Raw genomic sequence first — 52,057 nt, 5'->3', positions numbered from 1 at the left:
GGGGCTTTGCGAAACATGGATGTTTCGCAAGAGCCCCCATGGAAGGGTTCACGGCGCCCCCCGTACCCCCGCACCCGCCGGCCCTGCGCGCGAATGCAAGCAGACCAAGGCTCTGGCGTTTGACGTTGACGCTTACCGCCGATCCGCCATCAGGTTGTCGAACGTCTCGGTGTAATCCTTGAACTGCGGAACACGCGTGACCAGGTCCGGCGGGATCGGCTGCATGCCCGGCGGCACCTGGATCTTCACCGCGCGTTTGTCCGGGTCGTACGGGGCATCGGTGAGCGTGTTCTGGCGCAACACCTGAAGCTGGCCGAACATCTGCTGCAGCAGCGCGTGCTGGCTGTCGTCGAGCGGAATTTCGATCTCGTCGATCTTCATGTGGCCGTTGGGCAGCACGATGATGTTCGGCGCCGGCGCGCGGCGCACGGTGACCATGCCGTCGCTGACGGTGATCTTCGGCTTGCTGCGCTCGACGCGGTGGTTGCGGTATTCCTGGTCGCAGCCGGTGGCGGCAAGGCAGAACAGGGCCAACAGCAGGAGGTACAGCTTCTTCATGGCCGGCAGTGCATAAAAAAGGGGAGGGCTAGTGTAGCCCTCCCCCCGTGTAGCGGGCCTGCCTGCGACCGGATGTCGCAGGTGGCGACGGCTCAGTTATGGCAGTCGTCGACGTCGCTCTGGTCCATGGTGGCGTAAGGCTTGAAGGCCGGCAGCGCCGCCGCCAGCGCCTGCTGCTTGGCCATCATCGTCGGCAGCAGCTCGCACAGCTGCTTGGCGCTGGCTTCGATCTTGGCCGCTTCGGCGTTCACCTTCTCCTCGATGCCCTGCGTGTCGCCGGAGAACACCCCGCGCAGGGCTTCGCCAGCGGCCTTCACGCCCAGGCTGGCACCGGCCACGCCGATGTCCATGCCTGCGCCCGCCAGCTTTTCCACCTGCTTGCGGTAGTCCATCAGCAGCGCCCGCTGCTGGGCATCGATGGTGACCGCCTTGCCGTTGATCAGCAGGTCGCCCTGCGGGGTGATTTCGGCCTTGTCGTTCTGGTCGTTGGAAATCTTGATGTTGCCCTGGGCGATTTCCACCCGCGCCTTGTCCGTGGCGTCCTTGACCTTCTTGCCGATCGAATCGGCATCCACCACCGGCTTGCCGGTGGCCGGGTCGGTCTTGTTTGAATCCGTGTTGCTGCAGGCCGCCAACGGCAGGCACAGCAGCAGGGTGGGCAGCAGCAGTCGCATGTTCATGGTGGGGTCCCCTTATTTGCCGCGCGGCAGCTGCAGCTTGCCGCGCACGTCGCTGTGGTTGATGTCGCCGCTGCCGCTGTTGGCCACCGTCAGGTCGCCGCCCACATCGCGGACCGTCACGTCGCCCGAGCCGTGCCGCTCGACCTTGACGCTGCCGCCCACCGCGCGGGCTTCGAAATCGCCCGAACCGATGTTGCCCAGGCTGACGTTGCCCTTGACCTGGCGCAGGTCCACGTCGCCCGAACCGACCGTCTTGATATCGACATTGCCGGCGACCCCGTCCAGGGTGAGGTCGCCCGAGCCGATCGTGCCGACCGTGGCGTTGCCGCGCAGGTTGCGGGCGGTGAAATCGCCCGAGCCGATCGACAGCAGGTTCAGTGCACCGGCGCCGTCGAGCTCCACATCGCCCGAGCCGATCGCCGCCGTCACCAGCCCCTTGATGTCGCGCAGCTTGATGTCGCCCGAGCCGACATCGGCGCTGAGCGAATGCGCCCCGGTCACGCTGGCATCGCCCGAGCCGACCTTCATCTGCACCAGCACGTTGTCCGGGATGGTGCCGCGCAGGTCCAGGTAGGCGTAGTTGCTGCCGCCGGTGTTCCAGTTCAGGCCCTGGTTTTCGCGCTGCAGCTGAACCACCAGCTTGTCGCCGACCTTTTTCTGGGTCACGGTCAGCTGGCTCAACCAGTCCGCATTGGAGGCGCAGGCGCGGCCACTGAGCTGGGCTGCGCCCGGGCCGGCCTGCAGCACCAGGTCGTGCTGGTTCACCTCGAATACCACGGCTTTCGCGCCGGCGACGTCGAGCTTGAGGTCACGCGGGGCGTTGAACCGGCACTGCGGTTCATCGGCCAGTCCGGTCAGCGGCAGCAACAGCAGGGAAGCGACGACGAGCTTGCGGATCATGGGCGGGTCCTCGAAGGGGCGGGATCAGATTTCGCCAGCGCGGCGGCGCAGGCGGATGGCGATGATGATGAACGCGACACCGAAGGCAGCGCCGATCCACAGCTCGGGCAGGGCCAGCGCGGCCAGCTGGCTGGACGGCGACAGCGCCGCGGCCACGTTGTCGCTGTCGCGCATCACCGACTGCAGCTGGTCGGTGCGGTAGAACAGGTCGCTGCCCGGCAGCGTGCCCAGCAGCAGGCGGCCGACGATGTGCTGCCAGAACCAGCCGCTGGTCATGTTGAACAGATTCATGACGTGGGTGGTGCTGACGATGATGCCGGCAAACAGCGGCAGCATGACGGCCCACAGGAACGGCTTGGACTTGGCCCACGCCGACCACATCAGCAGCCAGCCCACGGTCGGCAGGGCCCACAGCAGGTACACCGGCAGCCAGGACAGGTGGCTGGCCACGAACGCCAGCGGGCTGGCCGGGCCCCAGATCAAGGTGAGCGGGTTGCCGCCATGGGCCAGCACCACCACCGAGAGGATCGCCATGAAGCCGAACATGGTCAGCACCGACGCGATCACCGCGATCACCGGGGCCACCAGCAGAGCGCTCAGCGCCTTGGACAGCACGGTCTGCGTGTCCGACAGCGGCAGCGACTTCCAGAACAGGATGCTGCGGTCGCGGCGGTCGTCGTACAGGGCACCCAGGCAGTAGAAGAACACCACGAAGGCCAGCACCACGAACGGCCATAGCGAGCTCAGTACCAGGGTGGCGTCCAGGGTGTTGCCCAGGTCGGCCATGGCCTTGGCATCCATGTGGGCGGTCAACAGCTTCAGATCCAGGCCGTTGACGTTGATGTTGGTGTTGTCGATGTGCAGGTCACCGCTCTCGGCCGCCCGGCGCAGGCCCCACAGGCCGAGCAGGATGCCGATCAGGCTCATCACCAGCGAAATGCCGCCGGCGATCAGCGGTGCCCACAGAAAACCGCCGCGGTTTTCCCAGTACTCGCGCTTGAGCAGCCACTTGAAGGTGCTGGCCTTGCTGATGGGGTGGAAGTGGACGGTGTTCATGCGTAGGTTCCCTTCATGATGGCCACGAACAGATCCGCCAGCCCCGGGCTGCGGATTTCGCCAAGCGGCGTGAGCTGGGCGCGCGGCACCCCGTCGAACAGCAGCACGGTCTTGCCGAACGGCAGGCTGCGCTCGTCGATCGGCTTCAGCGCACGCGCCGCTTCCAGCGTTTCGGCCGACACCAGCACTTCGGTGTAGCGCTCGCCGACGTCTTCCATGTCGGTGGTGAGCACGATGCGGCCGTCGCGGATGAACATCACGTCGGTGAGGATGTGTTCGATCTCTTCCACCTGGTGGGTGGTCACGATGATCGTCTTCTGCTCGTCGAAATAGTCTTCCAGCAGGCGCTGGTAGAACTCCTTGCGGTACAGGATGTCCAGGCCCAGGGTGGGCTCGTCCAGCACCAGCACCTTGGCGTCGATGGCCATCACCAGCGCCAGGTGCAGCTGCACGATCATGCCCTTGGACAGTTCACGTACGCGCTGGCGCGGCTGCAGCTTGGTGGAGGCCAGGAAGCGTTCGCAGCGGGCACGATCGAAGCGCGGGTGGACCCCGGCGACGAAATCGATCGCCTCGCGCACCTTCATCCAGCGCGGCAGCACCGCCACGTCGGCGATGAAGCACACATCATTCATCAGCGCGTTGCGCTGCACGGTCGGGTCCAGGCCCAGCACGCTCAGCTCGCCCTCGACCTGGGTCAGGCCCAGCAGCGCCTTGAGCAGGGTGGTCTTGCCCGCGCCGTTGGGGCCGATCAGGCCGGTGATCCGGCCCGGGGCGATGGTGAAGCTGGTGTTGTCCAGCGCGAGCGTGGATTTGTAGGCCTTGCGCAGGCCACGAGCGGAAATGACGACATCACTAGCAACGGCATTCATGAGGATTTCCCCTGGGGCAGCAATTCGTCGAGGCGGAGGCCCAGGCGCTGGATGCGCTCCAGGACCAGCGGCCATTCTTCATTGAGGAACCGGTCGCGCTCGCTGCTGCGCAGCTGCGTGGCCGCTTCTTCGGTCATGAACATGCCCAGGCCGCGGCGCTTCTCGACCAGGCCTTCATCGGCCAGTTCCTGGTAGGCGCGCGAAACGGTGATGGGATTGAGCTGGTACTCGGCGGCCACCTGTCGAACCGAAGGCAGCGCGTCGCCGGGCTTGATGATGCTGTCGAGCATCATGGCAATCACGCGTTCTTTCAGCTGACGGTAGATCGGAGCGCCATCGCTCCATTGGATATCGCTCATGGTCAGCTCCGTGGGTTCAGCGACTGTGCGAATGAGAAGTAAGGCATGGACAGGGAGCTGTGCAGCCGGCGGGGAGGCGTGGGGGCGCCGTCGGCGTTCCCTGCCTGGATGACGCCTGCGTCCTGCGGGCTTTCAAACGCACCGGTGGCGGTCTCGCTGCCACGGTCACCGGCAGGGATGCTGAACCAGCCCAGCAACAGCAGCGCGGAGGCGGCTGTCAGGGCTTTGGCGGAGTGGTGGCGCATGCGGTTCATGGGCTTCCCCTGCATCAGGTGACTGGTGTTGTATGCAACTATAACACCGGCACAGCCAAGTGCAATACCCGACACACCCCAACTGATGGCAGGGGCATGACGATGGCGGCGCGATCGCGTTAACGCATTGATTATCAAGCGATTGATGGTGCCGCGGTGCGCCGGGATCAGTCTGCGGGTATTCAGCCGCGTGACGACCATGTGCGTCAACCGCGCACTGAAACCCCCGGTGATATAGTCCGCCTTCCCCTGCAGGACAGGGTTTTCCAGCCTCTTTACCGGAGTTTCCAATGCCCCAGTCCCACCGCGCGACTTCCCCGTTCCACGCCACCCGGGCGCGCGCCCGCCGCTGGGGCAGTGGGCTGCTGCTGGTCGGGATGCTGGGCGCCGGGTCCGCCCAGGCCGCGGATCTGCTTGACCTCAACTACCGGCCGCTGGCCGGCAAGACCGAGGTGAACCTGGAAAAGCAGTACGGCGGCAAGGTGCTGCTGGTGGTCAATACCGCCAGCAAATGCGGCTTCACCCCGCAGTACGAGGCGCTGGAAGGGCTGCAGACCCGATACGCCGCGCGCGGCTTCTCGGTGCTGGGCTTCCCGTCCAATGATTTCAAGGGCCAGGAGCCGGGCAGCGAGAAGGAGATCCAGGAGTTCTGCACGCTTACCTATGGCGTAAAGTTCCCGATGTTCCAGAAAGTGCAGGTCACCGGCACCGACGCCACGCCGCTGTACCAGCGCCTGACCGCCGCCACCGGCGTTGCGCCCGGCTGGAACTTCCACAAATACCTGCTGTCGCGCGATGGTCGGGTGGTGGCGCAGTTCTCCAGCAAGGTCAAGCCCGACGACAAGCAACTGGTGGCGGCAATCGAACGTGAGCTGTCCGTTGCGCCTGCAAAGCGCTGACATCCTCGACATCTCGCACGTGCGTGCGACAATGATCGCTTTCGCGCCGACGTCGGCGTCCAGTCACTTCCAGGAAAGCAGCAAATGAAGATGGGAATGCGCGGCGCTGCGGCGTCGGTTCTGATTCTGGCGATGGGTGCCACCGGTACCGTGATGTCGCAACAACCGGCCGCAGGCGCGGCCGCCAAGGAGACTTCTGCTTTGACCTCCCAGCGTGAAAAAGTCGGCTACGCCATTGGTATGGACGTGGCCAAGTCCTTCGAGCCCATTGCCGACCAGATCGACATCGCGGCCCTGCGTCGTGCGGTGAGCAATGCCTTCGAAGGCAAGCAGCCGCTGATCACCCAGGAAGAAGCCCAGAAGACCGACCAGTCGCTGCGCATGGCCATGGCCGTCAAGGCTGGCCAGCCGGTTCCGGGCATGGCCCCGGGCACCCCCGCGCCGAAGGTGGATCGTGAGAAGGTAGGCCTGATGCTCGGCAGCTATGCCGTGGGCCCGTCGCTGGCGCCGCTGAAGGACCAGGTCGACCTGGACGCGCTGTTCGACGCCGTGCAGACCGCGTTTGCCAAGGGCACCCCGAAGATGACCGCCGAACAGGCCCAGGCCACGATGGAAGGCTTCATGGCCGCCCAGCAGGCGGAAATGCAGGCCAAGGCCGCCGCCCAGGGCGAGACCAACCGCCGCGCCGGCAATGACTTCATGGCCAAGAACAAGACCGTGCCGGGCGTGGTCACCACCGCGTCGGGCCTGCAGTACCAGGTGATCCGTCCCGGTTCGGGCGAGCGCCCGCTCCCCACCAGCAAGGTCAAGGTGCATTACGAAGGCAAGCTGCTCGACGGCACCGTCTTCGACAGCAGCATCCAGCGTGGCCAGCCGATCGAGTTCGGCCTGGACCAGGTGGTCAAGGGCTGGTCGGAAGGCGTGCAGCTGATGCCGGTCGGCGCCAAGTACCGCTTCTGGATCCCGGGCGAGCTGGCCTATGGCGAGCAGGGCACCCCGGGCGGTCCGATCGGTCCGAACGCGACGCTGACCTTCGACGTCGAACTGCTGGGCATTGCTCCGTAAAACGGAACTGGAGTCAATACGGACATGCGCGTCTCAATCTTCGGTACCGGCTACGTCGGTCTGGTCACGGGTACCTGCCTGGCCGATGTCGGCCACCAGGTGGTCTGCGTCGATATCGACCAGGCCAAGGTGGATGGCCTCAACCGCGGCGTCATCCCGATCTATGAGCCGGGCCTGGAGCCGATGGTCAAGGCCAACCATGCCGCGTTGCGGCTGGCCTTCACCACCGACGCCGAGGCGGCGATCGCGCATGGCCAGGTGATCTTCATTGCCGTGGGCACGCCACCGGACGAGGACGGCAGCGCCGACCTGCAGTACGTGCTGGCCGTGGCCCGCACCATCGGCCGGCACATGCGTGTGCCCACCGTGGTGGTGAACAAGTCGACCGTGCCGGTAGGCACGGCCGACAAGGTCCGTGCCGCCATCGCCCAAGCGCTGGCCGAGCGTGGCGAGGAGATCGCCTTCGACGTGGTCTCCAACCCCGAATTCCTCAAGGAAGGCGACGCCGTGGCCGACTGCATGCGGCCGGACCGCATCGTGATCGGCGCGGCCAATGCCGAGTCGGTGGCGCTGATGCGCCGCCTGTACGCACCGTTCAACCGCAACCACGACCGCGTGGTGGAGATGGACGTGCGCTCGGCCGAGCTGACCAAGTACGCCGCCAACGCCATGCTGGCGACCAAGATTTCGTTCATGAACGAAATCGCCAATATCGCTGAGAAAGTCGGTGCCGATGTCGAACAGGTCCGCCAGGGCATCGGCTCGGACCCGCGCATCGGTTGGCACTTCATCTACCCGGGCGCCGGTTACGGCGGCTCGTGTTTCCCCAAGGACGTGCAGGCGCTGGCCCGCACCGCGCAGCAGTACGGGCACGAGCCCAAGCTGCTCAATGCGGTGGAAGCGGTCAACGATGCGCAGAAGGGGCACCTGTTCCAGCTGATCCAGCGCCATTATGACCGTGGCGAGGATGAGGGCGTGCGCGGCCGCACCTTCGCGGTGTGGGGCCTGGCCTTCAAGCCGAACACCGATGACATGCGCGAAGCCTCCAGCCGCCGCCTGCTGGCACAGCTGTGGGAGGGCGGTGCCACCGTCCGCGCGTACGACCCGGAAGCCACCGATGAGGCCCGCCGCATATTCGGCGAGCGCGACGACCTGGTGTTCTGCGACAGCGCCAATGACGCACTGGACGGCGCCGATGCGCTGGTGGTGGTCACCGAATGGAAGCAGTTCCGCAGCCCGGATTTCGCCCACCTGCGTGAAACGCTGAAAGACGCCGTCGTGTTCGACGGTCGCAACCTGTACGACCCGCAGGAGATCGAAGCCGCGGGCCTGGCCTATTACGGCATTGGCCGGGGACGTTCGCTGCATGCATGATTCCACTCCCACCGCGCGTGAGCAGGCGCTGGAAGCGCGCCTGGTCGAACTTGAAATGCGGGTGTCCTTCCAGGAACAGGCCTTGGCCGAGCTGAGCGAAGCCCTGGCCGATGCCCGCATCGAGGGCAGCCGCAACGCGGACCTGACCCGCCTGCTGCTGGAGGACCTGGGCAAGGTCCGCAACGCGCTGTATTCCGATTCGGGCGAAGAACCGCCGCCCCCGCACTACTGATCGATCCAACGTCATGAGCGATACCCTCCGCGACCAGCTGCTGGGCCTTGGCTTCAAAGCCGCGCCCAAGCCCGAACGCAAGCCCGACGCCCGCCGCGATGGCCGGCCCTCCAACGCGCCGCAGGGTGCCCGACCGCAGGCCAAGGCCGGTGAGGGCGCCCGTGGGCCGCGCGAGGGCCAGCGCCCGCCGCGCGAGGGCGATGCGCGTCGCGGTCCCCAAGGCAAAGGCCGCCCCAGCGGCAACGCACGTCCCGGCCAAGGCCAGAACCCCGGCCAGGGCAAGCCGCGCTCGCGCGAGGACATCGACCTGGCCAAGGCCTACGCGATCCGCGCGCAGAAGGAAAAAGACGACCGCATCGAAGCCGAGCGGCTGAAGCAGGAAGAGGCGCGCGTGCGCCGCGAAGCCAAGGTCAAGCTCGACGAGCTGCTCAAGGACAAGGCGCTCAACGATGAAGCCGCCGACATCGCGCGGCACTTCCCGTACGGCGGCAAGATCAAGCGGATCTATGTCACCGCCGAGCAGCTGCGCCAGCTCAACGCCGGCGAACTGGGCGTGCTGCAGAGCACCGGCCGCTACCTGCTGGTAACCGCAGCGGTGCTGGACGAAGCCGAAGCGATCTTCGCCCCGGCCGTGGCACTGCGCGTGGACCCCAACGCCCCGGCCGAAGACGACCCGTACGCCGATCCGGCCTACCAGGTGCCCGACGACCTGGTCTGGTAAAACGGGTACGAAGCCTATCGCCGGTCTGTCGTGTTCCCTCGCCGCAACAGCGGCAGGCTGATCGCGAAGAAGCACAGGAGTGCACCGGCGAATGCAAACCCCGCGCCGGCCAGGAACGCGGTGCGGCCCTGGTCGATGTTCCACAGCTGGCCGGCGATCAACGCGCCGAGCACGCCGCCGACGCCTGACGAGAAGCCATACAGCAGCCCCTGGCCGTGCCCGTTGAGCCGGCCCGGGAAGTAGGTCGCCAGCATCTGCATGGCCGCCGCGAAGAAGGCCGCAAATCCCAGCGCATGCGCGGTCTGCGCCACCAGCATCACCCCCAGGTGGTCCGGGAACAGTGCGGTGACGGTCCAGCGCAGGGTGGAGCTGACCAGGGCGATCAGCAGCATCCAGCTGGCGTCATAGCGGCGGAAGAAGCGGCCGATGGTGAAGAACACGCCGACCTCGAACACCACGCCGATCGTCCACAGCAGCCCCAGCGTGGAGGTCGCATAGCCGTGGTGATCCATGTAGACCGAAAAGAACGTGTAGTACGGCCCGAACGACAGCTGCTCCATGAACGCGGCCAGGAAGAACGCCAGCACCTGCGGTTTGCGCACGATCTGCCAGAAGCCGCTGGCATCGCCATCCGCGCGATGGAAATCGCGCGCGTAGTAGTTGGCAAACGCCGAGCCCACCAGCAACGCGAACAGCGGCAACATCAGCCACGGCAGCAGGTACGCCTTCCCAGCTCCGCCGCTGCCTTCGATCAGCCAGCCAAAGCCCATCACCACCGCGATGAAGCCCAGCGAGCCCCACACCCGGATCAGCCCGTAGCGGTGGCTGTCGTTGCCCAGGTGGGTGAGGGTGATCGATTCGAACTGCGGCATCACCGCGTTGTAGAAGAAGCAGAACACCACCATGGCCGGGTACATCCACGGCAGTGGCAGCGGCAGCAGGAACGCGCAGAAGGTGAGCAGGGTCAGCACGCTGCCCACGCGCAGCCAGCGGATCGGGTGCCGCGAGGCGGCGGCAATCGAGGTCCACGTCGTGGGTGCCACGATGCGGGTGGCGTACCAGATCCCCATCATCACGCTGATCGCGGTCACGCTCATCCCGCGCGCGGTCAGGAACAGCGACCAGTACGGGGTGAATGCGCCGAGCGCCGCGTAGTAGAACAGGTAGTAGCTGGAGAGGCGGGCGACCGGAACCGCGTTCATTCCGGATCGTAATCCAGGTTGGAGGCCAGCCAGCGTTCGACCTGCGCGCGCTCCACGCCCTTGCGTTTGGCGTAATCGCTGACCTGCTCGCGGGTGACCCGGCCGACCACGAAATACTGGCTCTGCGGGTGGCTGAAGTAATAGCCGGACACCGCCGCGGTGGGCAGCATCGCAAAGCTCTCGGTCAGCTGCATGTCCGCGTTGTTTTCCGCATCGAGCAGGCGGAACAGCGTGGCTTTCTCGCTGTGCTCGGGGCAGGCGGGGTAGCCCGGCGCCGGGCGGATGCCGCTGTACTGCTCGGCAATCAACGCATCGTTGTCCAGTGCCTCGTCCGGCTGGTAGCCCCAGTAATCGGTGCGCACATGCTGGTGCAGGCGCTCGGCCAGGGCTTCGGCCAGGCGGTCGGCCAGCGCCTTGAGCAGGATCGCGTTGTAGTCGTCATGGTCGGCCTCGAAGCGGGCCACGTGCGGGTCGATCCCGATCCCGGCGGTGACCGCGAACGCGCCGATCCAGTCCTGGCGGCCGCTGTCGGCCGGCGCGATGAAATCGGCCAGGCAGAAGTCCGGGCGCTCCACCGGCTTGTCCACCTGCTGGCGCAGGAAGTGCAGTACGGCCGGGCCCTGCCCGGTGCTCAGGTGCACATCGTCGCCCACGCTGTTGGCCGGCCACAGCCCGAACACCGCCTTGGCGGTCAGCCAACGCTCGTCGACGATGCGCTTGAGCATCGCGCGCGCATCGCGGTACAGCTCGCTGGCCTGGGTGCCCACGATCTCGTCGGTGAGGATGGCCGGGTACTTGCCGGCCAGTTCCCAGGCCTGGAAGAACGGGGTCCAGTCGATCACCCCGACCAGGTCGGCCAGCGGGTAGTCATCCAGCACGTGCAGGCCCGGCTTGCGCGGGGCCGGCGGCTGGTACTGCGCCCAGTTGCCGTCGAAACGCTGCGCGCGGGCCTTGGCCAGGGTCACCAGGCGTTTGGCATCGCCGCGGTTGCGGTGGCGCTGGCGGATGTCGGCGTAGTCGGCCTCGTTGGCGGCCACGAAGGCCTCGCGCAGTTCGCTGGAGATCAGCGACTGGGCCACGCCCACCGCCCGCGAGGCATCCTTCACCCACACCGTGGGCGCCTTGTAATGCGGGTCGATCTTCAGCGCGGTGTGCGCGCGCGACGTGGTGGCGCCGCCGATCATCAAGGGCAGGGTGAAGCCCTGCCGTTCCATCTCGCGGGCCACGTGGCTCATTTCTTCCAGCGACGGGGTGATCAACCCGGACAGGCCGATGATGTCGGCGTTCTCGGCGCGGGCCGCGTCCAGGATCTTCTGCGCCGGCACCATCACGCCGAGGTCGATCACCTCGAAGTTGTTGCACGCGAGCACCACGCCGACGATGTTCTTGCCGATGTCATGCACATCACCCTTCACCGTGGCCATGATGATCTTGCCGTTGCTCTTGGCGGTATCGCCGCTGCGTGCCTTCTCGGCTTCGATGAAGGGCAGCAGGTAGGCCACCGCCTTCTTCATCACGCGCGCGGACTTGACCACCTGCGGCAGGAACATCTTGCCGGCGCCGAACAGGTCGCCGACCACGTTCATGCCGTCCATCAACGGGCCTTCGATCACGTCCAGCGGGCGGCTGGAACGGATCCGCGCTTCCTCGGTATCGGCTTCGACCCAGGCATCCAGGCCGTGCACCAGCGCATGCGCCAGGCGCGCGTCGATCGGCTTTTCGCGCCAGGCCAGGTCTTCGCCCTTGATCTCGCCCTTCCTGCCCTTGTAGCGCTCGGCGATCTCGAGCAGGCGCTCGGTGCCATCCGGACGGCGGTTGAGGATCACGTCCTCCACGCGCTCGCGCAGTTCGGCATCCAGGTCGTCGTAGATCGGCATTGCGCCGGCGTTGACGATGCCCATGTCCATGCCCGCCGCGATGGCGTGGTACAGGAACACCGCGTGGATGGCCTGGCGCACCGTTTCGTTGCCACGGAACGAGAACGACACGTTGGACACGCCACCGGACACATGGCAGTGCGGCAGTGTGCGCTTGATGATGCGGGTGGCTTCGATGAAGTCCACCGCGTAGTTGTCGTGCTCTTCGATGCCGGTGGCCACGGCGAAGATGTTCGGGTCGAAGATGATGTCCTGCGGCGGGAAGCCGACCTGGTCGACCAGGATCCGGTAGGCACGGGTGCAGATTTCCACCTTGCGCGCGCAGGTATCGGCCTGGCCCTGCTCGTCGAAGGCCATCACCACCGCGGCCGCACCGTAGCGCAGCACCTTGCGCGCGTGCTCGATGAACTGCGCTTCGCCTTCCTTGAGCGAGATCGAATTGACCACGCTCTTGCCCTGCAGGCACTTCAGCCCGGCTTCGATCACGCTCCACTTGGACGAATCGACCATCACCGGGATGCGCGCGATATCCGGCTCGGACATGATCAGGTTGAGATAGCGGGTCATCGCTTTCTCGGAATCGATCAGGCCCTCGTCCATGTTGACATCCAGGATCTGCGCGCCGCTGGCGACCTGCTGGCGGGCCACTTCCACCGCTTCTTCGTAGCGTTCTTCCTTGACCAGCTTGCGGAACTGCGCGCTGCCGGTGACGTTGGTGCGCTCGCCGATGTTGACGAACAACAGGTCCGGGGTGATGACCAGCGGTTCCAGCCCGGACAGCCGGGTGTTGCGGGTAGGGGCGTTCATGCCGCCTGCTCCTGCGCGCCGGGCAGTGCGCGCGGCCGCAGGCCGGCCACGGCCTGGGCGATGGCACGGATGTGGTCGGGGGTGGAGCCGCAGCAGCCACCCACCAGGTTGAGCAGGCCGTCCTCGGCGAAACCGCGCAGGGTGGCGGCCATTTCGTCCGGGGTCTCGTCGTACTCACCGAAGGCGTTGGGCAGCCCGGCGTTGGGATGGGCGCTGACGTAACAGTCGGCCACCTGGCCCAGGGTTTCCACGTGCGGTCGCATCGCGTCGGCGCCGAGCGCGCAGTTCAGGCCGATCGACAGAGGGCGAGCGTGGGCGAGCGACGCATGGAAGGCATCGGCGGTCTGGCCCGAGAGGGTGCGCCCGGAGGCATCGGTGATGGTGCCGGAGATCATGATCGGCAGGCGCGCGCCGCGCGCATCGAAGGCTTCTTCGATGGCGAACAGCGCGGCCTTGGCATTGAGCGTGTCGAAGATGGTTTCCACCATCAGGGTGTCGGCGCCGCCGTCGATCAGGCCGTCGATGGCCTCGCGGTAGGTCTCGCGCAGCGCATCGAAGCTGGTGTTGCGGAAACCGGGATCGTTCACGTCGGGGCTGATCGAGGCGGTGCGGCTGGTCGGCCCCAGCACACCGATGACGAAACGCGGTTTATCCGGGGTGTTGGCCTCGACCGCATCGCAGCAGGCGCGCGCGACGGCAGCGCCGGCCTTGTTCAACTCGTACACCAGGTGTTCCAGGTGGTAATCGGCCTGGCTTACCGAGGTGGCATTGAACGTGTTGGTTTCGACCAGGTCAGCACCGGCTTTCAGGTAGGCGGTGTGGATGCCGGCAATGACCTCGGGGCGGGTCAGCAGCAGCAGGTCGTTGTTGCCCTTGAGGTCGTGGCCTTCCGGCGTGCCGTGGTCGCAGCCGGCGCCGTGCTGGTGGTCGAAGCCACCGGCGAAGCGTTCCCCGCGGTAATCGCCTTCCTCCAGCCCGTGCCGCTGGATCATGGTGCCCATCGCACCGTCGATGATCAGGATGCGCTGGGCCAGCGCGTCTTCAAGGGCGCGGACACGATCGGGGTGCAGCCAGGGCAGGGACATCGCGTGGAAACCTCAGGGCTTGCTGGCAATCAGCGAAATGACTTCAAAATGCGGCGGACGCTTTTCGCGGGTCACCGTTTCCAGGCTGGAGACCACCAGGCCGGCCTTCTCGGCGAACTTACGCAGTTCCTTGTCCGAGAAACCCAGGTTGACGTGGCCATAGGCCTCGACGGCGGCCTTGTGCTCGTGGCGGGCCAGGCTGCAGAGCAGCAGGCGGCCACCGGAGCGCAGCACGCGCGCGCCTTCGGCCACGGCCTGGGCCGGCTTGGCGGCGTAGGTCAGTGCATGCATCAGCACCACCAGGTCGAAGCTGCGGTCCTTGAAGGGCAGGGCATGCATGTCGCCCTCGCGCACTTCCACGTTGGCCAGGCGGCGCAGGCGTTCGCTGGCGGCGGCCACGACGCGGGCGCTGGTGTCGATGCAGACGTAGCGCTTGGCATGCGGGGCCACCAGTTCCGCCAGCACGCCATCGCCGGAGGCGATATCGAGCACGTCCCCGGTTTCCAGCAGCGGCAGCGCCGTGCGCGCCAGCGCTTCCCAGGTGCGGCCGGGCGAGTAATGGCGTTCCATGTCGCCGGCCACGCTGTCGGCCCAGTTCTGATCGGCGGCGCGGCTGGCCAGCACGCTGGCCACGCGTTCAGCATCCTGGCGCAGCAGCGGGTCGTCGCTGCCGGTGCTCAGGGCGTGCCACAATGCGCGTTGGGCCGGGTCCAGCGCGGCATCGTCGAAGCGGTAGTACGCCGACACGCCTGCGCGCCGGTCGCGCACCAGGCCGGCTTCCTTGAGGCGGGCCAGGTGGGTCGACACCCGCGGCTGGGCCAGGGTGGTGATGGCCGACAGCTCGGCCACGGTGAGTTCTTCCTGCTCCAGCAGCGCCAGCAGGCGCACGCGGGTGGCGTCGGCGAACACCTTCAGCCGGACCGACCAGTCCTCGAGATCCATAAATATCTACCTATCGCGATATAGAGATATTTTCGTCCTTTGGCGCCTTCGCGGTCAAGTCAGCCCGGATTGGGTGGCCCCCGGTACAATCGCCGCACCTGGACGCGCCCGGCGCGGCCATATCGACATGTTCCTGGGAGGGTTTCGTGGATTTCAGTTTCACCGAAGAGCAGCTGATGCTGCAGGACGTTGCGCGCCGCATCGCGCAGGAAAAGATCGCGCCGAGCGCCGAGCACCATGACCGTACCGGCGAGTTCCCGCTGGACAACATCCGCCTGCTGGGCGAAAACGGCCTGATGGGCATCGAAGTGCCGGCCGAGTACGGCGGCGCGGGCATGGACCCGATTGCCTACGTGCTGGCGATGGTGGAGGTTGCCGCCGGCGACGCCGCGCATTCGACCATCATGTCGGTCAACAACTCGCTGTTCTGCAACGGCATCCTGACCCACGGCAGCGAGGCCCAGAAGCAGAAGTACGTGCGCGCCATCGCCGAGGGCGAGGCCATCGGCGCGTTCGCGCTGACCGAGCCGCAGTCGGGTTCGGACGCCACGGCCATGCGTTGCCGCGCGGTCAGGCAGGCCGACGGCACCTATGTGATCAACGGCAAGAAGAGCTGGATCACCTCCGGTCCGGTGGCCAAGTACATCGTGCTGTTTGCCATGACCGACCCGGAGCAGGGTGCGCGTGGCATCACTGCGTTCATGATCGACACCGACAAGGTCGGCTTCCACCGCGGCAAGACCGAGCCGAAGCTCGGCATCCGCGCCTCGGCCACCTGCGAGATCGAGTTCCAGGATTACGTGGCGGCGGCTGAAGACGTGGTGGGCAAGGAAGGCGAGGGCTTCAAGATCGCGATGGGCGTGCTGGACGCCGGCCGCATCGGCATCGCGTCACAGGCGATCGGCATCGCACGTGCGGCCTATGAGGCCACGATCGAATACGTGAAGGACCGCAAGGCCTTCGGCGCGGCGATCGGTACGTTCCAGATGACCCAGGCCAAGATCGCCGACATGAAGTGCAAGCTGGATGCAGCGCTGCTGCTGACCCTGCGCGCGGCATGGGTGAAGGGCCAGGGCAAGCGTTTCAGCAACGAAGCGGCCATCGCCAAGCTGACCGCTTCGGAAGCGGCGATGTGGATCACCCACCAGGCCGTGCAGATCCACGGCGGCATGGGTTACTCCAAGGAAATGCCGCTGGAGCGTTACTTCCGTGATGCCAAGATCACCGAGATTTACGAAGGCACCTCGGAAATCCAGCGCCTGGTCATCGCCCGCAACGAAACCGGCCTGCGCTGAGGCGGCTTCTCGCTGTACAGACCAAAGCATCGGGGCCCTATTGGGGCCCCGATTGCTTTTGGGGTGTCTGATTGCATGGTGTACCTGGGTACCGGGCTGCGCCCGGTAGCTTCATGCATCTGGGCGAACAGCCGTTGGCCACCGGTTTGCCGGAGTTGGCGAGCCGGTGCGGGTTTGCGGGGGGCGCCGTGAATCCGTCCCTGGAGGCTCTTGCGAAACATCCATGTTTCGCAAAGCCCCCGCAAACCCGCCCCGGCTCGCCTTTGAAAGTAGGCAGGAGGCCAAGGAAAAAGCACAGGGCAACGAGCCACGCCGGTAGGGTTGGTTCCCAAACAACCGCCGTGAAAATTTCCACGTTCGATAACGCATTGAACTGATCGAAGCAGGTGCAGGCATCGCCGGCACACCGGCTTTTCCCGTAGCAAGGATAGACCGCGCGCCTCACTCCGTTCCATGTCCATGCGCCACGGCGCCGATCTTTGCAATCGGTAGTCGTTCGGGAATCGACCCCACTCCTGCCTCATCCTCAGGAGCCACATCGGACCACAGGAGCCACATCGGACCACGCAGCACGCGTACGTCTCTTCCAGCGCTATCGCGGCACTTCGCATTCCAATGTCCGGCCGTTCCATCGGCAGATGATGGTTACCGGCAGGGTGCGATCCGCAACGTGTACGGGAACGCCAGAGACGTAGGCGGCATTGAGCCAATTGTTCAGCGTCTGCTCGTCGCTGAAAGTATACGCGCCCGCGAAATCGGGTCCCGTTTCAGGATCCGACGCGGCCCGATCGGGGATGGGGTTGCCCTCGGCATCCCTGCTGTGACCGTTCTGATACTTGGCCAGATCCACTGCATCCGTAGAAATCACCAGTCGTGTAGTGGACCCGTCCCGCCACGTGATCACATACGTAACGCTTTCAACGCCGGTCAGCCGGCTTCCCACGCTCATGATGATGGAGGTCATCGTGGGAGCCAAAGCGTTCCATACGGGATAGCGGGTGTCAGCCCCGCAGAATGCGGTGCCGATTCCCGCCTCTAGCCCCTTTCGGTGATCGGTCGAGATCACGACGTCGGAGGCCGTCAACGATTTGAAGGTATCTGGAAACGTGATTCCATTGGTATTACTCGGATCATCGGGATGTACCGGAACAATGACGCTGCGCCCGCGCGCTTGCGGCGGCAACTGCTCGGCCGATTCCCGGGCGGCTTCCATCAGGCGAAGCAGGCGGTGGAAGGAGTTGCTGATATCGTCGGGTACGGGTACGGGCAGCGCCCGGTAGCGCTTCAACTCGCGGTCGTACTCGACATCGTAGGCAAGCAGCTTCTTGCCGGACACATCAACGACGACAGTCAAGCCGACGCCCGAAGCGATGGCGGCCTGCCGGGGATCCGCGCAGTTCTCGCAGTTGATGACACCGGCTGCACGGGCAGCGGGTGCGGCAAACATTCCAGAGGCGATAGATGCGATGAGAAGAATCGCGTAGGTTTTGACTGACAAAGACATGGACCACTCCTTCGGTTGATGGAGTGTTGTTGTTACGCCCGATGAAGTCATAACGTTGCGCGACGCGTAGCAAATGCCGAATCTGGTGTCACACGCGACAACGCAAGGCGTTTGTAAGCCAGTGGCGCGTAGGAATTACGTCAACGGCTTTTCCCGTGGCACCGACCCGCCTAGCCAGAGATCGTCTCAGCCAGGCGCTGTTCGCACAAATGCATCAGCAGCCGGGCGACGCCCGGCAACACAGCAAGCGTGCAACCGCAAAAAAAAGGCCCCGGATCGCTCCGGGGCCTTTCGCGTTTCATTCAAACAAAGATCAACGATCCGGACGATGCGCTGCGGTGGCTTCGCCCTGGCGTTCCAGGAACTCCTTGGACGGTTCGTCCAGCTTGTCGCCCAGCATGCGGCGGACCACCACGAAGAACACCGGGATCATCAGCAGGCCCAGGAAGGTGGCGAATACCATGCCGCCGATCACGCCCGTACCGATGGCGTGACGCGCGTTGGCGCCGGCACCGGTGGAGATCGCCATCGGGATCACGCCCATGATGAACGCGAACGAGGTCATCAGGATCGGCCGGAAGCGCAGGCGCGAGGCTTCGATGGTCGCCTCGCGCAGGTTCTTGCCTGCTGCGCGCTGCTCCACCGCGAACTCCACGATCAGGATCGCGTTCTTCGCCGCCAGGCCGATCACCGTGATCAGGCCGATCTTGAAGTACAGATCGTTGGGCAGGCCACGGGCGAGCGAGAACGACAGCGCACCCAGGACGCCCAGCGGTACCACCAGCAGCACCGCCACCGGGATCGACCAGCTTTCATACAGCGCCGCAAGGCACAGGAACACCACCACGATCGACAGCACCAGCAGCAGCGTGGCCGCATTGCCCGCCAGGATTTCCTGGTAGGACATGCCCGACCAGTCATAGCCGAAGCCTGCCGGCAGGTCGTCCTGCACGATCCGCTCCATTGCCTGCATCGCTTCGCCCGAGCTCTTGCCCGGTGCCTGCGAACCGACGATGTTGATCGCCGAATAGCCGTTGTAGCGGCTCAGCGACGGCGGGGCGGACACCCATTCGGACTTCACCACCGTGCTCAGCGGAATCATCGCCGGCGTACCGTCGGCGTTGGTCTGCAGCGAACTGGGCGTGTAGAAGCTGTTCAACGACTCCGCACCGGTGCGGAACGGACCATCGGCCTGCATGGTCACGCGCTTGATTCGGCCCTGGTAGAAGAAGTCGTTCACGTATACCGGCGCCAGCATCAGCTGGATGGTGCTGTACACGTCCGACACCGACAGGCCCATCGTCTGCGCCTGCACGCGGTCCACGTGCAGCTGCAGCTGCGGCGCGTTTTCCAGCCCGTTCGGGCGCACGCCGGTGAGCAGTTCCTTCTCCTCGGCCGCCTTGCCCAGCAGGATGTTGCGCGCCTGCGTGAGCTGTTCGAAGCCGGCACCGCCGCGGTCCTGCAGCCACATGTCGAAGCCGCCGAACTGGCCCAGGCCCTGCACCGTGGGCAGGTTGACCACGAAGATCTGCGCCTCCTTGATGCCGTAGAACGCGCCGTTCATGTTCTGGATGAACTCGGGCACCGTGATGTCACGGTCCGCCCACGGCTTGAGCCGGATGAAGCCCATGCCCACGTTTTCGCCCGAGCCGACGAAGCTGAAACCGGCCACCTGCAGCATGCCTTCGAAGCCATCCTGCTTTTCCAGGATGCCGCGCATCTGCGCGAAGGTCGCATTGGTCTGCGCCTTGGTCGAGCCCGGCGGCAGCTGCACGATCGCCAGCGCATAGCCCTGGTCTTCTTCCGGCAGGAAGCTGCCCGGCATGCGGGTGAACAGGAAGCCGCACAGCACGGTGAGCACCACGAACAGGATCATCCAGCGCGGCGCATGCTTCACCGCCGAGGTGATGTGGCCCACGTAGGTGCCACTGACCTTGTCGTAATACTTGTTGAAGGTGCGGTAGACCACGTTCGGTTCGCCGTGCGTGGCCTTCAGGAAGGTCGCGCACAGCGCCGGGGTGAAGCCCAGCGCCAGGAACGCCGAGAACGCCATCGCGATGGCGATGGTCAGCGCGAACTGCTTGTAGATCTCACCGGCGGCACCGCCCTGCAGCGCCGACGGAATGAACACCGCCGCCAGCACCACGGTGATGGCCACCACCGCGCCGGTGATCTGGGTCATGGCCTTCTGGGTGGCGGCCTTCGGCGGCAGCTTCTCCTCGGTCATGATGCGTTCGACGTTCTCGATGACCACGATGGCGTCATCGACCACGATGCCGATCGCCAGCACCATCGCAAACAGGGTCAGCTGGTTGATGGTGAAGCCGATGATGCTCATGCCCAGGAAGGTGCCCAGCAGGGCGACCGGGATGACCAGCGTGGGGATCAGGGTGGCGCGGAAGTTCTGCAGGAAGATCAGCATCACCAGGAAGACCAGCACGATCGCCTCGATCAGGGTCTTGACCACTTCCTCGATCGAGATCTTCACGAACGTGGTGCTGTCGTACGGCGAGAACCAGGTGACCCCGGTCGGGAAGGTGGATTCCAGTTCATCCATCTTCGCGGTGACCGCGTTGGCCACGTTCAGGGCGTTGGCGCCCGGCAGCAGCTGGATCGCGAAGGCGCCGGTCGGCTTGCCGTTGTACTGGGTATCGAAGCCGTAGTTGTTGGCACCGAAGGCGATGCGCGCCACGTCCTTGAGCAGCACGCGCGAACCGTCCGCGTTGGCCCGCAGGATGATGTTCTCGAACTGGTCAGGCGAGCTGAAGCGGCCCTCCGCCGATACCGTGGCGGTGAAATAGTGGCCTGCCGGCGACGGATCGGCGCCCAGCGAACCGGCCGCGAACTGCACGTTCTGGGCCTTGATCGCCGCCAGCACCTGGGTGGCCGAGAGGTTGTAGCCCTGCATGCGTTCCGGGTTCAGCCAGATGTTCATGGCGTATTCGGAACCGAACTGCTGGGTGCTGCCCACGCCGGGAATGCGCGAGATCTGGTCGAGCACGCGCGAACCCACGATGTCGTTGAGCGCATCGCGGGTGATCGCTTCGCTGTCCGACTGCAGCGCCACCACCATCAGGAAGCCGGCGTTGGCCTTGGCCACCACCACGCCCTGCTGGGTCACTTCGGTGGGCAGGCGCGGCGTGGCCAGCGACACCTTGTTCTGCACCTGCACCTGGGCGATGTCCGCGTCGGTACCGGTTTCGAAGGTCAGGGTGATGGTCGCGCGGCCGTTGGAGGCCGACGAGGAGCTGAAGTACAGCAGGTGATCGATACCGGTCAGCTGCTGCTCGATCACCTGGGTGACCGACTTTTCGGTGGTGTCGGCGCTGGCGCCGGGGTAGGTGGCGCTCACCGTCACCTGGGGCGGTGCGATGCTCGGGTAGGACTCCACGCCCAGACCCAGGATCGAGATCACGCCCGCAAGCGAGATCAGGATCGCGACCACCCAGGCGAATACCGGGTGTTCAATGAAAAATTTAGGCATGACGGAAGGTCCCGTTATTGCTTGGTCGGTTCGGCAGCCGGAGCGCCATCGGAGGGCTTGGCGGCCGGATCAGCGGCGGCATCGGCCGGCGCGGTGCCCGCGGCAGCGGGGGCGCCCGCAGCCGGTGCGGCACCCGCTGCCGGTGCAGCACCCGCAGGCGCTGCGCCAGGTCCGTTGGCGGCGGTCGGGGTCCAAGGCTTGGCCGAGGCCGGCGAGCCTTCCTTGACCTTCTGCACGCCAGCCACGATCACCTGGTCGCCCGGTTCGATGCCGCTGGTGACCAGCCAGTTGCTGCCCTGCTGGCCTTCGGTGACCACGTTCTTGCGCACCACCTTGCCGTCCTTGCCGACCACCATCACGAAGCCGCCGGTGGTGTCGCGCTGCAGGGCCTGCAGCGGGACGAGGAACGCATTTTTGCGCTCACCCAGTACGGCCTGGAAGCTGACGAAGGCGCCCGGCAGCAGGATCTGCTGCGGGTTGGGCAGTACCGCGCGCAGGGTCACCGCGCCGGTGGACGGGTCGACCACGGCCGAGGAGTAATCCAGCGTGCCCGGCTGATCGTACATCGTGCCGTCGGACAGCTTCACCTGCACGGTCGACTTGCCATCGCCGCTCAGCGACACCGCGCCGGCGGCCTGCGCACGGCGCAGCTGGGTCAGCTCGTCGGAGCTCATCGAGAAGTTGACGAACAGCGGGTCCAGCTGGTCCACGGTGGTCAGCAGGGTAATGTCGCTCTGGCCGACCAGCGCGCCTTCGGTGACCTGCTGCTTGCCGGCGCGGCCGGCGATGGGCGAGGTGACCTGGGCGTAGCCGAGGTTGATCTTCGCATTGGCCAGCGAGGCCTGCGCCTGCTGCACGGCGGCGGCGGCGGTGCGCTCGGTGGCTTCGGCGGCGTCCAGGTCGGACTTGGAGACGAACTGCTTGGGGGCCAGCGAGCGGGCGCGCGCGGCGGCGGCCTTGGCATTGGCATAGGTGGCCTGGGCCGACGCGAGCTCAGCCTGCGATGCATTCAATGCGGCCTGCAGCGGCGCCGGGTCGATCAGGAACAGCACCTGCCCCTGTTTGACGTCCTGGCCTTCCTGGTAGACGCGCTTGAGCAGCACGCCCGGCACGCGGGCGCGCACGTCGGCGCTGCGGTACGGCGACAGGCGGCCCACCAGCTCACGCTGCAGCGGCAGCGTATCGGCCTTGGCTTCGATCACGCCCACTTCCGGCGGCGGGGGCGTCTGTTGTTCCGGCTTCTTGCAGGCGGTCAACGCAACGGCGACAGCGCACGTCAGGGCGAGGGTGCGGAGTGGGGCAATCATCAGGAGAAACTCCGGTGTTGGTTTGAATGCGGTAAGCGGATCGCCTCGGGCGCAGCGAACGCGCGCAGGAAACTGTCCACGGAAAATTCGGCCCACCGGCGCCGCTGTGACGCGTCGGCACGATGGGGGGTGTGAAAGCGCTGCTTCTCGAAATCCTGTCCCGCGATCATGCTCAATAGCAGTTCAGCCATGAAGTGCGGGTCGTCATGGCGCAGAAGCGACTCCTGGATGCGATGTTGGATCCATTCAGCAAGGTGAAAAGTCAACGCCTCCGCCCCATCCCGATACAAGGAACGTGCCTCATCGGGAAAACGGGCCGCCTCTCCGGCGATCAGCCGGCGGGTCTGGACCACGTGCGGCTCATTGAAGTGGTCCAGGTAGTCGAAGGCGAACTGCAGCAGGCAGCCGCGCAGGTCATCGCCTTCCAGTGCCCGAAGCCCGGCCGTGGCCCGGCACAGGTGCCGCTGCAGCACCCGGCGCAGCAGTTCCTGCTTGCTGCCGTAGCGGCTGTAGAGGGTCTGCTTGGAACATCCGGCCTGCTGGGCCACCGACTCCATGCTCAGCTGCATGCCCTGGGTGGCCATCAGATCGCGCACGGCATCGAACACGCGATGATCGCGCGCGTCCAGCAAGGCGGCGGCAGGGGCGGGGGAGTTCACGCGGTGGACTATACCGTCCAGTTCAGAATTGGAGAAGCGTTGTGTTTGGTACTGGCATGCGATGTAAACGCCACCCAACTGAAAAACCTTATTCCGTCCTGCAGCAAGGCCTTTTCATGCGGTAGGGCTACAATTTCATCTTTCCAACTGGGCAACACGCACCGCTCTGCCATGAAACCGCAAAAAACAGCAGCCAAGACCGTGAAAAAAACGACCAAACCAGCCGATACGCAGACTGTTTCACCAGTGGGCTTCTCGCTGGAACCGGTGTACACGGCCTTGCGCAAGCGTTACCCGGCGGCCGGGCAGGCCGAGGCAGTGGCGTTCGCCGCAGACTTCTACAAGCGCATGGAAGCGGACGAGTTCCCGCACCACACCGCTGAAGAATGGGCCGCACTGGCCGGCGACACCCTCGAATTCGCCCGCGTGCGCAAGGCCGGCAAGGCCAACGTGCGCGTGTTCAACCCGACCCTGAAGGCCAACGGCTGGGAATCTGCCCACACCGTGCTGCAGATCGTCAACGACGACATGCCGTTCCTGGTCGACACCGTGACCATGACCCTGGCCGAACATGGCGTGGGCGTGCACGTGCTGGGCCACCCGGTGATCCGTTTCACCCGCGACAAGGCCGGCAAGCTGTCGACCGTGGGCGAAGGCACCGCCGAATCGGTGATGCTGCTGGAAATCGACCGCCAGCCGGCCGACGCCATGGCCGATGTCGAACAGGCCATCGTCAAGGCGCTGGATGAAGTGCGCGCTATCGTCGGCGACTGGGAGGCCATGCGCAACAAGGCGCTGGCCCTGGCCGACGACCTCGGCACCCGCCAGCTGCCGGTCGACGACGCCTCGCGCGCCGAAGCCCAGGCGTTCCTGCGCTGGGCCGCCGAAAACCACTTCACCTTCTTCGGTTACCGCGAATACCGCGTGGAGAAGCAGGGCAAGGAAGACGTGCTGGCGCCGTTGAACGACACCGGCCTGGGCCTGATGCGCGGCAAGGACAAGTCCGCTGCACGCCCGGTCAAGACCTTGGCCGCACAGGGCCTCAACGCCACCACCGGGTTGAAGGACGCGCTGATCCTGACCAAGACCAATGCGCGTTCGCGCGTGCACCGCGCCGGCTACATGGATTACATCGGCGTGTTGGAATTCGACGCCAAGGGCAAGATCATCGGCGAGCAGCGCTTCCTGGGCCTGTTCACCTCCAGCGCCTACAACCGCCGCCCGTGGGAAATCCCGCTGGTGCGCCAGCGCCACGAATACGTGATGAGCAAGTCGGGCCTGGCTCCGGCCAGCCACAGCGGCAAGGCACTGCGCCACATCCTGGAAACCCTGCCGCGCGAAGAGCTGTTCCAGTCCAGCGAGGAAGAGCTGTACCGCACCGCCATCGGCGTGCTGGGCCTGCAGGAGCGCGTGCGCAGCCGCCTGTTCCTGCGCCGTGACAAGTACAGCCGCTTCATCTCCGCGCTGGTGTACCTGCCGCGCGAGCGTTTCAACACCGACGTGCGCCTGCGCATCGAGGCGATGCTCAAGGACGCGCTGCAGGGCGAATACGTGGACAGCTCGGTGGTGCTGGGCGAATCGCCGCTGGCCCAGGTGCACCTGATCGTACGCCCGAAGGCTGGCCAGACCCTGGAAGTGGATACCAGCGCACTGGAACAGAAGCTGGCCCAGGTGCTGCGCAACTGGCAGGACGACCTGCGCGAAGCGCTGGTGGCCCGCCATGGTGAAAGCGAAGGCCTGCGCATTGCCGCCCGCATCGGCAAGGCACTGCCGGCCGGTTACATCGAAGACTCCAGCACCGAGATCGCGGCCAACGACGTCAGCCAGCTCGACGCGCTGACCGGCCCGGACGACCTGCGCCTGAGCCTGCAGGCCGTGCACCGCGAAGAAGGCGATGGCCTGCGCCTGAAGCTGTACCGCCAGCTGGATGACATTCCGCTGTCGGACGCGCTGCCGATGATGGAAAACATGGGCCTGCGCGTGATCGCCGAACGCCCGTACCGCCTGAGCGTGGACAACGCGCCGGTGTACGTGCAGGACTTCGAAGTGGAATCGCTGGCCGGCGCGATCGACGCTGCTGCCGCCGATGCCGCCTTCGGTGAAACCTTTGCCCGTGTCTGGCACGGCGATGCCGAGAACGACGGCTTCAACCGCCTGGTGCTGGCCGCTGGCCTGCATTGGCGCCAGGTTGCGATGCTGCGCGGTTACTGCAAGTACCTGCTGCAGACCGGCGTGCCGTTCTCGCAGGCCTACGTCGAAGCCACCTTCACCCGTTACCCGCTGCTGGCCCGCCTGCTGGTGGAGCTGTTCGAAGCCCGCTTCGACCCGGCCACCGGGCATGAGGACAAGGTCGCCATCGCCGATGGCCAGGCCGACCTGCGCGCGCACCTGACCGTGCTGGCCGGTGGCGACGAAGGCACCCTGAAGGTCATCAAGACCGTGGTCGATGCCCGCAAGGGCGACCGCAAGGCGCAGATGGACGCCGCGCGCGACGCGCTGGTCAAGCTGATGGACCGCGTGTCCAGCCTCGACGAAGACCGCATCCTGCGCAGCTTCATGGGCGTGATCGACGCCACCCTGCGTACCAGCTACTACCAGACCGATGCACAGGGCCGCCCGGGCCACGTGATCAGCTTCAAGTTCGATTCGGCGCTGGTGCCGGACCTGCCCAAGCCGCGCCCGTACCGCGAAATCTTCGTGTACGGCCCGCGCGTGGAAGGTACCCACCTGCGCTTCGGCGCGGTTGCCCGTGGCGGCCTGCGCTGGTCGGACCGTCGCGAAGACTTCCGCACCGAAGTGCTGGGCCTGGTCAAGGCGCAGATGGTCAAGAACACGGTGATCGTGCCGGTCGGCGCCAAGGGCGGCTTCTTCGCCAAGACCCCGCCGGCCAGCGGTGACCGCGATGCGGTGTTCGCCAACGGCGTGGCCTGCTACAAGCTGTTCATCCAGGGCCTGCTGGACATCACCGACAACATCGTCAACAACAAGATCGTGCCGCCGGTGGACGTGGTCCGCCACGACATGGACGACCCGTACCTGGTGGTGGCTGCCGACAAGGGCACCGCGACCTTCTCCGACATCGCCAACGGGCTGGCCATCGACCACGGCTTCTGGATGGGCGATGCGTTCGCTTCCGGTGGTTCGGTCGGTTACGACCACAAGGGCATGGGCATCACCGCGCGTGGCGCGTGGGAGTCGGTCAAGCGCCACTTCCGTGCGCTGGGCCGTGACAGCCAGACCCAGGACTTCACCACCGTGGGTGTCGGCGACATGTCCGGCGACGTGTTCGGCAACGGCATGCTGCTGTCGCGCCACATCCGCCTGCTGGCCGCGTTCGACCACCGCCACATTTTCCTGGATCCGAACCCGGACGCGGCGACCTCGTTCGTCGAGCGGGAGCGCATGTTCACCGTGCCGCGTTCCAGCTGGGCCGACTACGATGCGAAGCTGATCAGCAAGGGCGGCGGTATTTACCCGCGCACGCTGAAGTCGATCGAGATCACCCCGCAGGTGCGTGAGGCGCTGGGCCTGGACGACAACGTCAAGGCGCTGTCGCCCAACGACCTGATGAGCGCCATCCTCAAGGCGCCGGTGGACCTGCTGTGGAACGGCGGCATCGGCACCTACGTCAAGGCCGCCACCGAACAGCACAGCGACGTGGGCGACCGCGCCAACAACGCGCTGCGCGTCAACGGTGGCGACCTGCGCTGCAAGGTGGTGGGCGAGGGCGGCAACCTGGGCATGACCCAGCTGGGCCGCATCGAAGCCGCCCAGGCTGGCGTGCTGCTCAACACCGACTTCATCGACAACTCGGCCGGCGTGGATACCTCCGACCACGAAGTCAACATCAAGATCCTGCTCAACGATGTGGTGCGGGCCAAGAAGCTGACCGTGGACGCACGCAACAAGCTGCTGGCGTCGATGACCGACGAAGTGGCCGACCTGGTGCTCAACGACAACTACCGCCAGAACCAGGCCCTGAGCCTGATGGAGCGGATGGCGGTCAAGCGCCTGGGTTCCAAGCAGCACTTCATCCGCACGCTGGAAAAGCAGGGCCTGCTGGATCGCCAGATCGAGTTCCTGCCGACCGATGCCGAGCTCTCCGCACGCAAGGCGCGTGGCCAGGGCCTGACCCGTCCGGAGCTGTCGGTGCTGCTGTCGTATTCCAAGCTGGTGGCGTTCCAGCAGCTGCTGGAATCGGACATCCCGGAAGACCCGTACCTGTCCAAGGAACTGCTGCGTTACTTCCCGACGCCGCTGCAGAAGAAGTATGCCGATGCGATGGAGCGTCACCGCCTGAAGCGCGAGATCATCGCCACGGCCGTGACCAACCAGACCATCAACCGCATGGGCGCCACGTTCCTGATGCGCATGCAGGAAGACACCGGCCGCACCATCGCCGAGGTCGCCAAGGCCTACACCATCAGCCGCGAAACGCTGGATGCACGTGCCCTGTGGGCGCAGATCGATGCGCTGGACGGCACCCTGCCGGAGTCGGTGCAGATCGATGCGCTGGAAGTGATCTGGAAGCTGCAGCGTTCGTTCGTGCGCTGGCTGCTGTTCCGCCCCGGCGCGATGCCGGGCATCACCGAGGCGGTGAACCGCTACCAGGCCGCGTTCAACGACATCCGCGAAGCCTCCGGCGTGCTGCCCGATTCGCAGCGCCCGGCCTATGAGGCCAGCGTGCAGGAGTGGAAGGAGAAGGGCCTGCCGCCGGCACTGGCGCAGCAGCTGTCCGAGCTGCAGTTCCTGGAACCGGCGTTCGACATCATCGAACTGGCGCGTACCCGCAAGCTCAAGCCGGTGGACGTGTCCAAGGTCCACTTCCGCCTGGGCGACGCGCTGCAGCTGCCGTGGCTGTTCGAGCAGATCGACGCGCTGGAGGTCAATGGCCGCTGGCACGCCGTGGCCCGTGGCGTGCTGCGCGACGAGCTGGCCGCCCATCACCGCAACCTGGCCGCCCAGGTGCTGTCGATGAAGGGTGGCAGTGCCGAAGCCAAGGTCGCGGCCTGGATCGGCCGTGACGACAGCAGCCTGCGCTTCACCCTGTCGATGCTGCAGGAGCTGGCCGAGCAGAAGACGCTCGACTACCCGACGGTCTCGGTGGCGGTACAGCGCCTGGGCCAGCTGGCGGCCCACGGCGCGTAACCTGCGCTGATGCGTGAAAGCAAAAGGCCCCGCCATTGGCGGGGCCTTTTTGTTGGCGCTTCGATCCGGTTTGAACGTCGGGACGTTTGTTGCGGGCTTGGGTATCCGGGTTCGGAGGCTTGGGCCGCGCTGCGCGCGGTGCCCGGCCAACGGCCGGGGCTACGAATTGCTGAGGGCCCATGGGGATCTGGATAAATCCACGTGGGCTCCGGACGCGTTTCGGTAGCGCCGGCCGTTGGCCGGCCCTGGGAACGCCGAAGGCGGCCGATCACCTGCACGAACCGGTATGCTTCGCGGGTATCTCCGGTGGATCTTTTATGACCGACACCCCCCGCATCGCGTTCCTTGCCAGCAACACCGAGGCGGCCCAGTCGGCCCGCGCGGCCGCGGTGGCACGCTATGGCGACCACGCGCCGGACGCTGCCGAGGTGCTGTGTCCCCTGGGCGGCGACGGTTTCATGCTGCAGACCCTGCACCGGCATGGGCATCTTGGCCTGCCGGTGTTCGGCATGAAGCTGGGCACCGTGGGCTTCCTGATGAACCAGTACAGGGCCGAGGACGACATCCAGGCGCGCATCGCCCGTGCCGAGCCGGCCAACCTGCGCCCGCTGGAAATGCTGGCGCTGACCGAATCGGGCACCACCACCGGCTCGCTGGCCTATAACGACGTGTCGCTGCTGCGCCAGACCCGCCAGGCCGCGCACATCGGGGTCGACCTCAATGGCCAGGAGCGGGTGGCCGAGCTGATCGGCGATGGGGTGCTGGTGGCGACCCCGGCCGGCAGCACCGCCTACAATTACTCCGCACACGGCCCGATCCTGCCGCTGGGCTCGCACACCATCGCACTGACCCCGCTGGCGCCGTACCGGCCGCGGCGCTGGCGTGGCGCGATCCTGAAGGCCGATACCGAAGTGCGCTTCCGCGTACTCGACCCCTACAAGCGCCCCGTCAGCGTGACCGCCGATTCGCACGAGACCCGCGACGTGGTCGAAGTGACCATCCGCGAGTCGCGCGAGCGCCGGGTGACCCTGCTGTTCGATCCGGAACACAACCTGGAAGACCGGATCCTCAGCGAACAGTTCATGTTTTGAAGGATTTTTGACCGCCATGGGCGACAACACCCCCCGTTTGCTGACCGTTGCCGTGACCTCGCGCGCCCTGTTCGACCTGGAAGAGGGTCACGCGCTGTTCGAGGCCGAAGGCGTGGACGCCTATGCCGAGTACCAGCGCAAGCACGAGGACGATGTGCTGCGCCCCGGCGTGGCGTTCCCGGTGGTGCGTAAGCTGCTGGCGCTCAACCAGGGCCAGTCGCCGGAATCGCCGCGGGTCGAGGTCATCCTGCTGTCGCGCAATTCAGCCGATACCGGTCTTCGCATCTTCAATTCCATCCAGCATTACGACCTGGGCATCATCCGCGCCACCTTCACCGCCGGCGAGCCGACCTGGCCGTACGTGAAGCCGTTCGGGACCGATCTGTTCCTGTCGGCCAACCCGGAATCGGTGCGGCGTGCGCTGCGGCATGGCATCGCCGCGGCCACGATCCTGCCCAAGCCGCACGGCGAGACCCTCGCCGCGGCCGAACCGGTCGACATGAGCCAGCCGCTGGGCCAGCTGCGCATTGCCTTCGATGGTGACGCGGTGATCTTCGGCGATGAAAGCGAGCGCATCTCGCGCGAGCAGGGCGTGGAAGCGTTTGGCCGGCACGAGCGCGAAAACGCCCGCGAGCCGCTCAGTGGCGGTCCGTTCCGCAACTTCCTGTCGGCGCTGCACACCCTCCAGGCCGTGTTCCCGTCGGGCGAGGATGCGCCGATCCGTACCGCGCTGGTCACCGCGCGTTCGGCCCCGGCCCATGAGCGGGTGATCCGCACGTTGCGCGAATGGGGCGTGCGCCTGGACGAAGCGCTGTTCCTGGGCGGCCGCCACAAGGGCCCGTTCCTGGAAGCGTTCGGCGCGGACATCTTCTTCGACGATTCGCAGCACAACATCGACAGCGCCCGCCAGCACCTCAGCGTGGCCGCCGGCCATGTACCGCACGGCGTGGCCAACGATTGACGGCGGTCACGACCAACGGTCGTGACCTACCGGTCGGGCGGATACATGGGTAGGTCACGACCGTTGGTCGTGACACCGACTAATCGAGCGGCAGCTCGATATTGACCAATTTCCAGCGCAACCCCTGCCGCTGCAGCACGAACACCACCGGCGCGCCCTGCGCCGTATGGGTGGTGGCGGTGAATCGTGACGTGGACTCGAACCGGTGCGTCGCGGCCTCAAGCGGCCGCGCCGCCCGTGGCGCCGCGTAGGCGTCATTGCTCTCCAGGTCATTGCTGGCCCGCTTCCACAGCGTATGGCCTTCCATCAACGCCCCGATCCCGGTCGGCGTGACCATCGCATCCACCGCCGTGCCGCTGAGCTTCTGCCCGGCGGTCAGCAGCAGCGCGCCGACCAGGTTGGACTGCACGTCCGGCCCGGCGCGGCGCACCACGTAATCATCCAGCTGCGCGCGCAGGTTGGCGCGCAGCATCGGGAAGTCCACGTAGCGGTCCAGCTGGGAGGTATCGCGCTGCTCGATCGCCCCGGCCAGCCCGCGCAGGGTCAAATAGGGCCCGCTGACCAGCCAGCCTGCCAGCAGCACCACGACAAGCCCCAGCAGCAGAAGCAGCTTTTTCATGCCGCCAGCTTGCCGAAGCCCACGTCAAGGCGGGGTAGAGTGCTCAAAACTCCAGATCCAGCGCGGCGCACAGATAGTCCACGAACGGCCCCAACGCCACCAGATCCTTCGCCAGCGTCTGCCGCAGCTTCGGCCCGGTCATGGTCGCATCATCCAGCGAGCGCCAGAACACCCAGTTGCGATGCTTCAGGTCGTCGATGAATTCGAAATCCGGCTCGAACCCACGCGGTGCCCGCACCAGCTTCTCGCTTTCCTCGAAATCGAACGTCTTCCGCAGCGCCGGCGCATGCGCCGCCGCCTTCCACGCGCCGGGATTGTCCACGATGAAATGGCGCACCTTGCGCTGGGTGGCCGGCTCGGGATGCCACAGGCCAGCGCCAACGAAGCACCCGCCCGGTTGCAGGTGGATGTAGAACGACGGCGCCGGTACCTGCTTGCGCCGCTCATGGAACAGCCGCGCGCCCTGCCAGGTCTTGTACGGCGACTTGTCATTGGAGAAGCGCGCATCACGGTAGATGCGGAACAGCGAGCCGCCCACGCCGCGCGGGTCGGCGCGGAAGTGCCCGCTCACCGCCGCCAGGTCCGGCTGCAGGTCGCTGATCAGCTGCAGGAACGGCTGGCGCACGTGCTCTTCGTACTTCGGCTTGTGCGCGTTGAACCAGGTCTTGTCGTTGTTGCGCGCCAGCCCGCGCAGGAAGGTGAAGCTGGCGGGAGTGAAATAGGTGCTCACAGGCTCTGCTCCAGATCGGTGCCCCAGTCGCGCAGGTGCTGCAACAGGGCAAGTTTGGCCGGGTCGGCGGCATGCTCCAGCGCCAGCGTGTCCAGCTGCGCGCGGAAGTCGGGCAGGGTCTGCTCGCCCAGCCCGGCATCGCCGAGCAGGCGCTGCCGCCGGTAATCGTTCCAGCGCCCGCGTTCGCCGGCATCCAGCGTCTGCGGGTGGTTGCGCGCGCGGTAGCGGAACAGCAGCTCCGGCATGCGCGGGTCTTTCAGCCGCTCGGCGAAACCGGCCAGCTCGGCCGGCGGGCTGGTGCGCAGGCGGGACATCAGCGCCTTGTCGCCGTCGGCCAGGAAGCCGTCGTACAGCGATGCATCCACATCGCTGACCGTGGCCACGCGCTCGCCGCCGTACACCTGCCGTACCTTCTCGACCAGCGCCGGGCCGGCCTCGCGCACGCGCGCGGCATTGGCGTCCACCGTGGCCACGTCGATGCCCAGCCGGGCATGGTCGGCCGGGCGCAGGTGGTTCCAGGCCACCAGCGCGGGCACCTTGTTCAAGTGCACTTCCTTGAGCGGTACGCGCTGTTCGCCCTCGGCCAGGTCGGCGGCGCGCGTGTAGAGGCGCGCGGCCAGCGTTTCGGCCGGCAGGGCCAGCAACCCATCGATGTCGCCTTCCAGGTCCAGCGCGATGACCCGGTTGTTGATGTACGGGTGGCGCGCGATCGGCATCACCGGCGCGGCGCACATGCGCTGGGCCGGGTAGCGCATGGAGATGTGCAGCACCGGCTGCATTGCGTCCACGTCAAGCAGGCTGCCGACGAAGCGCTTGTCGCGCAGCTTCAGGGCGTAATCCCACAGCCGGGGTTGGGCCTGCTTGAAAAGACGCGCCATGCCGATGGTGGCGTGCACGTCGGACAGTGCCTCGTGCGCGTCGCCCTGGCGCACGTCGTTGGCCAGCGCCAGGTGCTCAAGCTTGAACGAGGTCGCGCCATCCTCGCGCTGCGGCCAGGCGATGCCGTCCGGGCGCAGCGCATGCACCAGCCGCAGCATGTCCAGCAGGTCCCAGCGCGAGTTGCCGTTGCGCCACTCGCGTTCGTAGGGATCGAAGAAATTGCGGAACAGGCCGTGGCGCACGAACTCGTCGTCGAAGCGCAGCGTGTTGTAGCCCAGCGTGCACGTGCCCGGGCGCGCCATCAGGTCGTTGATGCGCGAAAACGCCTCGGCTTCGCTGACCCCTTCGGCCAGCGCATGCTGCGGGGTGATGCCGGTGATCAGCGTGGCAATCGGCGAGGGCAGCAGGTCGTCGGCCGGCTTCACGTAGAAGCTCACTGGCGCGTCGATCATGTTCAGGTCGGCGTCGGTGCGGATCGCGGCGAACTGCGCCACGCGGGTGCGGCGCGGGTCCTGGCCGAAGGTTTCCAGGTCATAGAACAGGAAGCTGTCGGCCATCAGTGCGCGCCCTCCAGAACGGTCAGCTGTTCGTGGACCACGCGTTCCAGCGCGGCCCAGTCGATGTGCTCCAGGCTGTCGTGGCCGGCGGTGGCCGTTTCCAGGATGCGCCGCTGCAGCTCGGTGCGTTCCAGCGCCACCGCGTACGGCGTGTGCAGGAAGGTCACCATGGTGTAGTGCGGCACGAAGCGGGTGGGCCAGCGCGCCTGCAGCTGCTGCTCCAGCTCGCGCTGCAGCAGGAAGGCCGGGTCGGCCACGCGGTCGCGCATTTCCAGGTAGTTTTCCAGCGCCATCTGCTGGATCGCTTCGGCGTTGGGCTTGCGCTCGGCCTCGAAGGCGGCGAAGGCCTGGGTCAGCGAATCCTGCTCCAGCAGGTGGCGGGCCAGCGCAACGCAGTCCTCGAACGCGCAGTTCATGCCCTGGCCGTGGAACGGCACCATGGCGTGGGCGGCATCGCCGAGCAGCACCGCACGGCCCTGCAGGTGCCACTGGCGCAGGTGCAGGGTGCCGAGCAGGCCGGGCGGGTGTTCTTCCCAATCGCGGCGCAGGTTTGGAATCAGCGCCAGCGCATCGGGGAAATCGCGCGCGAACAACGCCTCGGCTTCGGCACCGCTGTTGGTGGTGGCGAAGCTGGGGTTGCCTTCGTTGGGCAGGAACAGGGTGACGGTGAAGGTGCCTTCGTCATTGGGCAGCGCGATGCACATGTAGTTGCCGCGCGGCCAGATGTGCAGGGCATTGGCCTCGATCCGGAAGCCGCCGTCGTCGGTGGGCGGGATTTCCAGCTCCTTGTAGGAGTGATCGAGGAACTCGATGCGCTCGTCCAGCGGGTGCTTGCGGTTCATGGCCGCGCGCAGCGCCGAGCCGGCGCCGTCGGCGCCGATCAGCGTATCGAAGCGGATGTCGTGTGGATGGTCGGTGCGGTCATCAATGAAGCGTGCGTAGCCGGCATCGAAATCCACGGTGTGCAGGCGGCGGTGGAAGTGCACCTGCGCCCCCGCATCTTCGGCCAGCTGCAGCAGGGTGGTGTTGAGGTCCTTGCGGTGGATGGACCAGATCACTTCGCTGTCGTCGCGGCCATAGCGCTGCAGCTGCGGCGCGCCCTGGCGCGGGTGCACCATGCGGCCGCGCATCATCACTGCCTTGGCCATCACCGCGTCTTCGACCCCGGCCTGGCGCAGCGCGTTGCGGCCGCGTTCGGCCAGGGCCAGGTTGATCGAGCGGCCGGACTCGTAATCGGCGATGCGCGGATCGCCGCGGCGTTCGTACAGGGTGATCCGCCAGCCCTGGCGAGACAGCAGGATGGCCAGCAGGGAGCCGGCCAGGCCTGCGCCGATGATGCTCAGGGAGCGATGGGGGGTAGCGATCAAGGCGGTTCCGCGCAGGGATGGGGGAGGGCGGCTTACAGGCCGGCCCAGGATTCCACTTCCTCGACGAAGTGGTGCAGGTCAAGGTAGCGGTTGTACAACGGGGTGGGCGAGATACGGATCACATCGGGTTCGCGCCAGTCGCCCAGCACGCCCACGGTCTGCAGGTATTCGAACAGATTGCGGCCGCGTTCACGGCCGGCCACTACGCGCAGCGACAGCTGGCAGCCACGGCGTTCCGGTTCGCTGGGGGTGAGCACTTCGAGCACGCCGGGCAGGCGGGCGCGGACCAGCGCATCGAGCAGGCCGGTGAGCTGCAGCGACTTGTCGCGAAGGGCCTGGATGCCGCCGGCCTTGTCGATCACGTCAAGCGCGGCCCGCAGCGGGGCCAGGCCCAGCACCGGCGGGTTGCTCAGCTGCCAGCCTTCGGCGCCCACCGCCGGCACGAACTGCGGGGCCATCTTGAAGCGGGTGGCTTCCTCATGCCCCCACCAGCCGGCGAAGCGCGGCAGGCTGGTGTCGCGGTGGTGGCGTTCGTGCACGAAGCAGCCCGCCACGGCACCGGGGCCGCTGTTGAGGTACTTGTAATGGCACCACACGGCGAAGTCCGGCGCGATGTCGTGCAGCTGCAGCGGCACGTTGCCGACCGAGTGGGCCAGGTCGAAGCCGACCCGGGCGCCCTGCAGGCGGGCCATGCGGGTGATCGCATCCAGGTCGAATACCTGGCCGCTGCGGTACTGCACGCCGGGCCACAGCACCAGCGCCAGGCGCGGGCCGTGTTCGGTGATGGCGCGTTCGATGGCCTGCAGCGAGATCGTGCCGTTGGGCTCATCCGGCTGGACTTCGACCAGGTCGGTGGCCGGGTCGAAGCCGTGGAAGCGGAGCTGTGATTCCACCGCGTGGCGGTCGGTCGGGAAGGCGCCGGCTTCCATCAGGATCACCGGGCGCTCGGCGCTGGGCCGGTAGAAGCTGACCATCATCAGGTGCAGGTTCACGCTCAGCGTGTTCATGGCGACCACTTCGCTGGGCAGGGCGCCCACTACCTCGGCCAGCTGCCGATTGACCAGGCGGTGGTAGCCCAGCCACTGGGTGTCACCGGTGAAGTGGCCTTCCACGGCGAGCGCGCCCCATTTGTCCATGACCTCCTGCACCGCCGCCTTGGCCCCGCGCGGCTGCAGGCCCAGCGAATTACCGACGAAATAGGTCTGGTCGCGGTGGTTGTGCTGGGGGAAGACGAATTCAGCGCGCAGCGCACGCAGCGGGTCGGCGGCGTCCAGGGCGGTGGCATGGGTGCGGCTGAGGAGCTCGGACATTGGACGATAGATGTTGTCTGTGAAAACACAGTTTATCTATCTGTTTGCCCTATGGGATGAATCCGACATAGGGGCCGAAAACGGCGTGGCATGGCGCCAGATAGCCGGTTTCGGTCCAAATCAGGCCGCCGGCAACGGATCCACATGCCCGCACGCATCGCACGTGCGCAGGTCCAGGGATGCCTGGTATTCGGCAAACACCTTCGGCAGGTCGGTCTCGATGTTCTCGAGGGTGAAAAACACCTCGTACAGCTTGTGGTTGCAGCGCTCGCAGAACCACATCACGCCGTCGCGCTCGTGCGCCAGCCGCTTGCGCTCGACCACCAGGCCGACGCCGCCGGGCGGGCGGCGTGGCGAATGCGGCACCTTGCCCGGCAGCAGGAAGATCTCGCCGGCGCGGATCGGGATGTCGCGCACCGCGCCGTCTTCCTGCACCTTCAGCAGCATCTCGCCTTCCAGCTGGTAGAACCACTCCGGGCCTTCGTCGTAATGGAAGTCGGTGCGGCTGTTCGGCCCGCCCACCACCATGATGATGAAGTCGCCGTTCTCGATCATCTTGTTGCCCACCGGCGGCTTGAGCAGGTGGCGGTTCTCTTCGATCCAGCCCAGCAGGTTGATCGGGGGCGCAAGCATGGCGATGGGTTCCTGCAGGAAGGGTCAGTCGCGCCGGCCGTGGCGCGGAACGTAGGAGAGGGCCTTTTCGTAGGCCGGCTGCAGTTCCTCGGGACTGCCCACGTCGATGCCCATCTCGCGCACCCGGCCGTCCTTCAGGCTGTAGACCCAGCCGTGCACCATCAGCTTCTGGCCACGCGCCCAGGCGTCCTGCACGATGGTCGAGCGGCAGGCATTGACCACCTGCTCGATCACGTTCAGTTCGCACAGCCGGGCGTGCTTCAGTTCCGGCTCTTCGATCGCATCCATGATGGCGGCATGCTTCTGTGCCACATCGCCCACATGGCGCAGCCAGTTGTCGGCCAGGCCCACGCGGGTATTGTTGAGGCTGGCATGCACGCCGCCGCAGCCGTAATGGCCCACGATCAGGATGTGCTTCACCTTCAGCTGGTCCACCGCGTACTGGATCACGCTCAGGCAGTTCAGGTCGGTATGCACCACCACGTTGGCCACGTTGCGGTGAACGAACACCTCGCCCGGGGCCATGCCGATGATCTGGTTGGCCGGCACGCGCGAATCGGAACAGCCGATCCACAGGTATTCCGGGTGCTGCTGCTTGGCCAGCTGGTGGAAGAACTCGGGGTCTTCCTTCTCGATCCGGTCTGCCCAGTCGCGGTTGTTCTGCAGCAGCTTGTGGATGTCTTTCATCAGTGCGGTACCTCAAGTTTCCAGCGCATCCACTGCGCCAGCTCATGCGAAGGAGGGGAATCGAGGGCCGACAGCGCGTCGATCACGCCGTGCTGGTTGGCCTGGGGATGGTTCTGGCTCAGTTTGAGCTTGATCTGCACCTGCTGGGCGCGGAAGCGGAAGCCGATGATGCCGGCCAGCATGCGCCGCTGACGCGGCTCGATCGGCAGCAGGTCCCAGTCGCCGCCGACCTGCGCCTCGTACCTGGCGCTGAGCCGGTCCAGCATGTCGATCAGGGCGTCCGGATCGGTCACCGGTTCCAGCGTGCCGCGCAGTTCAGCGGCCGCGTAGTTCCAGGTCGGTACGCGGGCCTGGGCCTCCTTGTCCGGGTACCAGCCCGGCGACACGTAGCCGTGCGGGCCGTGCACCAGTATCAGCGCGGGACCGGCGTGGCCGGCCTGCGGGTTGGGCCGGGCCCAGTGGCCTTCGATCAGGATGTCATCGCCGTCGCGCCTGTACACCACCGGCAACAGGGTTACCTGCGGCAGGCCGTCGCTGCCGGTGGTGACCACGGTGACGAACGCATCGCGTTCCAGCAGGCGGTCCAGCCAGGCCAGGTCGGTCTCAACGAAGTCGGCCGGGATGAACATGGTCGGCTCAGGCGCGCGCGCCGAGGCTGACCACCATGTGGCCGCGCAGCGCGTCGTCGCTGTCGGCCTGGGGCGGGCTCACTTCGTGCAGACTGAAGCCGCGGATCAGCGCGTCTTCCTCGTCCAGGCCATCAAACGCCACGAACTCGGCGTCGAACAGCTGCGAACGGGCAGTGTCCTCGCTGTCGTAGCTGAGGGTATTGCCGTCGCTGTCGAGCACTTCGGCGGTGCCGCCCGGGCGGACCCGCAGGCGCGCCCAGATCAGGGTGTTGCCCAGGCTGGCGAGGAACCACTGGTCGTGGTGGGCGGTGATGTCAGTCATGTCAGTACCATCGAAAGCAGCCAGAGCAGGGCGGCCATGCCCAGTCCGGCCAGCAGGGTGAGCAGCGACAGCCAGGCCGGCGTGGCCAGCCCCGAGAGCGAACGGTCGGGGGTGTCGCGGTAATCGCGGCCCAGCAGCCAGCGCAGCGCGTCCGGGCGCAGGAAGGCACCACTGCCGAAGCGGTCGGCCAGGGCAGGGTGGCGGTCGCGGATATGCACCAGCGTCAGCGGCCAGAAGATCACGAAGGCACTGAACCCGGCGATCGCCACGCCGACGAAACACAGCGCGAAGAACAGGGTCATGGGCGTGCCTCCGTGGGAAGAATCAGAACTCGGCGCTGCCCGGTGCGCGCGGGTAGGGGATCGCATCGCGGATGTTGCCCAGCCCGCACACGTACACCACCAGGCGCTCGAAGCCCAGCCCGAAACCGGCGTGCGGCACCGAGCCGTAGCGGCGGAAATCGCGGTACCAGCCATAGTGGGCCGGGTCCAGGCCGAACTGGGCCATGCGCGCGTCGAGCACGTCCAGGCGCTCTTCGCGCTGGCTGCCGCCGATGATCTCGCCGATGCCCGGGGCCAGCACGTCCATCGCGGCCACGGTCTTGCCGTCGTCGTTCAGGCGCATGTAGAAGGCCTTGATGTGCTCGGGGTAGTTGGTCACCACCACCGGACGGCCGATGTGTTCCTCGGTCAGCCAGCGCTCGTGCTCGGTCTGCAGGTCCAGGCCCCATTCGACCGGGAAGTCGAACTTCCTGCCGGAATTCTGCAGCAGCTTCACCGCTTCGCTGTAGTCGATCTGCTCGAACGGCGCATTGATGAAGTCTTCCAGCTTCTTGACCGCGTTCTTGTCCACGCGCTCGGCCAGGAAGGCCAGGTCGTCGCCGCGCTCGTCGAGCACCGCGCGGAACAGGTACTTCAGGAACTGCTCGGCCAGGCGCGCGTCTTCGGCCAGGTCGGCGAAGGCGATTTCCGGCTCGATCATCCAGAACTCCGCCAGGTGGCGGGTGGTGTTGGAATTCTCGGCGCGGAAGGTCGGCCCGAAGGTGTACACCTTGCTCAGCGCCAGGCAGTAGGCCTCGACATTGAGCTGGCCGGACACGGTCAGGAAGGTTTCCTTGCCGAAGAAGTCGCGGCTGAAATCGACCTCGCCCTGCGCGGTGCGCGGCAGGTTCACCATGTCCAGCGTGGAGACGCGGAACATCTGCCCGGCGCCTTCGGCGTCGGAGGTAGTGATGATCGGGGTGCTGATCCAGTTGAACCCGTTCTGGTGGAAGAACCGGTGCACGGCTTGGGCCAGGCAGTTGCGGATGCGGGTGACTGCGCCGAACAGATTGGTGCGCGGGCGCAGGTGGGCCACTTCGCGCAGGAACTCGGCGCTCATCGGCTTGGGCTGGATCGGGTAGGTCAGCGGGTCTTCGACCAGGCCGACGATCTCGATGTCGCTGGCCTGGATCTCGAACGACTGGCCCTTGCCCTGGGATTTGACCAGGGTGCCGCGGGCGATGACCGAGCAGCCCGGGGTCAGCGCCTTCACCGCGTCGAAGTTGCCCAGGGTGTCATTGGCCACCACCTGGATGGGGGCGAAGCAGGAGCCATCGGTGACATTGACGAAGGCAAGCGCCGCAGACCCGCGCACCGTACGCACCCAGCCCCGTACTGTTGCCTCGCCGCCTTCCGGGATCTTCCCGGCAAGCGCATGTTCAACGCTGACCACCGTCATGACTTGAATCCTCTGTTGATCGACTCGATCTCTGAACGAGGAGTTTAACGGTTGCAGCGTTCTGCTTGCGAGGCATTTCTGACTGGGCCGTGGACCTATAATGTGTCCCATCTGCTGGAGTCGTCCGTCATGGCTGTCACCCTTACCCCTGTTGCCTTCAACCGCGTCCAGAAGTTCGTTGCCCAGAGCGAGGGTGCCCTGGGGCTGCGTTTCGGCGTTACCCGTACTGGTTGCTCGGGCTGGGGCCACATCACCGACCTGGCCCGCGACGAGCGCCCCGGCGACACCGTGTTCGAGCAGGAGGGGGTGCGCATCTACGTGGACGCCGACAGCCTGGCCCTGGTCGATGGCACCGAGATCGACTTCGGCAAGCAGGGGCTGAGCGAAACCTTCACGTTCAGGAACCCGAACGCCACCGCCGAATGTGGCTGCGGCGAAAGCTTCACCACCGAGGCCGACAAGGCCTGAATCCGGCCCCGGTGCCCCCACGGCACCGCCTGGCTTGCCCGGAACCGCTTCTGCTGCGATAATGCGCGGCTTCCTGCCTGATTCCTGGCAGGACCCTTGCTCCACCGCGTTCACCTGCGGGGGGCTGTCCGGCCCGAAAGGGCCACATCCGAAAGGTAAATACACATGAGTCGTCATTACGAAGTCGTGTTCATGGTCCACCCGGACCAGAGCGAGCAGGTCCCGGCCATGATCGAGCGCTACAAGGCGCTGGTCGAAGCGGGCAACGGCACCATCCACCGTCTGGAAGACTGGGGCCGTCGTCAGCTGGCCTACCCGATCCAGAACCTGGTGAAGGCCCACTACGTCATGCTCAACATCGAAGTTGACCAGGCCGTGCTGAACGAACTGACCGAAAGCTTCCGCTTCAACGACGCCGTGCTGCGCAACCTGGTCATCGTGCGCCCGGGCGCCGACACCGAGCAGTCGCTGATCATGAAGAGCAAGGACGAGAAGGGCGACAAGCCCGAGCGTGGTGAGCGTCGTCGTCGTGATGACGAAGAAGGCGAAACCACCCCCGCCGCTGACAACGATGCCGGCGACGACGCCGCTTCGGCCGCTTAAGGAGCACTGACATGTCCAAGTTCTTCCGTCGCCGCAAGTTCTGCAAGTTCACGGCCGAAGGTGTCAAGGAGATCGATTACAAGGATCTCAACACCCTGCGCCAGTACCTCACCGAGAACGGCAAGATCGTGCCGAGCCGCGTGACCGGTACCAAGTCGAAGTACCAGCGCCAGCTGGCAACGGCCGTCAAGCGCGCCCGTTTCCTGGCCCTGATTCCGTACACCGACAACCACGACGTCTGATGAAGGCCGGCGACCCCGGTCGCCGCTTTCGTAGTCCCCACCGCCCGCGCCGTTTGGCAGCGGGCGGTGCCGGGTCTACCGTTCGGATATTCGGACAGCCAAACGCTGCGGGGCCCGCCTCGCTAACGAATACATATATTGGAGCTGCACCATGAAGCTGATTCTCATCCAGAAGGTCACCAACCTCGGCGGCCTGGGCGACCAGGTTGAAGTGAAGCCGGGCTACGGCCGCAACTTCCTCGTCCCGACCGGCAAGGCCGTTCCGGCCACCGCCGCCAACGTGGCCGAGTTCGAGGCCAAGCGCGCCGAGTACCAGGCCAAGGCCGATTCGATCCTGGCCGACGCCGAAGCCCGCAAGGCTGCGCTGGAAGGCAAGAGCGTCACCGTTGCCGCCAATGCATCGACCGAAGGCAAGCTGTTCGGTTCGGTCGGCCCGCGTGACATCGCCGAAGCCTTCACCAAGGCCGGCCTGCCGCTGGAAAAGAGCGAAGTCATCCTGGGCGAAGGCGCCTTCCGCAACGTAGGCGAGTACGAGGTGGTCATCCACCTGCACGCCGACGTCGAAACCACCGTCAAGGTGGTGGTGGAAGCCGAAGCCTGATCCCTGCCGCAAGGCTGGAATCGCTGAAACGGGCGCCCGCGAGGGTGCCCGTTTTTGTTTCCGGGCGACTAAACCCGGTAGCGCCGACCGTTGGTCGGCCTCGGAAACTGCCCGCTCGCCCCTAACCGCCCGCAAAACACCCGCGCCGTTATACTCGGCCCATCGCGACTGTCCTAAAGCCAACCACGCCATGCGTCTGTCCACGATCAAGTTGTCCGGCTTCAAGTCCTTCGTAGACCCGACCACCCTGCATCTGCCCACCAACATGACCGGCGTGGTCGGGCCCAATGGTTGTGGCAAGTCCAACATCATCGATGCGGTGCGCTGGGTCATGGGCGAGAGCTCGGCCAGCCGCCTGCGTGGCGATTCGCTCACCGACGTGATCTTCTCCGGCTCGTCCGCGCGCAAGCCCGTGTCGCAGGCGACCGTCGAACTGATTTTCGACAATACCGACCACACCATCAGTGGCGAGTACGCCTCGTTCAACGAAATCTCGGTCAAGCGCACCGTCAGCCGCGATGGCAGCAGCAACTATTACCTCAACGGCACCAAGTGCCGCCGCCGCGACATCACCGACCTGTTCCTCGGCACCGGCCTGGGCCCGCGCAGTTACTCCATCATCGAACAGGGCATGATCAGCCAGATCATCGAAGCCCGCCCCGAAGACCTGCGCGTTTACCTGGAAGAAGCCGCCGGCATCTCCAAGTACAAGGAACGCCGCAAGGAAACCGAGACCCGTATCCGCCACACCCGCGAGAACCTCGACCGCCTGGGCGACCTGCGCGATGAAATCGGCAAGCAGCTCGAACACCTCAAGCGCCAGGCCCGCCAGGCCGAGCAGTACCAGGGTCTGCAGGAAGAGCGGCGGGTCAAGGATGCCGAGTGGAAGGCACTCGAGTTCCGCAACCTCGATACCCGCCTCAGCGGCCTGCGCGAAGCGCTGTCCCAGGAAGAAACCCGCCTGCAGCAGTTCATCGCCGAACAGCGCGACGCCGAAGCCCGCATCGAAACCAGCCGCGTGCGCCGTGAAGAAGCCGCCGATGCCCTGAGCACCGCCCAGGCCGAGGTCTACCAGGTGGGCAGCACCCTGGCCCGGCTGGAACAGCAGATCCAGCACCAGCGCGAAATGTCCCAGCGCCTGCACAAGGCCCGCGACGAAACCCAGCAGGCGCTGGCCGAACTGGGCCAGCACATCAGCGGCGACGAAGCCCGGCTGATGGTCCTGCGCGAAGCGGTGGAGCTGGCCGAGCCGCAGCTGGAACAGCTGCAGGAAGAAAACGAGATCAAGCAGGAAGCCCTGCGCGACGCCGAGGCCAGACTGGCCGACTGGCAGGCGCGCTGGGAAGCACATACCCGCACGACCTCCGAAGCCTCGCGCGCCGGTGAAGTCGAGCGCACCCGCGTCGACTACCTTGACCGCCAGGTGCTCGAAGCCGATCGTCGCCGCGAAGCCCTCACTGGCGAGCGCACCGGGCTGGACCTGGACGCGCTGGCCGAAGTGTTCGAAGCGCTGCAGCTGCAGCACGAAACCCAGAAAGCCTCGCTGGACGGGCTCACCGAGCAGGTGGAAGCCCGCAAGGAAGCCGTGGCCGGCCTGCAGGAGCGCCAGCGCACCGGGCAGACCGAGCTCGCCGAGATCCGCAAGCAGGCCCAGGCCGCGCGTGGCCGGCTGTCCTCGCTGGAAACCCTGCAGCAGGCTGCGCTCGGGCAGGAGCAGGGCGCGGCGGTGGCATGGCTCAAGCAGCACGGGCTGGATTCGGGCGCGCGCGTCGGCGAACGCCTCACGGTGGAGAGCGGCTGGGAAAACGCCGTGGAAAGCGCGCTGGGCCAGCTGATCGAGGGCGTGCTGGTCGATGCCCCGGAACAGCTGGTGGGCGCACTGGCCGAGCTGGGTGACGGGCGCATCGCGCTGGTCTCCGCCGACCAGAGCCCGCTGCAGGTCGCCCCGACCTCGCTGGCGGCCAAGGTGGAGGGCCCCACCGCGATCCGCCGCCTGCTGGCCCGCCTGCATGCCGCCGAGGACCTGGAACAGGCGCGTGCGCTGCAGGCCTCGCTGGGCGAGGGCGATTCGGTGATCACCCGGGGCGGCGAACGCCTGGGCGAAGGCTGGGTCCGCGTGTCGCGCTCGGGCGCGGCCAAGCAGGGCGCGCTGCTGCGCGAACGCGAGATCGTCAGCCTGCGCGAACAGATCGATACCCTGCAGGAACGCGAAGCCGAGCTGGAGAACCGGCTGGCCGGATTCCGTGACCAGCTGCTGGCCGGCGAACAGCAGCGCGAAGACGCCCAGCGCCAGCTCTACGTTGCCCACCGCAGCGTGTCCGAACTGGGTGGCCAGCTGCAGAGCCAGCAGGGCAAGGTCGAAGCAGCCCGCAACCGCATCGACCGCATCGAAGGCGAGCTCTCGCAGCTGCTGGAGACGTTGGACGCCAGCCGCGAACAGGTGCGCGAAGCCCGTGCGCGCCTGGATGAAGCGGTCAACAGCATGGGCGACCTGGAATCGGTCCGCCATGCGCTGGAAAGCGAGCGCCGCCAGCTTGGCGAAGCCCGCGACCGCGCCCGCGAAGCCGCGCGCAGCGTGCGCGAGAGTGCGCATTCGCTGGCCCTGACCCTCGAATCGCAGCGCACCCAGGTGGCCTCGCTGAGCCAGGCCCTGGAGCGCATGAGCACCCAGCGTGGCCAGCTTGACTCGCGCCTGGGCGAACTGCATTCCCAGCTCGACGACGGCGACTCGCCGGTGCTGACCCTGGAAGCCGAACACCAGAACGCCCTCGGCGAGCGCGTGCGTGCCGACCGCGTGCTGGGCGAAGCGCGCACGCTGCTGGAAGGCATCGACGCCGAACTGCGCACCTTCGAACAGACCCGCCACCAGCGCGACGAACAGGCCCTGGCCCAGCGCGAGCGCATTTCCCAGCGCAAGCTCGACCAGCAGGCGCTGGTGCTCAGCGCGGAACAGCTCACCGCCTCGGTCGAGAAGGCCGGGTTCGTGCTGCAGGATGTGATCAACACCCTGCCCGAAGATGCCCGCATCAGCGACTGGGAACAGACCGTGCACCAGATCGATGGCCGCATGCGCCGGCTCGAGCCGGTGAACCTGGCCGCCATCCAGGAGTACGGCGAGGCCTCGCAGCGCTCGGAGTACCTGGATGCGCAGAACACCGACCTGACCACCGCGCTGGAAACCCTGGAAGACGCCATCCGCAAGATCGACCGCGAGACCCGCGGCCGCTTCAAGGACACCTTCGACCGCGTCAACGCCGGGGTCCAGCAGCTGTATCCGCGCCTGTTTGGTGGCGGCCACGCGTACCTGGAACTGACCGGTGAAGACCTTCTCGACACGGGTGTGACCATCATGGCGCGCCCGCCTGGCAAGCGGGTGTCCAGCATCTCGCTGCTGTCCGGCGGCGAGAAGGCGATGACCGCGGTGGCGCTGGTATTTGCGATCTTCCAGCTCAACCCCGCGCCGTTCTGCCTGCTGGACGAAGTGGACGCGCCATTGGATGAAGCCAACGTGGGCCGCCTGGCCAACATGGTCAAGGAAATGAGCGAGAAGGTGCAGTTCCTCTTCGTGAGCCACAACAAGGCCACGATGGAGGCAGCGCACCAGCTCTCGGGCGTGACCATGCGCGAGCCGGGCGTCAGCCGCCTGGTCAGCGTGGACCTGGAAGAGGCGGCACGATTGGCGGGCGCGGCCTGACGTGCCATGCTTACCTGAACGTATTTAGCCGGAGACCCCTCGAATGTCCGACATGGCAATGCTCCGCATCGGCATCCTGGCCGCCGGCCTGCTGCTGATTGCTGCGATCTTCCTGTTTGGCCGGCCGCGTAAAAAATCGCAGGGCCGCCGCGTGGAAGGTGCCGACGGTGCTGCAGGCCAGCGCCGTGAACCGCTGCTGGGCGAACAGGAAGCGGGTGCCGCGGGCGCCGGCTTCACTGATGAGAACGGCGTGACCCAGGCCGAACTGGGCCTGCCCGAGGTGGATGCCAGCCCCGCCAGCGACCTGGGCAAGCGCGCCAGCCAGGATTTCGACAAGATCGTGTCCTTGTTCGTGGCCGCCCGCGCCGGCGAGATGCTGCGCGGCGAAGACATCGTGGTGGCCGCCGAAAAGACCGGCCTGGTGTTCGGCCACATGAACGTGTTCCACCGGCTGGTGGAAGGCCACCCCGAGCGCGGCCCGATCTTCTCCATGGCCAGCATCATGAAGCCCGGCAGTTTCGACATGGCCACCATCCGCGAGATGGAGACCCCGGCCATCGCCTTCTTCCTGACCCTGCCGGCGCCGATGACCGCTCTGGATGCCTGGGAAAGGATGCTGCCGACGGTGGAGCGCATGGCCGAGCTGCTCGATGCGGTCGTGCTTGACGACAGCAAGGCCAGCCTCGGCCGCCAGCGCATCGCACACATCCGTGACGAGCTGCGTGCCTACGACCGGCAGCACCAGGCGCCGCCACTGACCAAAGCCCCGCGCTGGTAACCGTCACCCTTTCAATCCAACTACCGCTGAGAATGCGTCGCGGAACGCGGCCATCTCCGCGTCGGTGCCCACGCTCACGCGGACGACCTGCGGCCAGATCGGCCAGCTGCGGCCGATCACCACGCCACGTTCGGCCATCGCCCTGGTGAATGCCGCGCCATCGCGCTGCACATCGACCATGAAGCAGTTGGCCTCTGTCGGCAGGCAGCGGAAACCTCGCTTCTGCAGCCATTCCACGGTGGCCTGCCGCACCCGCGTGTTCTGCTCGCGACGCTGTTCCACCAGCCCAGGCTCACGCAGGCTCGCCAGCCCCGCCGCCAACGCCGTCACCGGCAGCGGGTTGTCGCCCAGGCTGGCCAGTTCGCGCAACCGGTCCGGATGCGCGGCGGCCACGCCCAAGCGCAATCCGGCCATGCCGTACAGCTTGGAGAAGGTGCGCAGCACGATCACGTCATCGCGCTGCATCACCTGCGCGATCACCGAGCGCTGTGCGCTGAACTGCAGGTAGGCCTCGTCCACCAGCAGGCGCGTCTGCACCGGCTTGTTCGCCAGCAACCAGGCAATGTCGTCGGCGGGCGTGATCGAGCCGGTGGGATTGTTGGGATTGCACAGGTACAGCAACCCGGCGTTGACCTGCCTGGCCGCATCCACCATCGCCCGCACATCGTGGGCGCCATCGGCCCGCAGCGGCACCTTCACCACCGTGGCACCGCGCGCGGCAGCCAAGTCCCCCAGGCTTTCGAAGGTCGGGTCGGCCACTACCAGCCCGGCGCTGGGCGAGGTCCAGACCACGGCGGCGCGGTTCAACGGTTCGCTGGAGCCGGGAAACAGCCGCACGCGCTCCGCAGCCAGGCCTTCCTGCTGCGCGAACGCATCGCGCAGCTCGCCCGCCAGGGCGAACAGGTAGCGCCCGCTGTCGGCCACGATCGCGCGCGCGGCGGCCTGCGCGGCAGGCGACGGGCCGTACGGGCTTTCATTGAAGTTGAGCAGCACCGGGCCGGTACCCGCGGCGCGGGCGGGCAGGGCGGCGCTGGAAACCGCAGGACCCAGGCCGATACCGGACAGGGCCAGGCCGGTACCGGCCAGCTGCAGGAAGGAACGGCGGGACGTGACGGTCGATGACATGGCGGGAACACCCAAGGCGGGACAATTCCGGCACGCTAGCGCCACGCGGCGGGGCCGGCAAGCCACTTCGGCGGTAGTGCGTCGGAATCCGACGCGCACCGCGCGGGTGGTCGTTGTTTACGGCAGCGCCTAGAATTCACAGCCCTACCAGGATGCCTGTCGCATGAGTCCAAGCCCCGCCCAACGTGCCGAGATCCTGCGCCGCCAGATCGACGAGGCCGGCAAGGCTTACTACGACCGCGATGAGCAGCTGATTCCCGACGCCGAGTACGACCGCCTGGTGCGCGAACTCGAAGCGCTGGAACAGGCGCACCCGGAGCTGGTGAATGCCGATTCGCCCACGCAGCGGGTCGGTGGCAAGGCGGCGTCTCGCTTCGCCGAGGTGCGCCACGCAGTGCCGATGTTGTCGCTGGGCAACGCCTTCAGCGATGAGGAAGTGCAGGATTTCGTGCGCCGCATCAGTGAGCGCCTTCGCCGCGATACCGTGCGCTTCTCGGCCGAACCCAAGCTCGATGGCCTGGCCATCAGCCTGCGCTACGAAAACGGCCGCTTCGTGCAGGGCGCCACCCGTGGCGACGGCACCACCGGCGAGGACGTCAGCGCCAACCTGCGCCAGATCAAGGTGATCCCGCACACGCTGCAGGGCAGTGGCTGGCCGCAGGTGCTGGAAGTGCGCGGCGAGGTGTACATGGCCCGCGCCGATTTCGAGGCCTACAACGCCGATGCGCGCCTGCACGAAGGCAAGGTGCTGGCCAACCCGCGCAACGCCGCCGCCGGTTCGCTGCGCCAGCTCGATCCGAAGATGAGCGCGCGGCGCAAGCTGAGCTTCTATGCCTACGGCATCGGCGAAGTGCGGGGCGGTGAACTGCCGCCGACCCATTCGGCCACGCTGGCCCAGCTCAAGGAGTGGGGTTTCCCGGTCAGCGAGCTGTGCCAGGTGGTGGAGGACGGCGAGGGCCTGCTGGCCTATTACCGTGACATCGGCGAACGCCGCGACGGCCTGGCCTTCGATATCGACGGCGTGGTCTACAAGCTTGACGACCGTGCCGGGCAGGAACAGATGGGCTTTGTGTCGCGCGCTCCGCGCTGGGCCATCGCGCACAAGTTCCCGGCGCAGGAGCAGACCACCACGGTGGAGGCGATCGAAATCCAGATCGGACGTACCGGCGCGGCCACCCCGGTGGCGCGCCTGCATCCGGTTGCCGTGGCCGGGGTGATCGTTTCCAACGCCACCCTGCACAACGCCGACCAGATCAAGCGGCTGGACGTACGCGTGGGCGATACGGTGATCGTACGCCGCGCCGGCGATGTGATTCCCGAAGTGGTCAGCGTCATCGCCGACCGTCGCCCGGCGGGCACCTCGCCGTGGCGCATGCCGACCCAGTGCCCGGTATGCGGCTCGGAGATCGTGCGCGAGGAGGGCGCGGCCGCATGGCGCTGCTCGGGCGAGCTCAGCTGCCCGGCGCAGCGCAAGGAAGCCATCGCGCACTTCGCCTCGCGCCGCGCGATGGATATCGACGGGCTGGGTGATCGTTTCATCGATCTACTGGTCGAAACCGAGGTGATCAGATCGCCGGCCGACCTGTACACGCTCACCATCGACGATTTCCTGCTGGTCAAGTTTGTTCTGGACAGCGAGCGCGAGAGCATTGACAGCGACCTTCGCGCGATCATCGCTACCGATGCTAATGAACGGACGCGAGATCTGTTCCGCAAAGAGTCCGATGTGAAGTCTGCTTTCGACCCGGCGAATCTCGCTGGCGACGCTTGGCGGGCATACGTCTTTGGCCTACTCCGGCAGTCCGGAGCGACTTTCGATTGGCCGAAGAAGCATGCCAGGAAGTGGGCAGAGAATCTTCGAGGCGCGATCAATGCGAGCCGGACCCCAACGCTGGAGCGTTTGATCTTTGCGCTTGGTATCCAGCACGTGGGCGAAAGCACGGCCAAGGCGCTGGCCGCCTGGTTCGGTGACCTGGAACTGATCCGCCACCTGCCGTGGCCGCTGTTCAAGCGCGTGCCGGATATCGGCGGTGAAGTGGCGCGCTCGCTCGGCCACTTCTTCGAGCAGCCGGGCAACCAGGAGGCCATCGACGCGTTGCTGCAGGTCGGGCAGGTGCGCATCAGCGACGCCCATCCGCCCAGCGCCAAGCTGCGCGACGGGCTGGACTTCGCGCAGCTGCTGGTCGAGGCCGAAATCCCCGGGATCACCCGCCTGCGCGCGGAGAAACTGGTCGCCATGCTGCCCGATGCCGCCAGCGTGCTGGATGCCGAACCGGTGCAGCTGGTCGCCGCCGGCCTGCCCAATGAAGTGGCGCTGGGCGTGGCCGACTGGCTCGACCACGATGGGCATGGGCCGATGCTGCTCAAGGCCGATGAATACCGGCGCACCCTGCTGGAGCGCGCCCCTGAGGCCACCAGCCAAAGCGAAGGACCGCTCGAGGGCCAGACCGTGGTGTTGACCGGCACGCTCGCCCAGATGAGCCGCGACGAAGCCAAGGAACGCCTGGAAGCGCTGGGCGCCAAAGTCGCCGGCAGCGTCTCGAAAAAGACCTCGTTCGTCGTCGCCGGCACCGAGGCAGGCTCCAAACTCACCAGGGCCACCGAACTGGGCATCGATGTCTGGGACGAAGACCGCCTGGTCGCGTTCCTGGCGGCCCACTGAAAACGGATTGAATCCTTCATGCAGACGTCCCCCCTCGACTTCCGCCTCGCCACCGTCGCCGACACCGAACTGGTGGTCGGCTTGATGCGCGAGTTCTATGCCGAAGACCAGCTGGACTTCGACGAAGCGCGCGTGCGCCGCGCCCTGGCCGCACTGCTGGAAGACCCGCGCAACGGTGAAGTGCTGCTGTGGCTGTCCGAAACCGGTGAGGTCGTTGGCCACGCCGCGCTGGCCATGGGCTTCAGCCTGGAGCAGGGCGGTCATTTCGCGCTGCTCGACGAGCTGTACCTCAGCCATGCCGCACGCGGCCGTGGCCGCGGCAAGCAGGCGCTGGCCATCCTGGAACAGCGCGCCAACGCGCGCGGGGTGGAGCGCATGCGGCTGGAGGTGAACCACCACAACGAGCTGGCGCGCCGGTTGTACCTGGCCACCGGCTATGTCGATGACACCCGCAGCCTGCTCACCCTGCAGCTGGCCAGCCGCCTGCGGGACGCGCGCGCGTGATCGCCACGCTGCGCCAGCGTGCGGCGTTGAACGCGCTGATCCGCGCCTTCTTTGCCGAACGCGACGTGCTTGAAGTGGAAACGCCGATCCTCTCGGCGGCCGGCAACACCGAACCCAACATCGACAGTTTCCACACGCGTTTCAGTGGCCACGTCGATGCGGGCAGCGCCCAGCGTTGGCTGCGCACCTCGCCGGAGTACCCGCTCAAGCGGCTGCTCGCCGCGGGCGTGGGCGACTGCTACGAGCTGGGCCGGGTATTCCGCAACGGCGAAGCGGGGGGACGCCACAATCCCGAGTTCACCATGCTCGAGTGGTACCGGGTGGGCTGGGATCATCGCCGCCTGATCGACGAAACCGTGGCACTGGTGCGCGCGGCACTGGCGCTGGTCGGACGCGACGCGACACTGCAGGTGCTCGACTATCGCAGTCTGTACCAGTCGCACGTGGGGCTGGATCCGTTCGAGGCCAGCCTTGAGCAGCTGCAGGCACCGCTGGCCGAGGTTCGCATCGATGCTGACGGGCTGACCCGCGACGACTGGCTGGACCTGCTGATGACCCACTGCATCCAGCCGCATTTCGGTGATGACCAGATGACGGTGGTGCATGACTGGCCGGCCAGCCAGGCCGCATTGGCGCGGGTGCGGCCGGGCACGCCGCCGCTGGCCGAACGTTTCGAGCTGTACCTGGGCGCGGTCGAGCTGGCCAACGGCTACCACGAGCTCAACGATGCCGACGAACAACGCGCCCGCTTCGTGCGCGACCACGCGGTGCGGCAGGCACGCGGCAGCGTGCTGCCGCCGCTGGACGAGCGACTGCTTGACGCACTGCCCGGGCTGCCGGATTGCGCAGGCGTGGCGGTAGGCGTGGACCGCCTGTTGATGGCGATGAACCGTACCGGCCGGATTGCCGATGTGCTGGCATTCGATTTCGCCCACGCCTGAACGTAGTGAAGTCTCCATGAAAGTGTCTTGCACGGGTTGCGTGATGATGCTCTGATCACACCCGATGTCGGATGGTGGCGACGTAATCGTTCAGTGGCGGCGTGTATGGAGTTGATGAAACGGGTGGAAGCTGCTGCACCAACGCCGTCCGCCCTGATGTGGCGCCTGCCGGCGTTGGGGCTGGTGCTGTTCGCCTCCTGCCTGCCGCTGTCGGCGTGGGCCGAAACCGGCTATGCCGGGCAGGTAGTGCGCTGCCAGTCGCGCGACATGGAATGGGTGCATTGCGACATGCCGGTCGCCAACGGCGTCGACCTCGTCCGCCAACTGTCCGACAACAGTTGCGTGCGCGGCTCGGAATGGGGCACTGATCGCACCGGGGTGTGGGTCACGCTCGGCTGCCGGGCCGAATTCCGCAGCCGTGGCGCTCCCGGTGCCAGCAGCGGTGGCGAACGCAAGGTGCGCCGGGTGCTGCGCTGCGAATCCAATGGCCGCCCGCAGAGCTGCCCGGTGATCCTGCAGGGCGCGCCGGTGCGGCTGCTGCGCCAGTTGTCGGCGATGCCGTGTCGGGAAGGGCACAGCTGGGGCGTCAAGCGCAACGAGGTGTGGGTCACCCGGGGCTGCCAAGGGGACTTCGAGGTGGGCGCGGCCGACGGCA

45 protein-coding genes and 1 pseudogene (1 of these 46 cut by a window edge) are annotated in these 52,057 nt (G+C 66.5%); 19 read left to right on the top strand and 27 right to left on the bottom strand.

Annotation, left to right across the window (positions count from 1 at the left end; all coding sequences use genetic code 11):
- Positions 1-132: 132 nt before the first annotated feature.
- The 7 genes from V9K91_RS10370 to V9K91_RS10340 form a co-directional block, all read right to left on the bottom strand.
- Positions 133-558, bottom strand: coding sequence for a hypothetical protein (locus tag V9K91_RS10370; RefSeq protein ID WP_093532526.1), 426 nt, complete (start codon positions 556-558; stop codon positions 133-135).
- 92 nt (positions 559-650) lie between these two features.
- Entirely contained in the window at positions 651-1,238 is a 588-nt protein-coding gene (locus V9K91_RS10365; RefSeq protein WP_249832766.1) for a DUF2884 family protein, read from the bottom strand.
- 12 nt (positions 1,239-1,250) lie between these two features.
- Positions 1,251-2,138 carry a DUF4097 family beta strand repeat-containing protein gene (locus V9K91_RS10360; RefSeq protein WP_095362752.1) on the bottom strand — a complete coding sequence of 296 codons (888 nt, stop codon included), beginning with the start codon at positions 2,136-2,138 and terminating at the stop codon, positions 1,251-1,253.
- A 24-nt stretch (positions 2,139-2,162) separates the two neighbouring features.
- Entirely contained in the window at positions 2,163-3,194 is a 1,032-nt protein-coding gene (locus V9K91_RS10355) for a hypothetical protein (protein ID WP_095362751.1), read from the bottom strand.
- Positions 3,191-4,066, bottom strand: coding sequence for an ABC transporter ATP-binding protein (locus V9K91_RS10350; protein ID WP_093532528.1), 876 nt, complete (start codon positions 4,064-4,066; stop codon positions 3,191-3,193). The genes V9K91_RS10355 and V9K91_RS10350 overlap by 4 nt, the downstream gene beginning before the upstream one ends.
- Positions 4,063-4,425, bottom strand: a complete 363-nt coding sequence (locus V9K91_RS10345) for a GntR family transcriptional regulator (RefSeq protein ID WP_068852958.1) — start codon at positions 4,423-4,425, stop codon at positions 4,063-4,065. Before V9K91_RS10345 ends, V9K91_RS10350 begins: the two co-directional genes overlap by 4 nt.
- A gap of 2 nt (positions 4,426-4,427) precedes the next feature.
- A complete protein-coding gene (locus tag V9K91_RS10340; protein WP_249832763.1) occupies positions 4,428-4,970 on the bottom strand; it encodes a hypothetical protein in 543 nt (180 codons plus the stop codon).
- A gap of 86 nt (positions 4,971-5,056) precedes the next feature.
- On the opposite strand from V9K91_RS10340, the gene V9K91_RS10335 reads away from it, so the two are divergent.
- The 5 genes from V9K91_RS10335 (at position 5,057) to V9K91_RS10315 (ending at position 8,970) form a co-directional block, all read left to right on the top strand.
- A complete protein-coding gene (locus V9K91_RS10335; RefSeq protein ID WP_095362877.1) occupies positions 5,057-5,578 on the top strand; it encodes a glutathione peroxidase in 522 nt (173 codons plus the stop codon).
- Between the two features lie 84 nt (positions 5,579-5,662).
- Positions 5,663-6,643, top strand: coding sequence for an FKBP-type peptidyl-prolyl cis-trans isomerase (locus tag V9K91_RS10330; RefSeq protein ID WP_095362750.1), 981 nt, complete (start codon positions 5,663-5,665; stop codon positions 6,641-6,643).
- Positions 6,644-6,667: 24 nt separating this feature from the next.
- Complete coding sequence (locus V9K91_RS10325; RefSeq protein WP_095362749.1) at positions 6,668-8,017, top strand: UDP-glucose/GDP-mannose dehydrogenase family protein; 1,350 nt, start codon at positions 6,668-6,670, stop codon at positions 8,015-8,017.
- Positions 8,010-8,249 (top strand): SlyX family protein, encoded by a 240-nt coding sequence (locus V9K91_RS10320; protein ID WP_068852947.1) that lies wholly within the window; start codon positions 8,010-8,012, stop codon positions 8,247-8,249. Before V9K91_RS10325 ends, V9K91_RS10320 begins: the two co-directional genes overlap by 8 nt.
- Before the next feature lie 13 nt (positions 8,250-8,262).
- Positions 8,263-8,970: a DUF2058 family protein gene (locus tag V9K91_RS10315; protein WP_095362748.1), complete on the top strand. Its 708-nt coding sequence runs from the start codon at positions 8,263-8,265 to the stop codon at positions 8,968-8,970.
- Between the two features lie 14 nt (positions 8,971-8,984).
- Here the strand turns inward: V9K91_RS10315 and V9K91_RS10310 are convergent, their stop codons facing one another.
- From V9K91_RS10310 to V9K91_RS10295, 4 genes are read right to left on the bottom strand one after another with little or no spacing between them, the layout of a single operon-like run.
- Complete coding sequence (locus tag V9K91_RS10310) at positions 8,985-10,172, bottom strand: MFS transporter (protein ID WP_095362747.1); 1,188 nt, start codon at positions 10,170-10,172, stop codon at positions 8,985-8,987.
- Positions 10,169-12,856 carry a methionine synthase gene (gene metH / locus V9K91_RS10305; protein ID WP_095362746.1) on the bottom strand — a complete coding sequence of 896 codons (2,688 nt, stop codon included), beginning with the start codon at positions 12,854-12,856 and terminating at the stop codon, positions 10,169-10,171. Before metH ends, V9K91_RS10310 begins: the two co-directional genes overlap by 4 nt.
- The gene (locus V9K91_RS10300; RefSeq protein WP_095362745.1) at positions 12,853-13,941 is read right to left on the bottom strand and encodes a homocysteine S-methyltransferase family protein; all 1,089 of its coding nucleotides are present in this window, start codon (positions 13,939-13,941) and stop codon (positions 12,853-12,855) included. The genes metH and V9K91_RS10300 overlap by 4 nt, the downstream gene beginning before the upstream one ends.
- Positions 13,942-13,953: 12 nt before the next feature.
- Entirely contained in the window at positions 13,954-14,883 is a 930-nt protein-coding gene (locus V9K91_RS10295) for a metalloregulator ArsR/SmtB family transcription factor (protein ID WP_068852932.1), read from the bottom strand.
- A 146-nt stretch (positions 14,884-15,029) separates the two neighbouring features.
- On the opposite strand from V9K91_RS10295, the gene V9K91_RS10290 reads away from it, so the two are divergent.
- On the top strand, positions 15,030-16,178 hold the full coding sequence (locus V9K91_RS10290; RefSeq protein WP_095362744.1) for an acyl-CoA dehydrogenase family protein: 1,149 nt from the start codon (positions 15,030-15,032) through the stop codon (positions 16,176-16,178).
- A gap of 592 nt (positions 16,179-16,770) precedes the next feature.
- Here the strand turns inward: V9K91_RS10290 and V9K91_RS10285 are convergent.
- The 4 genes from V9K91_RS10285 to V9K91_RS10270 all read right to left on the bottom strand — a co-directional run bounded on the left by V9K91_RS10285 (position 16,771) and on the right by V9K91_RS10270 (position 23,132).
- Positions 16,771-17,682: a hypothetical protein gene (locus tag V9K91_RS10285; RefSeq protein WP_095362743.1), complete on the bottom strand. Its 912-nt coding sequence runs from the start codon at positions 17,680-17,682 to the stop codon at positions 16,771-16,773.
- A gap of 313 nt (positions 17,683-17,995) precedes the next feature.
- A complete protein-coding gene (locus V9K91_RS10280) occupies positions 17,996-21,166 on the bottom strand; it encodes a multidrug efflux RND transporter permease subunit (protein WP_068852926.1) in 3,171 nt (1,056 codons plus the stop codon).
- Between the two features lie 14 nt (positions 21,167-21,180).
- Positions 21,181-22,473 carry an efflux RND transporter periplasmic adaptor subunit gene (locus tag V9K91_RS10275; RefSeq protein ID WP_095362742.1) on the bottom strand — a complete coding sequence of 431 codons (1,293 nt, stop codon included), beginning with the start codon at positions 22,471-22,473 and terminating at the stop codon, positions 21,181-21,183.
- The gene (locus V9K91_RS10270) at positions 22,473-23,132 is read right to left on the bottom strand and encodes a TetR/AcrR family transcriptional regulator (RefSeq protein WP_068852919.1); all 660 of its coding nucleotides are present in this window, start codon (positions 23,130-23,132) and stop codon (positions 22,473-22,475) included. Before V9K91_RS10270 ends, V9K91_RS10275 begins: the two co-directional genes overlap by 1 nt.
- Positions 23,133-23,387: 255 nt before the next feature.
- On the opposite strand from V9K91_RS10270, the pseudogene V9K91_RS10265 reads away from it, so the two are divergent.
- From V9K91_RS10265 to V9K91_RS10255, 3 genes and pseudogenes are all read left to right on the top strand, one after another.
- Positions 23,388-28,280: pseudogene (locus V9K91_RS10265) on the top strand (NAD-glutamate dehydrogenase domain-containing protein); the annotation flags it as partial.
- Between the two features lie 317 nt (positions 28,281-28,597).
- Positions 28,598-29,371, top strand: coding sequence for an NAD kinase (locus tag V9K91_RS10260; RefSeq protein WP_068852913.1), 774 nt, complete (start codon positions 28,598-28,600; stop codon positions 29,369-29,371).
- Positions 29,372-29,387: 16 nt separating this feature from the next.
- On the top strand, positions 29,388-30,332 hold the full coding sequence (locus V9K91_RS10255) for a 5'-nucleotidase (protein WP_068852910.1): 945 nt from the start codon (positions 29,388-29,390) through the stop codon (positions 30,330-30,332).
- 79 nt (positions 30,333-30,411) lie between these two features.
- On the opposite strand, the gene V9K91_RS10250 is transcribed toward V9K91_RS10255, so the two are convergent.
- The 11 genes from V9K91_RS10250 to asnS all read right to left on the bottom strand — a co-directional run bounded on the left by V9K91_RS10250 (position 30,412) and on the right by asnS (position 39,784).
- Positions 30,412-30,951: a DUF2939 domain-containing protein gene (locus V9K91_RS10250; protein ID WP_095362740.1), complete on the bottom strand. Its 540-nt coding sequence runs from the start codon at positions 30,949-30,951 to the stop codon at positions 30,412-30,414.
- A 43-nt stretch (positions 30,952-30,994) separates the two neighbouring features.
- Entirely contained in the window at positions 30,995-31,681 is a 687-nt protein-coding gene (locus V9K91_RS10245; protein ID WP_249832754.1) for a DUF2461 domain-containing protein, read from the bottom strand.
- Positions 31,678-33,117 (bottom strand): exodeoxyribonuclease I, encoded by a 1,440-nt coding sequence (sbcB, locus tag V9K91_RS10240; RefSeq protein ID WP_336443190.1) that lies wholly within the window; start codon positions 33,115-33,117, stop codon positions 31,678-31,680. Before sbcB ends, V9K91_RS10245 begins: the two co-directional genes overlap by 4 nt.
- Positions 33,117-34,484: an NAD(P)/FAD-dependent oxidoreductase gene (locus tag V9K91_RS10235; RefSeq protein ID WP_307106751.1), complete on the bottom strand. Its 1,368-nt coding sequence runs from the start codon at positions 34,482-34,484 to the stop codon at positions 33,117-33,119. The genes sbcB and V9K91_RS10235 overlap by 1 nt, the downstream gene beginning before the upstream one ends.
- 32 nt (positions 34,485-34,516) lie before the next feature.
- Positions 34,517-35,794 carry a kynureninase gene (kynU, locus tag V9K91_RS10230; RefSeq protein ID WP_093532543.1) on the bottom strand — a complete coding sequence of 426 codons (1,278 nt, stop codon included), beginning with the start codon at positions 35,792-35,794 and terminating at the stop codon, positions 34,517-34,519.
- Positions 35,795-35,914: 120 nt separating this feature from the next.
- Positions 35,915-36,427, bottom strand: coding sequence for a 3-hydroxyanthranilate 3,4-dioxygenase (locus tag V9K91_RS10225; protein WP_336443188.1), 513 nt, complete (start codon positions 36,425-36,427; stop codon positions 35,915-35,917).
- Between the two features lie 24 nt (positions 36,428-36,451).
- On the bottom strand, positions 36,452-37,114 hold the full coding sequence (gene can / locus V9K91_RS10220) for a carbonate dehydratase (RefSeq protein WP_068852892.1): 663 nt from the start codon (positions 37,112-37,114) through the stop codon (positions 36,452-36,454).
- On the bottom strand, positions 37,114-37,743 hold the full coding sequence (locus V9K91_RS10215; protein ID WP_336443187.1) for an FMN-binding negative transcriptional regulator: 630 nt from the start codon (positions 37,741-37,743) through the stop codon (positions 37,114-37,116). The genes can and V9K91_RS10215 overlap by 1 nt, the downstream gene beginning before the upstream one ends.
- 7 nt (positions 37,744-37,750) lie before the next feature.
- Positions 37,751-38,065, bottom strand: a complete 315-nt coding sequence (locus tag V9K91_RS10210; protein ID WP_068852887.1) for a hypothetical protein — start codon at positions 38,063-38,065, stop codon at positions 37,751-37,753.
- Positions 38,062-38,367, bottom strand: a complete 306-nt coding sequence (locus tag V9K91_RS10205; protein ID WP_093532547.1) for a hypothetical protein — start codon at positions 38,365-38,367, stop codon at positions 38,062-38,064. Before V9K91_RS10205 ends, V9K91_RS10210 begins: the two co-directional genes overlap by 4 nt.
- Positions 38,368-38,389: 22 nt before the next feature.
- Entirely contained in the window at positions 38,390-39,784 is a 1,395-nt protein-coding gene (gene asnS / locus V9K91_RS10200; protein ID WP_093532548.1) for an asparagine--tRNA ligase, read from the bottom strand.
- A 129-nt stretch (positions 39,785-39,913) separates the two neighbouring features.
- Between asnS and V9K91_RS10195 the strand changes: the two genes are divergently transcribed.
- The 6 genes from V9K91_RS10195 (at position 39,914) to zipA (ending at position 46,170) form a co-directional block, all read left to right on the top strand.
- Positions 39,914-40,252, top strand: coding sequence for an iron-sulfur cluster assembly accessory protein (locus V9K91_RS10195; protein ID WP_093532549.1), 339 nt, complete (start codon positions 39,914-39,916; stop codon positions 40,250-40,252).
- 165 nt (positions 40,253-40,417) lie between these two features.
- On the top strand, positions 40,418-40,855 hold the full coding sequence (gene rpsF / locus V9K91_RS10190) for a 30S ribosomal protein S6 (protein ID WP_093532550.1): 438 nt from the start codon (positions 40,418-40,420) through the stop codon (positions 40,853-40,855).
- Between the two features lie 11 nt (positions 40,856-40,866).
- Positions 40,867-41,097, top strand: a complete 231-nt coding sequence (gene rpsR, locus V9K91_RS10185; protein WP_002804494.1) for a 30S ribosomal protein S18 — start codon at positions 40,867-40,869, stop codon at positions 41,095-41,097.
- 151 nt (positions 41,098-41,248) lie between these two features.
- Positions 41,249-41,698: a 50S ribosomal protein L9 gene (rplI, locus tag V9K91_RS10180; RefSeq protein WP_068852873.1), complete on the top strand. Its 450-nt coding sequence runs from the start codon at positions 41,249-41,251 to the stop codon at positions 41,696-41,698.
- A gap of 190 nt (positions 41,699-41,888) precedes the next feature.
- Positions 41,889-45,392 carry a chromosome segregation protein SMC gene (gene smc / locus V9K91_RS10175; RefSeq protein ID WP_336443186.1) on the top strand — a complete coding sequence of 1,168 codons (3,504 nt, stop codon included), beginning with the start codon at positions 41,889-41,891 and terminating at the stop codon, positions 45,390-45,392.
- 43 nt (positions 45,393-45,435) lie between these two features.
- Positions 45,436-46,170 (top strand): cell division protein ZipA, encoded by a 735-nt coding sequence (gene zipA / locus V9K91_RS10170; RefSeq protein ID WP_095362734.1) that lies wholly within the window; start codon positions 45,436-45,438, stop codon positions 46,168-46,170.
- A gap of 3 nt (positions 46,171-46,173) precedes the next feature.
- Here zipA and V9K91_RS10165 read toward each other — a convergent pair whose 3' ends face one another.
- A complete protein-coding gene (locus V9K91_RS10165) occupies positions 46,174-47,295 on the bottom strand; it encodes a pyridoxal phosphate-dependent aminotransferase (RefSeq protein WP_095362733.1) in 1,122 nt (373 codons plus the stop codon).
- A gap of 163 nt (positions 47,296-47,458) precedes the next feature.
- On the opposite strand from V9K91_RS10165, the gene ligA reads away from it, so the two are divergent.
- The 4 genes from ligA to V9K91_RS10145 all read left to right on the top strand — a co-directional run.
- The gene (ligA, locus tag V9K91_RS10160; protein ID WP_336443185.1) at positions 47,459-49,957 is read left to right on the top strand and encodes an NAD-dependent DNA ligase LigA; all 2,499 of its coding nucleotides are present in this window, start codon (positions 47,459-47,461) and stop codon (positions 49,955-49,957) included.
- Positions 49,958-49,975: 18 nt separating this feature from the next.
- The gene (locus V9K91_RS10155; protein WP_068852860.1) at positions 49,976-50,461 is read left to right on the top strand and encodes a GNAT family N-acetyltransferase; all 486 of its coding nucleotides are present in this window, start codon (positions 49,976-49,978) and stop codon (positions 50,459-50,461) included.
- Positions 50,458-51,402, top strand: coding sequence for an EF-P lysine aminoacylase EpmA (gene epmA, locus V9K91_RS10150; RefSeq protein ID WP_306988219.1), 945 nt, complete (start codon positions 50,458-50,460; stop codon positions 51,400-51,402). Before V9K91_RS10155 ends, epmA begins: the two co-directional genes overlap by 4 nt.
- 156 nt (positions 51,403-51,558) lie before the next feature.
- Positions 51,559-52,057, top strand: the 5' portion of a protein-coding gene (locus V9K91_RS10145) for a DUF3011 domain-containing protein (RefSeq protein WP_184127086.1). It continues 203 nt past the right edge of the window; 499 of the gene's 702 nt are visible here — the first part of the coding sequence; it begins with the start codon at positions 51,559-51,561; its stop codon lies beyond the right edge, outside the window.

Origin of the sequence: Stenotrophomonas sp. CCNWLW57, from assembly GCF_037203925.1 — a bacterium.
Classification (GTDB): Bacteria; Pseudomonadota; Gammaproteobacteria; order Xanthomonadales; family Xanthomonadaceae; genus Stenotrophomonas; species Stenotrophomonas rhizophila_A.
The sequence above is the reverse complement of the archived record's forward strand: the minus strand, read 5'-3'. Positions and strand labels throughout refer to the sequence as shown.

Coding starts and splice junctions, on each gene's coding strand:
- V9K91_RS10370 (WP_093532526.1), bottom strand. CDS start 558: ATGAAGAAGCTGTACCTCCTGCTGTTGGCCCTGTTCTGCCTTGCCGCC.
- V9K91_RS10365 (WP_249832766.1), bottom strand. CDS start 1,238: ATGAACATGCGACTGCTGCTGCCCACCCTGCTGCTGTGCCTGCCGTTG.
- V9K91_RS10360 (WP_095362752.1), bottom strand. CDS start 2,138: ATGATCCGCAAGCTCGTCGTCGCTTCCCTGCTGTTGCTGCCGCTGACC.
- V9K91_RS10355 (WP_095362751.1), bottom strand. CDS start 3,194: ATGAACACCGTCCACTTCCACCCCATCAGCAAGGCCAGCACCTTCAAG.
- V9K91_RS10350 (WP_093532528.1), bottom strand. CDS start 4,066: ATGAATGCCGTTGCTAGTGATGTCGTCATTTCCGCTCGTGGCCTGCGC.
- V9K91_RS10345 (WP_068852958.1), bottom strand. CDS start 4,425: ATGAGCGATATCCAATGGAGCGATGGCGCTCCGATCTACCGTCAGCTG.
- V9K91_RS10335 (WP_095362877.1), top strand. CDS start 5,057: ATGCTGGGCGCCGGGTCCGCCCAGGCCGCGGATCTGCTTGACCTCAAC.
- V9K91_RS10330 (WP_095362750.1), top strand. CDS start 5,663: ATGAAGATGGGAATGCGCGGCGCTGCGGCGTCGGTTCTGATTCTGGCG.
- V9K91_RS10325 (WP_095362749.1), top strand. CDS start 6,668: ATGCGCGTCTCAATCTTCGGTACCGGCTACGTCGGTCTGGTCACGGGT.
- V9K91_RS10320 (WP_068852947.1), top strand. CDS start 8,010: ATGCATGATTCCACTCCCACCGCGCGTGAGCAGGCGCTGGAAGCGCGC.
- V9K91_RS10315 (WP_095362748.1), top strand. CDS start 8,263: ATGAGCGATACCCTCCGCGACCAGCTGCTGGGCCTTGGCTTCAAAGCC.
- V9K91_RS10310 (WP_095362747.1), bottom strand. CDS start 10,172: ATGAACGCGGTTCCGGTCGCCCGCCTCTCCAGCTACTACCTGTTCTAC.
- metH (WP_095362746.1), bottom strand. CDS start 12,856: ATGAACGCCCCTACCCGCAACACCCGGCTGTCCGGGCTGGAACCGCTG.
- V9K91_RS10300 (WP_095362745.1), bottom strand. CDS start 13,941: ATGTCCCTGCCCTGGCTGCACCCCGATCGTGTCCGCGCCCTTGAAGAC.
- V9K91_RS10295 (WP_068852932.1), bottom strand. CDS start 14,883: ATGGATCTCGAGGACTGGTCGGTCCGGCTGAAGGTGTTCGCCGACGCC.
- V9K91_RS10285 (WP_095362743.1), bottom strand. CDS start 17,682: ATGTCTTTGTCAGTCAAAACCTACGCGATTCTTCTCATCGCATCTATC.
- V9K91_RS10280 (WP_068852926.1), bottom strand. CDS start 21,166: ATGCCTAAATTTTTCATTGAACACCCGGTATTCGCCTGGGTGGTCGCG.
- V9K91_RS10275 (WP_095362742.1), bottom strand. CDS start 22,473: ATGATTGCCCCACTCCGCACCCTCGCCCTGACGTGCGCTGTCGCCGTT.
- V9K91_RS10260 (WP_068852913.1), top strand. CDS start 28,598: ATGACCGACACCCCCCGCATCGCGTTCCTTGCCAGCAACACCGAGGCG.
- V9K91_RS10255 (WP_068852910.1), top strand. CDS start 29,388: ATGGGCGACAACACCCCCCGTTTGCTGACCGTTGCCGTGACCTCGCGC.
- V9K91_RS10250 (WP_095362740.1), bottom strand. CDS start 30,951: ATGAAAAAGCTGCTTCTGCTGCTGGGGCTTGTCGTGGTGCTGCTGGCA.
- sbcB (WP_336443190.1), bottom strand. CDS start 33,117: ATGGCCGACAGCTTCCTGTTCTATGACCTGGAAACCTTCGGCCAGGAC.
- kynU (WP_093532543.1), bottom strand. CDS start 35,794: ATGTCCGAGCTCCTCAGCCGCACCCATGCCACCGCCCTGGACGCCGCC.
- V9K91_RS10225 (WP_336443188.1), bottom strand. CDS start 36,427: ATGCTTGCGCCCCCGATCAACCTGCTGGGCTGGATCGAAGAGAACCGC.
- can (WP_068852892.1), bottom strand. CDS start 37,114: ATGAAAGACATCCACAAGCTGCTGCAGAACAACCGCGACTGGGCAGAC.
- V9K91_RS10215 (WP_336443187.1), bottom strand. CDS start 37,743: ATGTTCATCCCGGCCGACTTCGTTGAGACCGACCTGGCCTGGCTGGAC.
- V9K91_RS10210 (WP_068852887.1), bottom strand. CDS start 38,065: ATGACTGACATCACCGCCCACCACGACCAGTGGTTCCTCGCCAGCCTG.
- V9K91_RS10205 (WP_093532547.1), bottom strand. CDS start 38,367: ATGACCCTGTTCTTCGCGCTGTGTTTCGTCGGCGTGGCGATCGCCGGG.
- asnS (WP_093532548.1), bottom strand. CDS start 39,784: ATGACGGTGGTCAGCGTTGAACATGCGCTTGCCGGGAAGATCCCGGAA.
- V9K91_RS10195 (WP_093532549.1), top strand. CDS start 39,914: ATGGCTGTCACCCTTACCCCTGTTGCCTTCAACCGCGTCCAGAAGTTC.
- rpsF (WP_093532550.1), top strand. CDS start 40,418: ATGAGTCGTCATTACGAAGTCGTGTTCATGGTCCACCCGGACCAGAGC.
- rpsR (WP_002804494.1), top strand. CDS start 40,867: ATGTCCAAGTTCTTCCGTCGCCGCAAGTTCTGCAAGTTCACGGCCGAA.
- rplI (WP_068852873.1), top strand. CDS start 41,249: ATGAAGCTGATTCTCATCCAGAAGGTCACCAACCTCGGCGGCCTGGGC.
- smc (WP_336443186.1), top strand. CDS start 41,889: ATGCGTCTGTCCACGATCAAGTTGTCCGGCTTCAAGTCCTTCGTAGAC.
- zipA (WP_095362734.1), top strand. CDS start 45,436: ATGTCCGACATGGCAATGCTCCGCATCGGCATCCTGGCCGCCGGCCTG.
- V9K91_RS10165 (WP_095362733.1), bottom strand. CDS start 47,295: ATGTCATCGACCGTCACGTCCCGCCGTTCCTTCCTGCAGCTGGCCGGT.
- ligA (WP_336443185.1), top strand. CDS start 47,459: ATGAGTCCAAGCCCCGCCCAACGTGCCGAGATCCTGCGCCGCCAGATC.
- V9K91_RS10155 (WP_068852860.1), top strand. CDS start 49,976: ATGCAGACGTCCCCCCTCGACTTCCGCCTCGCCACCGTCGCCGACACC.